Here is a 55,125-nt window from a genome sequence, read left to right as displayed (position 1 = left end):
CTACCTCGGCGTCGGGCTGAAACCGCCCAGCGTCTCCTGGGGCATCGACATCTCCGCCGCCTCGCCCTACGTCCGCAACGCCCCGCACGCGCTGCTGTGGCCCGCCGGGGCGCTGGCGATCACGGTCCTGGCCTTCATCATGCTCGGCGACGCGGTGCGCGACGCCCTCGACCCGAAGCTGAGGTGACGGCGCCTTGCTGCTCGAAGTCCGCGATCTGCACGTGGAGTTCCGGACCCGGGACGGGGTCGTCCACGCCGTCAACGGGGTCAGCTTCGCGGTGGACGCCGGGGAGACGCTCGCCGTGCTCGGCGAGTCGGGCTCCGGCAAGTCCGTGACCGCGCAGGCGGTCATGGGCATCCTCGACGTGCCGCCCGGCCGGATCGGCGGCGGGCAGATCCTCTTCGCCGGCCGGGACCTGCTGAAGCTGAGGGAGGAGGATCGGCGGCGGATCCGGGGCGCCGAGATGGCGATGATCTTCCAGGACGCGCTGTCCGCGCTGAACCCCGTGCTGACCGTCGGCGACCAGCTCGGCGAGATGTTCACGGTGCACCGGGGCATGTCCCGCAAGGAGGCGCGCACCAGGGCCGTGGAGCTGATGGACCGGGTGCGCATCCCGGCCGCACGGCAGCGCGTGCGCGACTATCCGCACCAGTTCTCCGGCGGTATGCGCCAGCGCGTCATGATCGCCATGGCGCTGGCCCTGGAGCCCGCCCTCATCATCGCCGACGAGCCGACCACCGCCCTCGACGTCACCGTCCAGGCCCAGGTGATGGACCTGCTCGCCGAACTCCGGCGCGAGTACCGCATGGGGCTCGTGCTGATCACCCACGACCTGGGCGTGGTCGCCGACGTCGCCGACCGGATCGCGGTGATGTACGCGGGCCGGATCGTCGAGTCGGCGCCGGTGCACGACATCTACAAGGCGCCCGCCCACCCGTACACCAGGGGCCTGCTGGACTCGATCCCGCGCCTGAGCCACAAGGGCCGGGAGCTCTACGCCATCAAGGGCCTGCCGCCCAACCTCCAGGCGATCCCGTCCGGTTGCGCCTTCCACCCGCGCTGCCCCATGGCCCGGGACGTGTGCCGGACGGACGTACCGCCCCTGTACGAGGTCTCCGAAAGCCGCGCGAGCGCCTGCCACTTCTGGAGGGAGTGCCTGGATGGCAGAGCAGACGGCTGAGCAAGCGGCCGAGCCGATCCTGGAGGTCAGCGGGCTCGTCAAGCACTACCCGCTCACCCGGGGCGTCCTGTTCAGGAGGCAGGTCGGGGCGGTCAAGGCGGTCGACGGGGTCGACTTCACCCTGGGCCGGGGCGAAACGCTCGGCATCGTGGGCGAGTCCGGCTGCGGCAAGTCCACCGTGGCCAAGCTGCTGTGCAACCTGGAGCGGCCCACGGCGGGCGAGATCCGCTACCGGGGCGAGGACATCACACGGCTGTCCGGCCGGGCGCTGAAGGCGGTGCGCCGCAACATCCAGATGGTGTTCCAGGACCCGTACACCTCGCTCAACCCCCGTATGACGGTGGGCGACATCATCGGCGAGCCGTACGAGATCCACCCCGAGGTGGCGCCCAGGGGTGACCGCAGGAGAAGGGTCCAGGAACTGCTGGACGTCGTCGGCCTCAACCCGGAGTACGTCAACCGCTATCCGCACCAGTTCTCCGGCGGCCAGCGCCAGCGCATCGGGATCGCACGGGGGCTGGCCCTGCGTCCCGAGATCATCGTCGCCGACGAGCCGGTCTCCGCGCTCGACGTCTCGGTGCAGGCCCAGGTGATCAACCTGATGGAGCGGCTGCAGGACGAGTTCGACCTGTCCTACGTCTTCATCGCGCACGACCTGTCGATCGTGCGGCACATCTCCGACCGGGTGGGGGTCATGTACCTCGGGCGGATCGTCGAGATCGGTACCGACGAGCAGATCTACGACCACCCGACGCACCCCTACACCCAGGCGCTGCTGTCCGCCGTGCCCGTGCCGGACCCCGGGGCCCGGGAGCGCCGGGAGCGGATCATCCTCTCGGGGGACGTGCCGTCCCCGACGAACATCCCCTCCGGCTGCCGCTTCCGCACCCGATGCTGGAAGGCGCGGGAGCGCTGCACGCTCGAGGTGCCGGAGCTGGCGGTGCCCGAGGAGTTCCAGCACGACACCGGGCCTGCGGTGCACCCCTCGGCGTGCCACTACGCGGCGGAACTCCAGGTGGTGCCGCCGAAGGAGCGGGACACCGACGGACAGGGCAGCGGCACCAGGGCACCGTGACCGGAGCACCGTGGGACGGGGGCCGGGGCGGCGTGCCGTGTGCCGCCCCGGCCCGTGCTCAGGCGAGCCCCAGGGAACGCTTGAGGAAGTCCACCTGGAGCAGGAGCAGGTTCTCGGCGACCTGCTCCTGCGGAGTCATGTGGGTGACCCCGGACAGCGGCAGCACCTCGTGCGGTCGCCCGGCGGCGAGCAGGGCGGAGGACAGCCGCAGGGCGTGCGCGACCACCACGTTGTCGTCGGCCAGGCCGTGCACGATCATTAGCGGCCGGTGCGGCTCGGCGGGCGAGGACAGCCCGTCGTCGGTGACCAGGGAGCTGCGGGCGTACACCTCCGGAGCCCGGCCCGGGTCGCCCAGGTACCGCTCGGTGTAGTGGGTGTCGTACAGGCGCCAGTCGGTGACCGGGGCGCCCGCGACGCCCGCGTGGAAGACGTCCGGGCGGCGCAGCACGGCCAGGGCGGCCAGGTAGCCGCCGTAGGACCAGCCGCGGATCGCCACCCGGTCGAGGTCGAGCGGATACGTCTTGGCAAGGTCCCGCAAGGCGTCGATCTGGTCGTCGAGGGTGACCGTGAAGTCGTCGTGGACGGCCTTCTCCCAGACGGGGGAGCGGCCCGGGGTGCCGCGGCCGTCGGCGACGACCACCGCGAAGCCCTGGTCGGCGAACCACTGCGAGGTGAGGTGCGCGTTGTGCGCGGCCACCACGCGGGAGCCGTGCGGGCCGCCGTAGGGGTCGAGGAGGACGGGCAGGGGAGCGGAGGCGGCAGTGTCACGGGGGTAGTCCGCAGGCATAAGCACGGCGCACGGGATTTGGCGTGCGCCCCCCTGGGTGAGGGTCACGCGCGGGGTCAAACCGGGATCTTCGGCGTGCGAGCGGATGGTGGCGACCGTCCGGCCCTCACGCACCACCCGCACCCGGGCGCCCGGCCGGTCGAGCGTGGCGGAGACGAGGACGGCCACGCCCCCGGCACGCACCGCGGTGTGCACACCGGGCTCCTGGCTCACGCGCTCCACCCCGAGTTCGTTGACGCGGTAGACGTGCACCTCCCCGGTCTCCGGGGCGGCCGCCTCCTCGCCGGCCGAGGCGGAGACCAGCACGTCGTCGTCCGACACGTCCAGCACGGCCCGCACATGCAACTGGGCGCCGGTGAGCGGCCGTTCGCCGACCGCGAGCACCCGCGCGCCCCCCTCGTCGGCGACCCGCACCAGCTGCCCGGAAGGGGACCAGCACGGCACCCCGGGGAAAAGATCAAGCCAATCTGGATCTTCGTCCGCGTGCACCATACGGGTCGCCCCGGACTCCGGATCCACGGCTAGGTACAGCTGGCTGCGCTGGTCGCGCGCCTGCACGAGGAGAAGAGGCGCTCCCGCCGCTGACCAGTGCACATGGGCCAGATACGGGTACCGGGACCGGTCCCAGAGGACCTCCGTGCGGGCCCCGTCCAGGCCGAACACGAACAACTGTACGTCCGCGTTGGGGGTACCGGCGGCCGGGTACGGGACGCGGCTGGGCTCCCGCTCGGGATGCGCCGGATCGGAGATCCACCACCGTCGTACCGGCGTGTCGTCCACGCGCGCCACGAGCAGCCGGTCCGACTCCGGCGCCCACCAGAAGCCGCGCGAACGGTGCATCTCCTCGGCCGCGATGAACTCCGCGAGGCCGTAGACGACGCCCTCGGACTCCGGTTCGGCGAGTGCGCGGTCACCGTCGCCCTCGGCACCCACCACCCGCACGGTGCCGGCGGTGACATAGGCGACATGCCGTCTGTCGGGGGACGGGCGGGGGTCGATCACCGGCCCGGGGGCGGGCAGTTCGCGTGCCGTACCGGTCCGCAGCCCGGCCGTGAAAAGCCGCCCTGACAAGGCAAAAGACGCCAACTCCGCGGCGGTGTCGGTGGCGTAGCCGATGATGCCCGCGCCACCCTCGCGACTGCGTTCGCGGCGCGCCCGCTCCTCGGGCGAGAGGTGTTCACCGGCGCCGCCGAGGAGGGCGTGCGGGTCGGCGGCGACGCGCTCCGCACCACTGTCAAGGTCGAGTACCCAAAGGGAGTTGGCCCGGTCGGTGCCCGATCCGGAGCGCAGGAACGCGACCCGGGAGGCGTCGGGAGCCACGGTGAACGCGCGCGGCGCGCCCAGCGTGAACCGCTGGGTGCGCGCGTGCCGTCGGGGGAAGGAGACAGGCTCGGTCGTCATGCCATGACCATATTGGCCATGCGCCCCCTTGTGCGGCCGTGCGCCGACCGATGCGCGCGTGCGGATAGTTATGATCGTTCGCGCATAGTGGGTATGAACCTGCTGCTCCTGTGTGGATTTATCTGCCCCCATAGTCCGACGACCCCCGATACCCCCCGACACCCCCCGCGTCCCGGGAACTTTGGAGGTGAGCCGCCGTGGCACTCTCGATTTCGGCGGTGCTGCTGCTGGTGATCATCGTCTTCTTGTTGATCAAGAAGTCGGGCCTCAAGGCGGGTCACGCGATCGTGTGCATGCTTCTGGGCTTCTACCTGGCGTCGTCCACGGTCGCCCCCACGATCAGCGAACTCACCACGAATATCGCGGGGATGATCGGCAGCTTCAAGTTCTAGCGCCGACGGACCATGCCCGCCGTCAGTCCTCGGAAGCGTACGACACGAAGCGGGCCCAGGCCCCCGGCGCCATCGTGAGCCGGGGGCCCGCGACGTACTTCGAGTCGCGGACGTGAACCGTGCTGGGCTCGGTGGCGATCTCCACCCAGGAGTCACCCTCGCTGCCGCTGCTGTAGCTGCTCTTGAACCACGCCAGGTCGGAGGCGTCCCCGGACGAGGTGTTGCGGATCATGTCTCCCCCAGCAGTTGCTCGATGAACGCAGCCGACTCGCGAGGCGTGAGGGCCTGCGCCCGGATGATGCCATACCGGAGTTCCAGAATACGGAGCTGCCTCGGCTCGGAGACCGGTCGGCCGTTGGCCACCACTGGAGAACGGCCGACTGCTGAGCCGTCCTCGAACTTCAGCACCTCGATCCCGCCGTCCACTCCAGCATGCTCTTCGCGTTCCACTGGCATGATCTGGAGCTCGACATTGGGCAACTGCCCCGCCTCAAGCAAGTGCTCAAGCTGCCCGCGCAGGACCGCCCTCCCGCCCAGTGGGCGCCGAAGCGTCCACTCCTCCAGTACGAAGCTGAGTTCAGGTGCCGGGTCGCGCTCGAAGATCGCTTTGCGGGCCAGGCGTGCGGCGATGAACCGCTCCACCTCTTCCGCCGAGCAGGCGGGGCGTCGCATCATCAGGAGAGCGCGTGCGCTTCCGGGGGTTTGCAACAAGCCGTGGACATGAAGTGGATCGTAGAGCTGAAGCTCAACCGCCCGCGCCCCGCCGCTTCCCTCCGCAGCCTCAACTGCCGCCCCGCGGTGGCTACTACGGCGAGTGCCCAGTCGTCGCACCGGACAAGCCGCGGACAGTGACCCTACGCAGCAGCTTGATTACCTGTCACGGTAAGGCTGGTCGGCCACGCTGAGTGATGTGAATCAGGAAATTGCCGAGGCCACGGCCCAACTCGACGCCAGCATCCACAACTTCAGCGTCCTCCTGTCCTCCACTCCGCGCGGCGCCCGCCTCGCCCCGGCTCCCCGGCCGCAGCTTCCGCCTCACGCTCTACGTGGTCGGCGGCACCCTCCGTATCGAAGTCACCGACACCCGCGGTGACCGTCGCCCGAAGCTCCAAGAGCCGGACGCGGATGCCGAGTCGGGCCGCGGCCTGCTGCTCGTGGACGCCCTCGCCGACCGCTGGGGTGTCGCCGAGGGGCGCTATCCGCGCAAGACCATCTGGGCCGAACTGAGCCTGTCGGCACCGGAACCCGCGCCCACGCGTTCCGGTGCCGTCGGCGACTGAAAGCAAAGGAACGAGGGAGAAAGAACCCTGCCAAGCCCCACCCCTCCCGCCCGTGGCCCAGGCTCACTCGGGCGGGTGAACATCCCCGGCTCGGCTGGATTTCACAGCCCCCGGCGGCCCTACGCTCAGCGCAACGCAGCACAACAACCGCAGACATGCGACGGCCCCCGCCGGGACGGCAATCCCAGTGCGAGGGCCTGACCACCGAGGAAGAGATGGCTTCCCGATGGGTACCCAGAACCCTAGCGTGCGCCCGCACGCCCAGTCCCGTATTGCGGACGACAAGCACCCGAACCGGGGCCACCACACCGGCGGCCTGGTCCACGACAACACCCGCCACACCACTCGCTTCACGGTGATCGGCAACCACCTGGCCCAGCACCGCGCGCTGTCGCTGCTCGCGATCGGACTCGCCGTGCACCTCCAGTCGCTGCCGAAGGGCGCCCGCGTCGACATCAAGACCCTCACCGCACGCTTCCCCGAGGGGGCCACCCGTATCGCCGCCGCCCTGCGGGAGTTGGAGGCCCACGGCTACCTCCGCCGACTCCGCGAACGTGCCCCCGGCGGCCGTATCGTCACCCGCACGGTCTCCTGCAACCAGCCGGCCGCGGCTGGTCGCCACCATGCCGAAGCGTCCGACACCGCTCCCCACGCCGCGCCCGACGCACCGGACCGTCCGGCGGCGGCACCGCCGAAGCAGGGGAAGTGCGAGCAGCGGGCGGCGCGCGAGACGGGCAGGGCACGGGAGAAGCGCGCGCCCGGGAAGCCGCTCCCCGCCGTCCCCCGCCCGGCGTACGCCGCCCCCGCACTCCTCAAGGCGGCCGCCGACCTCCTCGCGGACCTCCGCCGCCGCGACTCCCGCCTCCTGCTCTCCGCCTGCGACGCGGCCCACCTGGCCCCCGGCGTCGCGGCCTGGCTGGAGCGCGAGGTGAGCCCGGCCGCCGTACGCCACGCCCTGACCGCCGACCTCCCGTCCGAGGGCCTACGCCGCCCCGCCGCCGTCCTGGCCCACCGCCTCACCGTCCAGCTCCCACCGCTGCTCCCGTTCCGCGCCCCGGCCGCCCCGCCGCCCGCGCGGCACCCGCTCCAGACCTGCGAGGGCTGCGACCGCGCTTTCCGCGCCCCCGACCCCGGCCGCTGCCGCGACTGCCGAACCGAACTCCAGGAGGACGCCCAGTGCCGCGTCAGGTGACGTTTGCCCGTCAAGGAGCGGCGTCCGGTGCGTGCTCTGGAGGTCCCCCCTGCTCGAAGAGCTTGGGGGAGTGCCGGCCGGAAGTCCTCGTACTGGACGTACTCGGGCTTTCGGCCGGTGCGGCGAGAGGGGGTCCCCCCTGCTCGAAGAGCTTGGGGGAGCGTGCCGGGCGTCGCGACGGGGCAAACGTTGCCTGCCGCGGCACTAGAGGTCGCCGCAGGCGTTCCGTGCCTTCGTCAGTTCCTGCTGGACTTCCTTGCCGAACTCGAAGGTCTGCGCGTGGAGCGTCTGCGCCCGCTGGACGGCTTCGGCGAGCGGCTTGTACCGCTTGTCGCCCGCGGCCGCCGACGCCGAGAGCACGACGGCCGCGGCGAACCGGTTCAACGCGATGTCGCCCTCCGGTCCCTTCGAGCCGTACTTGGACTCGTCGAATCCACCGAGGGCGCGGCACGCGTCGCGCGCGTCGTCCGCCGCGGTCGACGACGCGGCCGGGCCGTCACCGCTCAGCGCCCACGCCGCGCCCACGGCGCCCCCGCCGACCACGAGGCCCGTCACCAGTGCGGCGACCGGGAGGATGCCGGAACGTCCGGGGGTCGTGGGTGCCGGTGAGGCCGAGGGAATCGGAGCGCTGTACTGAGGCTGCGATGACATGCCCCCAAGTTACGACAGGCATATGACAGGTGCGTGGGGGCTCGGCTCGGGCTCGGCTCCGGCGGCCCGCGCCGGGGGCGGGGCCCGGCCCCTCGTAGGGTTGGACCCATGACGGAACGGGCCGCTCGGCGGCTGATGCTGGTGCACGCGCATCCGGACGACGAGTCGATCAACAACGGTGCGACCATGGCGCGCTACGCGGCCGAGGGCGCCCTCGTGACGCTGGTGACCTGCACGCTCGGGGAGCGGGGCGAGGTCATCCCGGACGACTTGCGGCATCTGGAGGGGACGGCCGGGCTCGGGCCGTACCGGAGGCAGGAACTGGCCGCGGCCATGCGGGAACTCGGAGTCGAGGACTTCCGGCTGCTCGGCGGGGCCGGTCGGTACCGGGACTCCGGGATGATGGGGCTCGCCGACAATGACGACCCGGACTGCCTGTGGCAGGCCGGCCTCGACACCGCCGCCGAGCACCTCGTCGCCGTGATCCGCGAGGTGCGCCCGCAGGTCCTCGTCACCTACGACGACAACGGCGGCTACGGCCACCCCGACCACATCCAGGCCCACCGCGTCGCCATGCGCGCCGCCGACCTGGCCGCCGACCCCGCCGTACGCCCCGACCTCGGCGAGCCCTGGCGGATCGCCAAGGTCTACTGGAACCGCGTCCCGCGTCCGGTCGCCGAGGCCGCCTTCGCGCGGCTGAAGGAGGACCTGCCCGGACTGCCGTTCGACGAGCCGGCCGCGATCGACGACGTGCCCGGAGTCGTCGGCGACGAGCACGTCACCACGGCGGTCGACGGCAGCGCGTACGCCGCCGCCAAGGCCGCCGCGATGCGCGCGCACGCGACCCAGATCGAGGTGGCCGAGCCGTACTTCGTCCTGTCCAACCAGCTTGCCCAGCCGGTCTTCAGTACCGAGTTCTACGAGCTGGTGCGCGGGGAACCCGGCGCCGGGGAGGGGGAGCGGGAGACCGACCTGTTCGCCGGGATCGATCTGTTCGCGGGGGCCGTCCAGGAAGGTGGCACGTCATGAGTTCAGGAGGAGGGGGCTCCCTGCTCACGCAGCCCCTCAAGCCGCCCTCCGCCGGGCGGGCCGCCGCGTATCTCGGGCTCTTCCTGCTCGGCGCGGTGGTCGCCCTCGCGGGTGCGCTGGTGCAGGCCGCCTGGTTCCCCGGCGGGCTGCTGCTCGCGCTCGCGGGCGCGGCCGGGCTGTTCCTGGGCGGGGCGCGGGCCGCGCGCAGCCGGGGCGGGGCCGCGGCGGGCGCGGTCGGCTGGATCGTCACCGTGCTGTTCCTCACCACCAGCCGCCCCGAAGGGGACTTCTTCTTCGCGGCCGACAGCGGCTCCTATCTCTTCCTGCTCGGCGGCATGGCCGTCGCTGTGATCTGTGCCACCCTGGCGCCGGGACGGCAACGGCACGACGACGACGCCCGACTTGGCAAGTGACGTACCACTTCTTCCCGTGGTGCCGGTGCGGGTCCGGTGGGGGTTTACCCAGCGGTCCCGGGATAACGGCCCGAAGCGGCCAGTATGGTGGTGCGCGCGCCGCCGAGCCGCCCGCACTGAGGTCGTAACGGGCGGCGGAGCCAATCGGGAGAACCTGCCTTGAGTCGTGAAACTGACACTCCGTCGTCCGGGCCCAACGGGCGCGGCGGAGCCGCCTACCCCTCGGGGACCCCGCCGTACGGAATCCCGGCGGTCTCCGACGACCGAGCCGACGCGGGCGGTTCGGCCACACAGCCCGAGGAACGCAAGACCGAGACCACGCTGACGACCCGGATCCGGATCAACATCCCCGGATCCCGGCCGATCCCGCCGGTCGTCATGCGTACGCCCGTCTCCTCGGACGGATCCGAGAGCGGCGCCGAGGACGCCGACGGCGAGGCTCCGCCGTCGGCCGACCCGGCGCCCACGGCCCCCGCGGAGCCGCCGGCCGAGCCCGCGGCACCGGCGGGGGAGAAGCCGACCAGCGACTGGTTCGCGCCCCGCAAGCCCCAGGCGGGCAAAGGCGGTCAGGGCGGCGGCTCCACCAACGGCGCGGGACTGCCGGGGGGTTCGGGCGCCGCGCCCGCGGCGAACGGTTCCGGCCCCGGCGCTTCCGGTCCGGGAACCGCTGTCCCCCGGCCCTCGGGCGCCGGCTCCTCAGGACCGGGCTCGTCCGGCGGAGCCCGCCCCAGCGGTGTGACCGGCGCCATGAACATGCCCGGCGCCGCGGGCGGCTCCCGTCCCGGCTCCAGCAGCAACCCCGGGCTGTCCGGGGCCACCGGCGGCCCCGTGGCCCCCGGCCACGGCGGCGGCACCGGATCCTTCGACGTCACCGAGGCGCTCGCCGCGGGCCCGATCTCCGGCGGCCCCCGCCCCGGTGGCGACGAGCCGCGCCCTGACGACCTGGCGTACTTCCCCGAGGACGGGCAGGGCGGGCGCGACGGCCAGGGCGGCCCGAGCGGCTCCGGCGGCCTCGGCGGTCCGGGCGTCCCCGGAGTGCCGGGCGGCCCGCAGGGCCCCACGGGCCCGACGAGCGGCCCCGTCACCGGCGACGGATCGCTGCGGCGGCCCGCGGGTGGCGGCGCGCCCGCGGGACCCCCGGCGGGCGCGGGACGCCCCGGTGGCGCCCCCGGCGCGCACACGGCCCGCCCCGGCGGCGGCCTGAGCGACGACACCGCGGTCCTCACCCCGCAGCAGCACGTCCCGGAGCCGGGCACCCCCGGTTACGGCGCCCAGCCGGACAACGTCTCCGGGCACACCGTCACCAGCGGCATGCCCGTCATCCAGCCCGGTCCCAACTCGCCGTTCCGGCCGGAGGCCGACTGGAACGGACCGCAGGCGCACACGCCCCCGCGGCTGCCCGAGCCGGCCCCGCAGAGCGCCGCGGCGGCGAGCGCCGACGCTCCCAAGGGCAAGAAGAAGGGCCGCAGCAAGCTCGTCCTGCTCTGCGGCGCCGTGATCGTCGTCGCCGGTGTCGCCTACGGCGCCGGGCTGCTGATGAACCGCTCCGACGTGCCCAAGGGCACCACCGTGCTCGGCGTCGACATCGGCGGCGGCACCCGCGACGACGCCGTCAAGAAGCTCGACGACGCCTTCGGCAGCCGGGTGAACCAGCCGCTGAAGCTGTCGGTCGAGGGCAAGTCGGTGACGCTCAAGCCGAACCAGGCCGGGCTCCAGTTCGACACCCAGGCCACCGCCAGCGCGGCCGCGACGAGCGACTACAACCCCGTGTCCGTGATCGGCTCGCTGTTCGGCAACCACCGGGTGGTCGAGCCGCAGATGCCGGTCGACGAGGAGAAGCTCCAGGTCGCCCTGGAGAGCATCTCGGGCGGCGCCGGGTCGGTGACCGAGGGCGGCATCAAGTTCGAGTCCGGCAAGGCCGTCGCCGTCTACGGCAAGCCGGGCAAGGGCATCGAGGTCGACGGCTCGACCCGGCTGGTCCAGCGGGCGTACCGCACCCAGGTGGAGACGGGCACGACCGCGCCGGTCCAGCTGCCCACCGTCACCCGGGAGCCGACGGTCTCCAACGCCGAGGTCAACCGGATGATGAAGGAGTTCGCGCAGCCCGCGATGTCCGCCAACGTCACCGTTCAGACCGACGCGGCGCACAGCATCCCGCTCAGCCCGCAGAACTCCCTGTGGAAGTTCCTCAGGGTGAAGGCCGTGAACGGCAAGCTCGTCGACAGCCCCGACCTGAAGGCGCTCAAGGAGCTCTACGGGCAGACCTTCGACGGCGTGCTGATCACCCGGGCCACCGGGAAGAAGACCGCCGTCACCCCGCAGGACGTCTACGTGGCGTTGCGGCAGGCCCTGCTGAGCACGAGCAAGCGGGACGCCGTCATCGAGACCAACCCGAGCTGACCGAGCACGATCCGGAGAGGGCACCCGGCCGAAAGGCAGGTGCCCTCTCTTCGTCTCACGCCGTCCTGTCACCTCGCGACCATGACATCTGTCATCCGGCAGTCAGGACCGCCGACACTGCCCGGCACCCCCGCCCGTCGGCCAGCATGTCGGACATGACGACAACAGCGGAGCGAGCCGGCACCACCACGGTGGTGGGGTTCGACCAGGTGACCAAGAGCTACGGGAACGTCCGGGCCGTCGACGGGCTGACCCTCGCCCTGCATCCGGGCGAGACCGTCGCCCTGCTCGGCCCGAACGGCGCCGGCAAGTCGACCACCCTCGACCTGCTGCTCGGCCTCAGACAGGCCGACAGCGGCACCGTCAGCGTCTTCGGCACCAGCCCGCGCGAGGCGATCGTCGCCGGGCGCGTGGGCGCCATGCTCCAGAGCGGCGGGCTGATGGAGGACGTCACCGTCGCCGAACTGGTACGGCTCGCCTGCGACCTGCACCCCAAGCGGTACCGGACCGCCGACGTACTGTCCCGGGCGGGCATCTCCCAGATCGCCGACCGCAAGGTGAACAAGCTCTCCGGCGGCCAGGCCCAGCGCGTCCGCTTCGCCCTGGCCACCGCCGGCGACAGCGACCTGATCGTCCTGGACGAGCCGACCACCGGCATGGACGTCTCCGCCCGCCAGGCCTTCTGGGCCACCATGCGCGAACAGGCCGACCAGGGCCGCACGGTCCTGTTCGCCACGCACTACCTGGAGGAGGCCGACGCCATCGCCGACCGGGTGCTGGTGCTGCACCGGGGACGGCTGCTGGCCGACGGCACCGCCGCCGAGATCAAGGCGAAGGCGGGAGCCCGGCGGGTCGCCTTCGACCTGGAGGGCGCCATCGACGAGGCCGCCCTGAACGGTCTGCCCTTCCTGACCTCGATGTCCGTGAGCGGCCAGACCGTCCGCATCCAGTCCTCCGACGCCGACGCGACCGTGCACGCCCTGTACGGGCTCGGTCTCTACCCCCGCAACCTCGAAGTCGCCGGGCTCGGGCTCGAGCAGGCCTTCGTCGCCATCACCGAGGCCGAGGAGGCCAAGCAGTCGTGAACAGTCTCATCCGGCTGGAACTCACCCGCGCCCTGCGCAACCGCAAGTTCCTCTTCTTCTCGGTGCTCTACCCCTCGATCCTGTTCCTGATCATCGCGGGCAAGGCGGACGGCGTCACCGAGGTCGACGGCACCGGCCTGACCGTACCGACGTACATGATGGCCTCCATGGCCTCCTTCGGCGCGCTCACCGCCGTCCTGATGGGCAACAGCGAGCGCATCGCCAAGGAGCGCGAGAGCGGCTGGGTACGGCAGCTGCGGCTGACCACCCTGCCCGGGCGCGGCTACGTCCTCGCCAAGACCGCCGCCGCGGCCGTGGTCAGCCTGCCGTCGATCGTCCTCGTCTTCGTGGTCGCCGCCGCCGTCAAGCAGGTCCGCCTGGAGGCCTGGCAGTGGCTCGCCCTCACCGGCGCGATCTGGGCCGGCAGCCTGGTCTTCGCCGCGCTCGGCGTGGCCATCGGCTACCTCGCCACCGGGGACGCGGTCCGCCCGATCACGATGATCGTCTACTTCGGCCTGTCCCTGCTCGGCGGTCTGTGGATGCCCTCGACCACGTTCCCGCGGTGGCTCCAGAACATCGCCGAGTGGCTTCCCACGCACGCGTACGCTGCACTGGGGCGTGCGATCGAGCAGAGCCAGGCCCCGCACATGAAGGACCTCGCCATCCTCGTCGTCTTCTTCGCCCTGTTCGCGGGCGGCGCGGCCTGGCTGTACCGGAAGGACACGCTGAAGGCGTGAGCGTGATGACGGAAGACCCGCGGCCCTGCGAAGCACGGGCGGACCGGCTGATGCGCATGGGGGAACCGCCCCGGAACAGGGGCGAGGCACTGCGCAAGCTGGTGTGGATCCTGCCCTGGCTGATCTTCCTCAGCTCGCCGGTGCGGGACCTGGTCTCCGGTGTCCACACGGCCGCCGCCACCGCGGCCGGCTGGGCGGGCCTCGCGGCCTTCACCGGGACCTATCTGGCGCTGGTCTACCGGAACATGGGCCGGCCGTTCTCCGGGCGCGTCGTCGGCTGGCTGGTCGCCGCGATCGGGGTGCTCGCCGTCGTGCTGTGCCTGACCCTCGGCGCACAGTGGATCGGCCTGTTCGTGTACGTCTCCGTGGCCTGCGGTGCGACGAACCCGCTGCGGGTCGCCTACTGGACGATCCCGCTGACCACCGCCGTGATGCTGCTCGTCGCCCAGCACACCGGCGCGCAGGGCGAGTGGACGCTGTTCCTGCTGGTGACGCTGATCGGCTTCGCGATGACCGGCGTACGGCAACTCGTGCGCACCACGGTCGACCTGCGCAAGGCCCGCGCCACCGTGGCCCAGCTCGCCGCCAACGAGGAGCGGCTGCGGCTCGCCCGCGACCTGCACGACCTGCTCGGCCACTCGCTCTCCCTGATCACGCTGAAGAGCGAGCTGGCCGGCCGGATGCTGCCCGACCACCCCGGCAAGGCGGCCCAGCAGGTCGCCGACATCGAACAGGTCAGCCGCCAGGCCCTGGTGGACGTCCGCGAGGCCGTCACCGGCTACCGGCGCCCCCGCCTGCACGCCGAACTGGCGGGCGCCCAGGTGGCGCTGACCGCCGCCGACGTCATCGCCGACGTGCCCGCCGAGCCCGACCTGCACGGCGTCCTGGAGGAGAGCGAGTCCACGCTCGCCTGGGCGCTGCGCGAGGCGATCACCAACGTCGTACGGCACAGCGGCGCGACCCGGTGCACCGTCGACCTGGTCCGCCGCCAGACCCTGGACGGGCCGTTCCTCGAACTGTGCGTCGAGGACAACGGCTCGGGCGGCTCCGGCAGTGTCGGCAAGGGTCCGGGCAACGGTCTGACGGGCCTGGCCGAGCGCCTGGAGAAGGCGGGCGGGCGCCTGGAGGCGGGGCGTGCCGGGCGGGGCTTCCGGCTCGTCGCCCGGGTGCCTCTCGGTTCCCCCGCGGACATAGGATCCCCGGCATGAGCCGCACGATCAAGGTCCTCCTGGCCGAGGACCAGTCGATGGTCCGCGAAGCACTGGCCGCCCTGCTCGGCCTGGAGGACGACATCGAGGTCGTCGCCCAGGTGCCGCGCGGGGACGAGGTCGTCGCGGCGGCGCACGCCCACGGCGTCGACGTGGCCCTGCTCGACATCGAGATGCCCGGCTGCACCGGCATCGAGGCGGCCGCCCGGCTCCACAAGGAGCTGCCCGCCGTGAAACTGGTCGTGCTCACCACCTTCGGCCGCCCCGGCTATCTGCGCAGCGCCATGGAGGCGGGCGCGGACGCCTTCCTCGTCAAGGACGCGCCGGCCGCACAACTCGCGGCGGCGGTACGGAAGGTGCTCGACGGCGAGCGGGTCATCGACCCCACGCTGGCCGCGGCGGCGCTGGCCGAGGGCGCCAACCCGCTGACCGACCGGGAGCGCGAGGTCCTGCGCGCCGCGTCCGACGGCTCCACCAACGCCGAGCTGGCCGCCGCCCTCCACCTGTCCCAGGGCACGGTCCGCAACTACCTCTCGACCGCGATCCAGAAGCTGGCGGTGCGCAACAGGACGGAGGCGGTCCGCATCGCACGGGAGAAGGGCTGGCTGTAGCGGCGCCCACCGGGCCGCGGGGGCGCAGGGCGGTCCTGGCGGGGGTGGGGCGGCGTCAGTTCAGCAGGGCCCGTGCGGCGCGCGCCTGCTCCCGTACCTGCTCGGCCGCCGGCTCGTCCACCGCGCCCAGCACCTCGGCGTACGCCTCAAGCTCCAGGGCCCCGCCCACGAAGTCCCCCCGCCGCACCAGCAGCTGCGCCCGCTCGTACCGCAGCCGCGCCGGATGGGACGGCAGCAGCAGCGACAGCTCCACCGCCCACAGCGCCACCTCCGACCGCTCGGGCCGCACGGCCGCCCAGGCCCGTATGTTGTTCAGGATCCGCGACACGACCTCCAGGGGCGTCGCGGGCACCAGCATCGACGCGTCCAGCGGCGCGCCCGTCGCCCCGACCACCAGCAGTTCGGCGTCCGCCCCCGTGAGCACCCGGCCCCCGTCGAACGGGTCCGCGAGCACCTGCTCCCCGGCCGCCCCGAAGCCCACGACGAAGTGCCCGGGCAGCGCGACCCCGCACACCGGCGCCCCGGCCCGCCGCGCGACCTCCATCCACACCACCGACAGCAGGATGGGCAGCCCACGCCGGCGCGCCAGCACCTCGTGCAGCAGGGAGGACTCCAGCCGCTGGTAGTCCGCCGCCGAGCCGTGGAAGCCGTACCGCTCGCCGAGCAGTTCGCACAGGGCCCGCGCCCAGTCCCGCGGCCCGCCCGGCCGGTACGGCAGCAGCCCCGCGAGCCGGTCCAGCTCCAGCTGCGCCGCGTCCATGCCCGCCTCGTCCAGCGTGCCGTCGGCCGCCGCGCCCACCAGCAGGCACAGCGCCGCGAGGTCCGGCCGCTCGGACCGCACCTCCTCGCCGAACCACCGGAGCACCGCGGCGGACCGTTCCGGAGACGGCGGATGCAGGGGACGCATGGCAGGTTCGTGCCCTTTCACAACGGTCTCTACGACTTCGCGGACTGCACGGACTTCACGACGGTCCCTACGACGGACGGACGCCGAGGTCCTGCGCGGACTCCGGCCCGGGCTCCGGGCCGCGGTAGTGGTGGTACGCGTGGTGCGCGGTGAAGCCCGCCCCGGCGTACAGGGCCCGCGCCGCGGCGTTGTCGGTCTCCACCTGGAGCCAGGCCGCCGAGGCGCCCTCGTCGAGGGCCTGGCGGGCGAGCGCGGCGAGCACGGTGGTGGCCAGCCCGCGTCGCCGCAGCGCGGGATCCACCTCGACGGCGGAGAAGGACGCCCACCGGCCGTCGACGACGCACCGCCCGATCGCCGCGGGCACACCGCCCTCGCCGGGCACCGTCGCGAACCACACCGACGGCCCGCTGCCGAGCACCTTCAGGGCCACCTCGCTCACCCCCTTGCGCTGGTACCGCGCAAGCCACGCCTCGTCGGCCGTGCGGGACAGCACGACCCCGGAGCCCTCGGCCCGGTCGGCGACCGGCGCGAGCGCCCCGATCCACAGCTCGGCGCTCACCTCGCGCACCCAGCCGCGCCGCTCCAGCTCCGCGCACAGCAGTTCCTGTGTGCCCTCGGCGCCGGTGGCCGTCTGGACGTACGCGGGCAGGCCGCGCTCGCCGTACCAGCGTCGTACGGCGGCCAGCGCCGCGTCGAGGGGCAGACCCGGATCGCCGAGCGGCAGCACCGAGTTGGCGCGACGCGTGAACCCGGCGGCAGCCCGGAGCTCCCACTCGCCCAGCCGCTCGCTCTCCACCGGCCGCCACGCCCGCGCCGCCGCCCGCGCGAGCTCCTCGTACGTGGCCGCCGGGCCCCGCCGCCGCGCCGGGGCGGTCGGTACGACCTTGCCCGCGACCAGGGAGGACTCCGCGATCCGCACGGTCTCGCCGGTCTTCCGTGTGATCTGCAGCACGCCGTGGTCCCATGAGGTGAGAACTCCGACCGTGTCGGTGAACTTCTCACCCCGCGCTCCAGGTTCGCTCAAGCGCCGTACTGAGACCCGTTTGCCCACGTCAGCAGCGGTGATACGGACCTCAAGGCGTCCTGTCGCCGATATTTCCACAGGTCTGTTCACCCCTCCTGTTCGGATCATGCCCCGGAACGGAGATACTAGGGGCGGGCATCGACGACGCCGCGCTCCCGCGCGCCAGGCGGCGGAGCCTGTGGAGGCCCGCCAGCGCCCTATCGAGGAGGAACGACAGCGTGACCTACGTCATCGCGCAGCCTTGTGTCGACGTCAAGGACAAGGCGTGCATCGAGGAGTGCCCGGTCGACTGCATCTACGAGGGCCAGCGGTCCTTGTACATCCACCCGGACGAATGCGTCGACTGCGGAGCTTGCGAACCGGTCTGCCCGGTCGAGGCGATCTTCTACGAGGACGACACTCCCGAGGAGTGGAAGGACTACTACAAGGCCAACGTCGAGTTCTTCGACGAACTCGGCTCTCCCGGCGGCGCCAGCAAGCTGGGGCTGATCGAGCGCGACCATCCCGTCATCGCCGCGCTGCCGCCGCAGAACCAGTAAGAGCGGCCCGTCTTCGCGCCGCCTCGGTCCCGTACGGCCTGATCGCACTCCAGCGTTCCGCTCGCCGCACGGGACCGAGGCGTTTTCCGGACCAGAAAGTGAGCCTGATCCCCGTGTCCGCACTCTCCGACCGGCTCCCCACCTTTCCCTGGGACAAGCTGGAGCCGTACAAGAAGACGGCCGCGGCCCATCCGGACGGCATCGTCGACCTGTCGGTCGGCACTCCGGTGGACCCGGTCCCCGACCTGATCCAGAAGGCGCTGATCGCGGCCGCGGACTCTCCGGGCTACCCGACCGTGTGGGGCACGCCCGAACTGCGTGACGCGATCACCGGGTGGGTCGAGCGCCGCCTCGGCGCACGGGGCGTCACCCACCGGCACGTCCTGCCGATCGTCGGCTCCAAGGAACTGGTTGCCTGGCTCCCCACCCAGCTGGGCCTCGGCCCCGGCGACAAGGTCGCGTACCCGCGCCTGGCCTACCCGACCTACGAGGTCGGCGCCCGGCTGGCCGGCGCGGACCACCTCGTCTACTCGGCGACACCGGGCGCCGGCGTGCCGGGGCCCACGGAGCTGGATCCGGCGGGTCTGAAGCTGCTGTGGCTGAACTCGCCCTCCAACCCCACGGGCCAGGTGCTGCCCAAGGAGGAGCTGCGGAGGATCGTCGCCTGGGCCCGCGAGCACGGCGTGCTGGTCGTCTCCGACGAGTGCTACCTGGAGCTGGGCTGGGAGGCGGACCCGGTCTCGGTCCTGCACCCGGACGTGAACGGCGGCTCGTACGAGGGCATCGTCGCGGTTCACTCGCTGTCCAAGCGCTCGAACCTGGCCGGCTACCGCGCCGCCTTCCTGGCCGGCGACCCGGCCGTCCTCGGGCCCCTGCTGGAGATCCGCAAGCACGGCGGCATGATGACCTCGGCGCCGACGCAGGCGGCGGTCGTGGCCGCCCTCGGCGACGACACCCACGTCCGCGAGCAGCGCGAACGCTACGCCGCCCGCCGCGAGGCCCTGCGCCGGGCCCTGCTCTCCCACGGCTTCCGCATCGAGCACAGCGAGGCGAGCCTCTATCTGTGGGCCACCCGCGACGAGTCCTGCTGGACCACGGTCGCCCACCTCGCCGAACGGGGCATCCTGGTCGCCCCGGGCGACTTCTACGGTCCGGCGGGCGCGGACTTCGTGCGCGTCGCGCTGACGGCGACGGACGAGCGGGTCCGCGCGGCGGTGGAACGCCTGGCCGGGTAGTCCACGTCGGCCGTGGCGGCGACGGCACGCCGACGGGGTCCGGGATTCCTCCCCGGACCCCGTCGGTCCCTTCAGCGCCGCTGAGCGGTCCTTTCAGCGCCGCTCAGCCGAGGGGCAGTTCGGAGACCGGCAGGGACTGTGCCGGCAGCCCGCCCTTCGTCACCGACTGCGCGGCGCCGCCGAGGATCCCTCCGGCGGACCCCGCCGCCTCGCCCGCCGCCTTCCGCGCCACCGGCGTCGCCTGCTGCACGACCTTGCCGCCGGAGTCGCCCGCGACCCCGGCGACATGGTGCGCGGCACCGTCCACGGTGTTGCCGACGCTCGCCCCGTCCAGAGCGGTCAGCCCACCGAGGTTCGGGGTGGCCGGCAGTTCGGGGGCGGCGACGGCGGCACCGGCCGCACCGACCCCGGCGGCCGCTCCGGCGGCGACGAGCAGCGCGGCACGGGCGATCCGGCGGGTCAGAGGGAGGGACATGTTGCTCCTTCGACGGAGTGAACGGACGCTCTGACTACCGCTCGAACTCCGCGAAGGTTGCGGCGGGCCAACGTAAAGAGTTGGTAACGCGTCGCATTATCGGGTACGCGGAAAACCGGACAAAGAGCACCCGTCCGTAGAGGCGCGAAACACCGTGCCGCCCTGTGTTCCCAAGGGTTTCGGCGCCGTTGGCGGGGGTGGTCCCTCAGGGTGAGGACCCGTACTGGCGCGCGGTCGTGGTGACACCTGCGGCGGTCGTGGTGACACCTGCGGTCGTGGAGACGCCTAACGCCCGGTCGTGGTGATGAGGACCGAGCCCGCCGCCCGCTCCGCACCGGCGGCCCCCCGCGTCCGCGCCTCCCGCCACCGGGTGTCGGTCATCCCGGCCGTCCACTGCCAGCCGCCGTAGGAGACCTGCTCGATGTGCAGCGCGGAGGCGTTGGCCACCGCCCAGTGCGCCAGCTGCCAGCCGCGCTGCCGCGCGCCACGCCCGGCGTCGGCCGTGTCGTCGGGCACGGGCACCGTCACGGTCCGCCCGCTCCCGCCCGCCGTCGGGCTCGGCACGGGCGTCGGCGACGGGCCGCCGCCGACCTCCGCGCCCGCCTCCTGCACCACGTCCCGGCCGAAGTCCCGTACGAGCGCGGCACGCACCGCGTCGGGCCCGCTGTGCCGGGTGGGGCCCGGGCGGCCCTGGCAGGCCAGCGTGGCCCCGGAGCGCCCGGTGAGCGCGGCGGCGAGCAGCGTCGCGTCCGGCTCGTGCTTGGCGTACGCCTGCGGGAAGCCGCTGCGCTGCACGCGCTGCGCGGCCACGGTCAGCGGCAGCCGCGTGTAGCCGGGGACCTTGCTCAGGTGCTCGTAGAAGATCCCCGCCGAGTAGGCCGGGTCCATGATCTCCTCCGGCGAGCCCCAGCCCTGCGAGGGCCGCTGCTGGAACAGGCCGAGGGAGTCCCGGTCGCCGAAGTCGATGTTGCGCAGGGCGGACTCCTGGAGCGCGGTGGCCAGCGCGATGGTCACCGCCCGCTCGGGCATGCCGCGCCCGGTGCCGACGGCCGCGATCGTCGCCGCGTTCACCGCCTGCTCCGGGGTGAACCGGTACGACGCGCCGTCGCCCTTGCCGGAGACGACCTCGCAGCCCGGGCCTCCGGTGCCTCCGGTGAGGTACTGCACCGAGACGTAGCCCGCGAGCCCGAGCAGGACCACGACGGCCGCCCCGAACCGGAGGAGGCGGCCACGACGCTTGGAAGAGGGGGGACGGTGCAGCACGCCTACAAGGTAGCTGAGGTTGCTGTGGCTGGAGAGGCAGGTGTGGACAATGCACAGCGACGTACGGGCGGTTCGCCGCGTTAGGGTCGACCGCATGGCCGATAACCCGCTTGACCTCACGCTGGACGCGGCGCGCCTGACCGCGCGACTCGTCGACCTCCCCTCGGAGAGCGGCACCGAGAAGCCGCTCGCCGACGCGATCGAGGCCGCACTGCGCGCCCTGCCGCACCTGACGGTCGACCGCCTCGGCAACAACGTCGTCGCCCGTACGAACCTGGGGCGCTCGCAGCGGGTGATCCTGGCCGGCCACATCGACACGGTCCCGATCGCCGGAAACGTCCCCTCGCGGCTCGACGAGGACGGCGTCCTGTGGGGCTGCGGCACCTGCGACATGAAGTCCGGCGTGGCGGTCCAACTGCGCATCGCGGCCACGGTCCCCGCCCCCAACCGCGACCTGACCTTCGTCTTCTACGACAACGAGGAGGTCGCCGCCGAGTTGAACGGCCTCAAGCACGTCGCCGAGGCGCACCCGGAATGGCTGGCGGGCGACTTCGCCGTGCTGCTCGAACCCTCCGACGGCGAGGTCGAGGGCGGCTGCCAGGGCACCCTGCGGGTGCTGCTGAGGACCAGCGGCGAGCGGGCCCACTCGGCGCGCGGCTGGATGGGCTCCAACGCCATTCACGCCGCCGCGCCGATCCTGCGGCGGCTCGCCGAGTACCAGCCGCGCTATCCGGTCATCGACGGCCTGGAGTACCGCGAGGGCCTCAACGCGGTCGGGATCTCCGGCGGGGTGGCGGGCAACGTCATCCCCGACGAGTGCGTGGTCACGGTCAACTTCCGCTACGCCCCGGACCGCACCGAGGAGGAGGCCGTCGCCCACGTCCGCGAGGTGTTCTCGGACTGCGGGGTCGAGGAGTTCGTGATCGACGACCACAGCGGCGGCGCCCTGCCGGGGCTGAACCACCCGGCCGCCGCGGCGTTCATCGAGGCGGTCGGCGGCACCGCGCGCCCGAAGTACGGCTGGACGGACGTCTCACGCTTCTCGGCGCTGGGCATCTCCGCCGTCAACTACGGCCCCGGCAACCCCCACCTGGCGCACAAGCGCGACGAGCGGGTGGAGACGGCCAAGATCCTCGCGGGCGAGGAGCGGCTGCGGGCCTGGCTGACGGACTGACCGCCGCGACGAGCGTCCGGCCGCCGCCGCGAGTGTCCGGCCGCCGCCAGGCGTCCGTACGGCGCTTCACGGCGGACACACCGACGTCCCCCTCCCGTAACCCCCGCGGATCTACGCTGAGGTGGAACGTCACGCACACGGAGGGAGCGCACATGCCGACAGGCAATCCCGAGGGCAAGAAGCAGCCGCCGGACGAGCAGCGTCTGGGACCGGTGCTCCGGCGGCGTGGTCAGGTCCAGGCGAGCACCACGGACCAGCGGCTGCTGGACGGGCGAGCCCCCTCGGACTGGGTCCACACGGACCCCTGGCGCGTCCTGCGCATCCAGTCGGAGTTCATCGAGGGCTTCGGCACGCTCGCCGAACTCCCGTCCGCCATCAGCGTGTTCGGCTCCGCACGGACGGCGGTGGACTCCCCGGAGTACGACGCGGGGGTGCGGCTCGGACGGGGACTGGTCGAGGCGGGCTTCGCGGTGATCACGGGCGGCGGCCCGGGCGCGATGGAGGCGGCGAACAAGGGCGCGCTGGAGGCCGGCGGCGTCTCGGTGGGCCTGGGTATCGAACTGCCCTTCGAGCAGGGTCTGAACGCCTACGTCGACATCGGCCTCAACTTCCGGTACTTCTTCGTCCGCAAGATGATGTTCGTGAAGTACGCGCAGGGCTTCGTCGTCCTGCCCGGCGGCCTCGGCACCCTGGACGAGCTCTTCGAGGCCCTGACCCTGGTGCAGACCCAGAAGGTCACCCGCTTCCCGATCGTCCTCTTCGGCCGCGCGTACTGGGGCGGCCTGGTCGACTGGCTGCAGGACACCCTGATCGCCCAGGGCAAGGCGGCCCAGGCGGACCTCACCCTGTTCCACGTCACGGACGACGTGGCGGAGGCGGTGGCCCTGATGTCGAAGGAGGCGGGCCGCTAGGCCCTCTCGTGTGGATCATGCCGGGCTCGCGGGCCTGATCCGGCCTGATCCGAACGAAAGACCCGGACCCGCACGGCCGGGCGCGGGGCACCGCGCGCCCAGCCGGGGCGGGGGAGTCCTACGCCAGCCCTCGCCGGGCCACCGCCGGCGGCCGGTGACCCGCGATGGACGCCACCATGTCCAGCACCTGCCGGGTCTCGGCCACCTCGTGCACCCGGTACACCTGGGCCCCCAGCCACGCCGAGACAGCCGTCGTCGCCAGCGTGCCCACGAGCCGCTCCTTCACCGGCTTGTCCAGCGTCTCGCCCACGAAGTCCTTGTTGGACAGCGACACCAGCACCGGCCACCCGGTCGCGGTCATCTCGCCCAGGCGGCGCGTCGCCTCCAGACTGTGCCGCGTGTTCTTGCCGAAGTCGTGCCCCGGATCGATCATCACCGACTCCCGGGGCACGCCGAGCGCCACCGCCCGCTCGGCCAGCCCCACGGTCACCCGGAGGGTGTCGGCCATGACGTCGTCGTACGTCACCCGGTGCGGCCGTGTCCGGGGCTTCGCGCCTCCGGCGTGCGTGCACACCAGGCCGGTCCCGTAGCGCGCCGCGACCTCGGCGAGCCGCGGGTCGACCCCGCCCCACGCGTCGTTCAGCAGGTCGGCACCCGCCTCGCACACGGCCTCGCCGACGTCGGCCCGCCAGGTGTCGACGCTGATCACCACGTCCGGGAACCGCCGCCGCACCTCGGCCACGAAGCCGACCGTCCGCCGGGCCTCCTCCTCGGCCGTCACCTCGTCACCCGGCCCGGCCTTCACCCCGCCGATGTCGATGATCGCGGCACCTTCGGCGACCGCCTGCTCCACGCGCGCGAGGGCCGGCTCGTCACGGAACGTCGACCCCTGGTCGTAGAAGGAGTCCGGGGTCCGGTTGACGATCGCCATGATCACCGGCTCGTGCGCGTCGAACACGCGCCTGCCCAGCCTGAGCATCCCCTGTGACCTCTCCTCTTCGTACCGGTCTTCGGCCGCCCGCGTACCGGTCTTCGGCCGTCTGCGACCCTAGCTGTCAGCCTCGCATGGCACGATCGGACCCTGACACTTACGACAGACTCCGTGGGGACCCAGCGATGGTTATGTTCTTCTTCCTGGTCGTCGCGCTCGCCGTCGTGGTCGCCGCGGTGACCCTCGCGGTGGTGGGCGGCGGCGAGGGAACCGGACCGCTGCCCGAGGCGGCGCCCGAGCGGCTCCGGGACGCGCTGCCACCGGACCGCCCGGTGGACCGCGCGGACGTGGAGAGCCTCCGCTTCCCGCTGACCGCCCGGGGCTACCGCATGGCGGACGTGGACGACGCCCTCGGCCGTCTCGGCGCCGAACTCGCCGAGCGCGACGCGCGGATCGCCGACCTGGAGTCCGCGCTGGCCGGCGCACGGGCCGCCGCCCACGTCGACCTGGCCAAGCCCGAACCGGAGGAGGGGCCGTGACGGACGACACGATGACGGCGGGTGCCGCGATCGCCGGTCCGGACGGCGCCCTGCGCTGCCCGTGGGCCCTGTCCACGGCGGAGTACGTGGCCTACCACGACGAGGAGTGGGGCCGCCCGGTCCACGGCGACGACGCGCTCTTCGAACGCCTCGCCCTGGAGGCCTTCCAGTCCGGCCTGTCCTGGATCACCATCCTGCGCCGCCGCGCCGGCTTCCGCGCCGCGTTCGGGGACTTCAAGATCGCGGCGGTCGCGGACTTCACCGACGCCGACCGCGAGCGGCTGCTCGCCGACACGGGCATCATCCGCAACCGCGCCAAGATCGACGCGACGCTGGCCAACGCGCGCGAGCTCACCGGCTGGTCACCGGGCGAGCTGGACGCCCTCATCTGGTCGCACGCCCCCGACCCCGCCGCCCGCCCGGTGCCCAAGACCCTCTCCGACGTCCCGGCCGTCACTCCCGAGTCCACGGCCCTGTCGAAGGCCCTGAAGAAGCGCGGCCTGCGCTTCGTCGGACCGACGACGGCGTACGCCCTGATGCAGGCGTGCGGCCTGGTGGACGACCACCTCGCGGACTGCGTGGCACGCCGCTCCTGACCCGGCCGGGCAGGGGGCGGCGCACCGGCCCGCACCGCGGTCAGCGGCCCAGGTACGTCGGCTTCTCCTTGTTCACGAACGCCTGTACGGCGATCGCGTGGTCCTCGGACTGCCCCGCCCGGGTCTGGAGCTCCTCCTCCTTGCGGAGGGTCTCCTCCAGGGAGTGCGTCAACCCGTAGGCCACCGCCTCCTTCAACGCCGCGTACGCCACCGTCGGCCCCTCGGCCAGCGCCCGCGCCACCTTCTCGGCCTCGGCGCGCAACTCGGCGGCCGGCACGACCCGGTTGGCGATGCCCAGGTCGTGGGCCTCCTGGGCGGTGATGCGGCGCGGGAAGAGCAGCAGGTCGGCGGCGCGGGCCGGGCCCACGGCCCGCGGCAGGGTCCACGAGATGCCCGAGTCCCCGGTGAGCGCGACCCCCGCGAACGAGGTGTTGAAGGACGCGGTGTCCGCCACGATCCGGTAGTCCGCGGCGAGCGCGAAGCCGAAGCCCGCCCCGGCGGCGACCCCGTTCACCGCGGCGACCACCGGCTTTCGTGCCCCCGCCAGTGCCCGCACGATCGGGTTGTAGTGCTCCCGCACGGTGCTCATGGTCTGTCCGGATCCGGTCTCCCGGTCGGCGGCCAGCAGTCCGATGTGCTCCTTGAGGTCCTGGCCCACGCAGAACGCCCGGTCCCCGGCGGCGGTCAGCAGCACCGCCCGCACGGCGCCGTCGTCCGCCGCCTCCCGGGTCGCCTCCCGGAGGGCGACCTTGGCGGCGACGTCCAGCGCGTTCATCGCCTCGGGGCGGTTCAGCGTGATCGTCGCGAGTCCGTCGCTCACCTCGTAGAGCACGGTGTCGGCCATGGGGCATCCCCTCCGGTGTCGCCTCGACGTACCGCTCGGTACGTCCTGGTCGGACCTGGTCCGAGGACAGCATGGCGGAGATCACCGGCCGGGGCGTGGACCCGGCATGTGACCTGCGTCAAAGAATTCCGGCGCCGTCGCGGCCGGCGGACGGACACGTGGGGGCGCAGTATCGCAGCCACATCGCCGAATTGAGTGGTTTTGCTCGCGCGCGTTGCTCAAGCGATGCCAACCGATGTTGGTCATCGGGTCCCGGGATGCGGGATAATGGCTTGGAAGCAATGTGTTCGATGCCGGTGTCGCGTGTCCTGTGCCGTTGTGGGCAGGGGATCACGCGCGTGCCCTCTCGTGGGCCGTCGGCTTTGACGATGAGCTGGGTTTCAGGAAGGGGAACGAGCATGGCGGCCATGAAGCCGCGGACGGGTGATGGCCCGCTCGAGGTGACCAAGGAGGGGCGGGGCATCGTCATGCGCGTTCCGCTCGAAGGCGGCGGGCGGCTCGTCGTCGAGCTGACCCCTGACGAGGCCGACGCGCTCGGCGACGCCCTCAAGAAGGTCGTCGGCTGACGCGCAAGCGACCATACCCTTTGAGCTGCCCCGGCATCGTACGCGGTGTCGGGGTCGCCGTTTGTGCGGGGAAGTGCGACACGCGGACGACGGGGACGCTCAGCGCTTGACGGCGCACAGCAGTCCGTCTCCCACCGGCAGCAGCGACGGCGTCAGGTCGGGGCTCTCACGCACGGTGCGCAGCAGTTCCCGCAGCCGCACGACCTCCGTCGGCTGCGGTCCGGAGTCCACCGTCCGCCCGTGCGCGAAGACGCCTTCGAAGGCGACGAGGCCTCCCGGCCGCAGCAGGCGCAACGATTCAGCGAGGTAGTCGGGGAACTCCATCCGGTCGCCGTCGCAGAACACGAGGTCGTACCCCGCGTCCGCGAGCCGGGGCAGCACGTCCAGGGCGCGGCCGGGGATGAAGCGGGCGCGGTTGCCGGCGAAGCCCGCGGCCCGGAACGCCTGGCGGGCGAACTGCTGGTGCTCCGGCTCGGGGTCGACGGTGGTCAGTACCCCGTCGGGACGCATGCCGTGCAGCAGGTGGATCCCGGAGACCCCGGTGCCGGTGCCGATCTCCGCGACCGCCTTCGCGTCCACGGAGGCGGCCAGCAACCGCAGCGCGGCGCCCGCGCCGGGCGACACCGAGCGCAACCCCGCGTCCCGGGCCCGCTCGCGGGCCCAGTGCAGCGCGTCGTCCTCGGCGACATAGGCGTCGGCGAACGCCCAGCTCGTCTGCCGGTTGCCGGTAATGACCCTCTCCTGTCCCCATGGATGCCTGGGCGTGACTGTATCCGTTGGGGCCGGGAACCCGCAGATGGGACCGGTCGTTTGAACGGGTGAGGAAGAGACGTGGGACGCGACGGCGGTGCGGACGGGGGGTATGGGATGGATCGGGACACCGAGCAAGTGCTGACGCAGCCGCACCAGCCGGGCCAGCACGTGTCAAATTCTCGTAAAACTACTTATCCGGAGCTAACGGGCGAGGTGGCTATGGTAGGGGCTCCACTGGACACCACCAGAGCCGACAGGGGAGGTGCGGCTGCGCCTGTGGATCGGGGAGGAGTGCTGCGGCGCTTTCTCGGATCGGCGGGCAGGCCGAAATCCGTGACCGACACCGCTGCCGACGTGCGCCACGCCGCCGATTCCGCCCAGACCGCGACCTTCTCGACCGACGCGGACGGGCAGGCGTGGACTCCGCCCACCTGGGAGGAGATCGTCAGCACGCACAGCGGCCGCGTCTACCGCCTGGCCTACCGCCTCACCGGCAACCAGCACGACGCCGAGGACCTCACCCAGGAGGTCTTCGTCCGCGTCTTCCGCTCCCTGTCGACCTACACGCCGGGCACCTTCGAGGGCTGGCTGCACCGCATCACCACGAACCTCTTCCTGGACATGGTCCGCCGCAAGCAGCGCATCCGCTTCGACGCGCTGGGCGACGACGCGGCCGAGCGGCTGGCCAGCAAGGAACCCACCCCGCAGCAGCTCTTCAACGACGCGCACTTCGACGCGGACGTCCAGCAGGCCCTGGACACCCTCGCGCCCGAGTTCCGCGCCGCGGTCGTCCTGTGCGACATCGAAGGACTGTCGTACGAGGAGATCGCCGCCACCCTGGGCGTCAAGCTCGGCACGGTGCGCTCCCGCATCCACCGCGGCCGTTCGCAGCTGCGCAAGGCCCTCGCGCACCGCTCGCCGCAGGCCCGGGCCGAGCGTCGCGGCTTCGTGGCCCCGGTCCCCGTGCTGGGAGGAGGGGGCGCTCCCGCGTGAGTGGATCACGACCGAACCCCGCGGGGCGCCTCGCGGAACAGCACCTGGGAGACCGGCTCGCCGCCCTCGTGGACGGCGAGCTCGGTCACGACACGCGTGAGCGTGTCCTGGCACATGTGGCTACCTGTCCGAAGTGCAAGACGGAGGTGGACGCGCAGCGCCGTCTGAAGAACGTCTTCGCGCAAGTGGCCCCGCCCCCGCCCTCCGAGAGCTTCCTGGCCCGCCTCCAGGGCCTTCCCGGGGGTGGTACGGGCGGTGGCGGCGACGGCGGCTCTCCGCTGGGCGGGGGAGGGCTGCCCGGAGGCCTGTCCGCAGGCTCCGGGGTGTTCGGGGTGCCGCGCGGCGAGCAGTTCGAGTTCGGGTACGTGCCGGCCGGGCCGCATCCCGCCGCCCCCGCGCAGGAGCGCGGCTTCCGGGTTCACCCCGTGGGCCGTCCGGACAGTGAGCGGTCCGCCTCGCGCGGGCTGCGCTTCGCGTTCGTCGCCGCCGGGGCGGTGTCGCTGGCCGCCGTCGCCCTGGGCGGGGTGACCACCGGCTCGGCGGGTGACACCGTCGCGGACGCGCGCGGCGGCTCCGGCAACGGCAGCAACGTGACTCCGGCGGGTACGGACGTGGCGCCGGCCTCCGACACCGCGCGGCGCCGCCAGTCGGCCGCGCCGCAGCAGTCGGCACAGGGGCAGCGGTCGTCGGGCCCGGCGCAGTCGGCCTCGACGACACCGGCCGCACCGCTGCTGCCGGGGGCGGTGCCGCCCGGCGGGCAGCCGCCGGACGCGATGCATCCGCTGACCACACCGGTGGTCGCGGGTGCGGCCGTCATGTCCCCGCTGATACGCCCGCTCACCGCGACCCCGCCGATCTCCCTGACCTCGTGGTCCGCCGACCCCGGGGCCACGACCCCGGGCCTGCTCACCTCGCCTTCCCCCACCGCCTCCTTCCGCACCGCGCGCTGACCGGGCCCTGCGCCGCGGCCCGGGAACCTGGTTGAATCCACAGTGGTCGCGCCCATGACACCGGTCGGGGCGCGGAGTGGACGCCGTGCCGCGACCCGCTGTGGGGAGAACATGAACGAGGGCAAGCCCACCAAGTCCGCCCGCCCGAGATGGTGGAGCCGATCGGTCCCTGTGGACGAGCGGCCGGAGGGCACACCAGGAGCCGACCCGGCCGAGGGTGCGGCAAGCGGTGGGTCCGTGGGCGCCGAGCCGCAGGCCGCGGTGCCCGCACGAGCGGACGCAGACGGCGACTACGAACTCGACCGCCCCCGCCAGGCCTCCGGCGCCGCCCCCGACACGGGCGACTTCGAACTGGCCCAGCCGCTCAGGGCGCCCGCCGAGCCGGAGGACACCACCGATCCCGCGGCCGGGGATTCCGATGCCGGGGTCGGCGACGACCGGCCCGTTGACGCCACCGTCGGGCGTCCCAGGCCGTTGCACGACCCCGATCCCTACAGCACCCCTCCGTACGGTGAGCCGGGCCCCTGGGCACCCGCACCGCCGGTGCAGCACCCGGCGGTGACGCCCGCGCACGGCACGCCCACGTTCCCCTCGGGCAGCCCGGCCCCCGCCACCGCCCCTGCCGGCGCTCCCCAGGGCACGCCCGCCGCCGACGACCAGCCGCCCTACGGTGCGGCACCCCCGGCGGCCCCGCCGGGAGCCCCGGCTTCTTCACAGCCCGCGCCCTCCGGCCCGCCCTCGCCTCCGCAGGCCCGGGCCGCCGCACCGCAGGGGGCGCCTCCCGCGGACGCCAGGCCGGCGGGCGTGCCGCACGGGGTGCCTTCCGCGGACGTCAGGCCTGCGGGCGTGCCGCAGGGGGCGCCCGGCGCGGGCGATCCGGCGTACGGCTCGCCCGCCCCCGCCCTCGCCCCCGGTGCCGGGGCTGCCTCCGCCGACCCCTGGGGGCGCTACGACCCCTGGGGCGCCGGCCGGGCCGCCGCGCCGTTGCAGCAGACCGGGGCCGGCGTGCTCAGCGTCGAGCAGCGGCACCGGCGGGTCACCCGGGCCCTGGTCGGCGGGGCCGTGGTGCTGGCGCTGGTGTCCGGAGCCCTCGGCGGGCTCGCCGGGGCGTACATCGAACGCGACGGCGGCCTGGGTGCCGTGGAGTTGCCGCAGGCCGGGAAGGAGCCCGCCGGGCGCGCCCCGGACAGCGTCGCCGGAATCGCCGCACGGGCCCTGCCCAGCGTGGTCACCCTGCACGTCAGCGGCTCCGGCGAGCAGGGCACCGGCACCGGGTTCGTGCTCGACGACCGCGGCCACGTCCTCACCAACAACCACGTCGTCGAGAACGCCGCCTCCGGCGGCGAGATATCGGTGACCTTCAGCGGTGGCCAGACCGCCAAGGCCAGGATCGTCGGCCGGGACACCGGCTACGACCTCGCCGTCGTCCAGGTCCGCGGCGTGCGCGGCCTGACCCCCATCCCCCTCGGCAACTCCGACAACGTGCAGGTGGGCGACCCGGTCGTCGCCATCGGCGCGCCCTTCGACCTCGCCAACACCGTCACTTCCGGCATCATCAGCGCCAAGGAGCGCCCCATCACGGCCGGCGGCGAGAAGGGTGACGGCAGCGACGTGTCCTACGTCGACGCCCTCCAGACCGACGCCCCGATCAACCCCGGCAACTCGGGCGGCCCCCTCCTGGACGCCCGCGGCCGGGTCGTCGGCATCAACTCCGCCATCCGCTCCGCGGACACCGGCTCCGACCCGCAGACCGGCCAGGCCGGTTCCATCGGCCTGGGCTTCGCCATCCCCGTCAACCAGGCCAGGCGCGTCGCCGAGGAGCTGATCAACCACGGCAAGGCCAGCCACCCGGTGATCGGGGTGACCCTGGACATGAACTACGCCGGTGACGGAGCCAGGGTCGGCGCGAAAGGCGCGGACGGCGGTCCACCGGTCACTCCCGGAGGTCCCGGGGCCAAGGCCGGCATCACGGCCGGAGACGTCATCACCGCGGTGGACGGCCAGCGCGTCCACTCGGGCGAGGAACTGATCGTCAAGACCCGCGCCCACCGCCCCGGCGACCGTCTGGAGTTGACCGTCGAACGCGACGGAAGGGCACGGAAGGTCTCCCTGGTGCTCGGGTCCTCGAACAGCAACTGACACAAACCATGCGGAACGAGCCGGAAAATCCGTCGTGTACATGCAGTCCGACACCTCGGGGCGGTATCGGACAGGCACGTGAGCCGGGTACCGTGGATCCGGCCCGGACCACGGACAGCCCCACACAGACCGGACCACCCGAGGGCCGAGGACCGAGGACATCGCAAGGAGCTTCAGGTGTTCAATGACATAGGACCGCTCGAGCTGCTGACGATCATCATCGTGGCCGTGCTCGTCTTCGGTCCCGAAAAGCTCCCGAAGGTCATCCAGGACGTGACGCGCACGATCCGGAAGATCCGTGAGTTCTCGGAGAGCGCCAAGCAGGACATCCGCGACGAACTCGGCCCGGAATTCAAGGACTTCGAGTTCGAGGACCTCAACCCCAAGACGTTCATCCGCAAGCAGCTGGACAGCGACGAGCTGGGGCTGAAGGAGATCCGCAACGGCTTCGACCTGAGGAAGGAGATGGCCGAGGTCACGGACGCGGTGAACGGCAACGAGTACGACTCCTCGGCGTCCTCCGCATCCTCCTCCACGGGTTCCTCGGGTTCCTCGGGTTCCTCGGGTTCCACGGGCTCCTCGGGTTCCACGGGCTCCTCGGGCTCGGCCGGCGGCCGGATCGACATGACCAAGAAGCCCGAGAGCCCTGGTCAGGACGAGCGTCCGCCGTTCGACATGGACGCCACCTGAGACGCGTCCCGTGTGACGCGTCTCACGCCGCGTGCAGGGCTGTGCGCGGCACGAAACGGCTGGACCCGCGACCCACGCGCCGGGCGGTTTCCCGGCTGCCCGAAGCGGGATGGATATGCTGCCGAGTTGTTGTGCGGACCGGACGAGTACGCCCGAAGGGGGGCGGGCCGCCCCGGTTCGACGAGAGCGAGGAGGCCTCCGGCACATGGAGACGACACGTCGGGCAGGCGCGCAGGCGCCGCCCGCGGAGGGCGGACCACAGTTCCCCTTCGCCCGGCGCACGGTCGACGGCTACCTGCTGGCACCCTTTCCCTGGTACGGCCTCGACGAGGCCTTCACGGGGCCGCGCTGGCTGATGCAGGTCGGCACCTCGGCCGACGGTTCGGTGGAACACGGTGCGACGGGGCACGGCGACGAGCCGTCGGTGCGCAACGAGTTCGTGTCCGGAGCGCCGGACGAGCCCAAGGAGAGGTTCGCGGTCGTCGTCACCGTCGCCGCCCAGCCCGTACGGCGCCTCGCCGACGGCACGGGCCAGCTGGAGGCCACCTCGGTCTCCTCGGCGGCCTGGCTGGCCGCGGTGGGCCTGCTGTCCTTCACCTGGCCCGGACAGGTGGACCACACCCTGCGGGACGACTGGCTGGAGCAGCAGACGGAGGCCGCCTGGGAGCTGGCCGACGACCTGTCAGGACCGGAGTGGTCCATGCTCTCCCTGCCCGTGGACGGCATCCCGACGCCCTTCTACTACCGGGAGTCGGAGTTCGGCTGGGTGCTCGCCGGCTCGACCTCCCAGGGGGTCCACGTCGGGGCGTACGGCAGGGGCATGAGCGCGTACGGGCTCGGCTTCGCCATGATCAAGGACATCAACGCGTACGCCTGACGCCACGCGGCACACGCGGCAGGCAGGGGCGCCGTCCACGCGGGACGGCGCCCCTGCCACCGTACGGGCGCGACAGGCGTCGCACGGGCCGCGACGGCCCTCGTAAGGCCCTGATCCGGCCTGATCCGACCGAGTGGCCCTGGGCCGACAGGCCCTAGAACTTGTTCTTCGGGGTGATCCCCAGCGACAGCCCCGCAAGGCCCCGCTGCCGGCCCGCGAGCTTGTCGGCGATCGACCGCAGGGCCGAGCCAGCGGGGGAGTCCGGGTCGGTCAGCACGACGGGCTTGCCCTCGTCGCCGCCCTCGCGCAGCCGGACGTCGATCGGGATGGAACCGAGCACCGGGACCGTGGCACCGGTGGTGCGGGTCAGGCCCTCGGCGACCATGCGGCCGCCGCCCGTGCCGAAGACGTCGACCATCTCGTCGCAGTGCGGGCAGGGCAGGCCGGACATGTTCTCGACCACGCCGACGATCTTCTGGTGGGTCTGGACGGCGATGGAGCCCGCCCGCTCGGCCACCTCGGCCGCCGCCTGCTGAGGCGTCGTCACCACCAGGATCTCGGCGTTCGGCACCAACTGGGCCACGGAGATCGCGATGTCGCCGGTGCCGGGCGGCAGGTCCAGCAGGAGGACGTCCAGGTCGCCCCAGTACACGTCCGCCAGGAACTGCTGGAGCGCGCGGTGCAGCATTGGGCCGCGCCAGACGACCGGCGCGTTGCCCGGGGTGAACATGCCGATGGAGATGACCTTCACGCCGTTCGCCGACGGCGGCATGATCATGTTCTCGACCTGGGTCGGGCGGCCGTCCGCGCCCAGCATCCGCGGCACGCTGTGGCCGTAGATGTCGGCGTCGACCACGCCCACCTTCAGACCGTCGGCCGCCATCGCCGCCGCCAGGTTCACCGTCACCGAGGACTTGCCGACGCCGCCCTTGCCGGAGGCGACCGCGTACACGCGGGTGAGGCTGCCGGGCTTGGCGAACGGGACCTCGCGCTCGGCCTGGCCGCCGCGCAGCGCGGTCGCCAGCTCGCGGCGCTGCTCGTCGCTCATCACGTCGAGCGTGACGTCGACCCGGGTGACGCCCTCGACGCGGGAGACGGCGTCGGTCACCCGCTGGGTGATCGTCTCGCGCATCGGGCAGCCGGAGACCGTCAGATAGACGGTGACCGCGACCGCTCCGTCCGCGCCGACCTCCACCGATTTGACCATGCCGAGCTCCGTGATGGGCCGGTGGATCTCGGGATCGTCAACCGTCGCCAGAGCTGCGCGCACCGCGTCTTCCGTAGCCATAAGGACGATGGTACGGCGCCCCCTGTCGGCCCAGGGACCCCGTCACCGGTCGTCCATGTCACGTGTGCTCGGGTGATCCGCCGGGAATACCCCGCGCCGGCCGTGCCCGTCGGCACTCAGCGCCTCCAGCTCCTTGACCAGGTCCTGGAGCTCCGAGCGCATCCAGTCGCGGGTCGCCACCTCGCCCAGGCCCATGCGCAGCGCGGCGATCTCGCGGGTCAGGTACTCGGTGTCGGCGATCGACCGCTCGTCCTGCTTGCGGTCCTGTTCGAGGTTGACCCGGTCCCGGTCGTCCTGCCGGTTCTGCGCCAGCAGGATCAGCGGGGCGGCGTAGGAGGCCTGGAGGGACAGGGCCAGGGTCAGGAAGATGAACGGGTACTCGTCGAACCGCAGATGCCGGGGCGCGGCCACGTTCCACAGCACCCACACGACGATCACCACCGTCATCCAGACGATGAACCGCCCGGTGCCCAGGAACCGCGCGATGCGCTCGGACAGCCGCCCGAAGGCGTCCGGGTCCCACTCCGGAAGCAGCCGGCGCCGGGGCGGGCGCGGCTGGTCCAGGCGGCCGGCCCGCGGCCGCCCGGCGGCGGTGGCCCCCACCGGCCGCTCGCGGGTGCCCTCTCGCTCAGCCGCCATGCGCCGCCGCCCCCTCGTCCAGGTCGTACTCCGTCTCCCGCCAGTCGTCCGGCAGCATGTGGTCCAGGACGTCGTCCACGGTGACCGCGCCGAGCAGCGATCCCGACTCGTCGACGACGGGCGCGGCCACCATGTCGTAGGTCGCGAAGAACCCGGCGACGACCGGCAGCGTGGCGTCGGGGGCGAGGGGTTGCAGGTCGTCGTCGAGGATCGAGCCGACGAGGGTGTAGGGCGGGTCGCGCAGCAGCCGCTGGAAGTGCACCGCGCCCAGGTACTTCCCGGTCGGGGTCTCGTCGGGCGGGCGGCAGACGTAGACCTGGGCGGCCAGCGCGGGGGAGAGGTCGGGGTTGCGGACCCGGGCCAGGGCGTCGGCGACGGTCGCGTCCGGGCGCAGCACGACCGGTTCGGTCGTCATCAGGCCGCCCGCGGTGTGCTCCTCGTACGACATCAGCCGGCGCATGTCGGCCGCGTCGGCGGGCTGCATCAGCCCCAGCAGCCGCTCCCGCTCCGCCGTGGGCAGCTCGGCGAGCAGGTCGGCGGCGTCGTCCGGGTCCATCGCCTCCAGCACGTCGGCCGCGCGCTCGTCCTTCAGCTTGCCGAGGATCTCGATCTGGTCGTCCTCCGGGAGCTCTTCGAGGACGTCGGCGAGCCGGTCGTCGTCCAGCGCGGCGGCGACCTCGGCGCGCCGCTTGGCGGACAGGTGGTGCAGCACGTTGGCCAGGTCGGCGGGGCGCAGCTGCTCGAAGGTGGCGAGCAGGCTCTCCGCGCCCTGCCCCTGCTCCTCCAGCGAGAAGCCGGTGACCGCGGACCACTCCACGGTCAGAGCCTCTCCCCGGTTGCGCCGGAACGTGCCGCCCTTTCCGCCCTTGCGGACGAAGACGCGGTCGACCTCCCAGTCCCGGCGCGCGGGCAGCTGCCGCACCGACATGTCCAGGACCGTGACCTCCTCGCCGGTCTCCGCGAGGGTCACCCGCCGGTCGAGCAGCTCGCCGAAGACGAGACGTTCGGTGGGCCGCTGCTCGAAGCGCCGGACGTTGAGCACGCCGGTGGTGATGACCTGGCCCGACTCGATGCTGGTCACCCGGGTCATGGGCAGGAAGATGCGGCGCCGGGTGGCGAGTTCGACGACCAGCCCGAGCAGGCGGGGCGGCCGCCGCCCGACGCGCAGCATGACGACCAGATCGCGCACGCGGCCCACCTGGTCGCCCGCCGGGTCGAAGACGGCGACCTGGGAGAGGTGCGAGACGAAGATCCGGGGGGCGCCCGCTGCCATGGCTGCGCCTCCTTTGCGCGGCTGTGTGGTGCGTGGTGCTGTGCGCGGCTGTGTGGTGCGTGGTGCGTGTCGTCTGTGCCGGGTCTCTTTTCCCAAATGCCCGCTCAGGTGCGCTTCAGGCTAGCCCGTCCACCTCGGATACGCCCTGGTGAGGATCCGGAAGAGCCGGGTCCGCCGGGCGTGCGCGGCACCGGTACGCTGCCGTACGCCGCTTGAGGACACCCGTCAGAAAGGCGCTCCCCCAGTGACCGTGATTCCCCAGGGCCGTACCCGCCGGGCCGCGCTGACGAGCGCGCTGTGTGCTCTGGTCGTCGCGGGCGCGGGCCTGACGGGGTGTTCCGAAGAGGATCCGGACGCGGGGACCAACGGGGTCGGCAAACTGCCGGCCGACACGATCCAGGCGAAGGCGAAGGCGGCGGCCGCCTCCGCGGACACCGTGCACCTGTCCGGGAACGTGGTCAGCAACGGCCGTACGTACCGGCTCGACATGCGCCTGAAGGACGAGGGCGGCTCCGGCTCGGTCACCTCGCAGGGGGTGGCCTTCGGGCTGCTGCGGGTCGGGGAGCAGCTGTACCTGAAGGCGAACGCCGAGTTCTGGGGTCAGGTCGACGGCAGCGGCAAGGCCACCGGGGCCGCCGACAAGCTGGACGGCAAGTACGTGAAGGTGCCGCAGGGCGACCCCGCCTACCAGCGGTTCAGCGGCTTCACGCACAAGGACGTCCTCCTGGACGGCCTGCTGACGCTGCACGGCACGCTGGCCACCGACGGGCACCACGAGCAGGCGGGCGTCCGCACGATACGCATCAACGGCGGCGAGGGCACCGGCGGCACCCTGGACGTCTCCCTGGAGGGCACCCCCTACCCGCTGCGCCTGGTGCGCGCGGGCGACGCGGGCACGCTGACCTTCTCGGACTGGGGCAAGAACTTCTCCCTGGCCCAGCCGGAGAAGAGCGAGACGGTCGACTACGGCAAGCAGCTGCCGACGTCCTGACCCGGGACCGCCGACGTCCTGACCCGGGACGGGGGCGGCGCTACTTCCGCCGCCGCCGCTTCACCAGCAGCCGCGGCAGCCCCTCCGGGGCCGGCCGGCGGGTCGTCGCCGGTGTCGGCAGCGGCGCCTCGGCCAGCGAGCCCTCCGGCGGCGGCGCGGTCGCCCCTGTGGGCTCCAGGCGCAGCACCCGGCACTCGCGGGCCCAGCGCGCCGTCATGGCCTCGCCGTCGGGCGCGTTGAGCCGCTTCCCCTTCAGCTCGGCCACCACCTCCTGCCACCGCGGGGTGTCCGGCGCGACCTCCACCACGTGCGCGGCCCAGGCGACCAGACGGCCGCCCTTGTCCTTGCTGCGCACCGTCACCTCGGCGGCGGCCCCGTCGGCCAGTCCGGGCAGCGGCTGCTCGCCGGGCCCGTCACCCACCACGCACGCGGCGCCCTCGTGCCAGACGTGCCACAGGGCACGGGCCGGGACACCGGGGCCCCTGACCCAGATGAGGCCGGACTTCTTCGTGGCCTCCTCGACGAGGGCCTGGTCGAGCAGCTCGCTGTTCATGGCAGAAGGGTAACGAGCCCGCTCACAGCCAGCCGTTGCGCTTGAGGGTGCGGTGGATGCCCAGGCAGATCGCGGCCGTGATGGCCACGGTCAGCGGGTAGCCGTACTTCAGGTGCAGCTCGGGCATGTACTTGAAGTTCATGCCGTACACCCCGCAGACCATCGTCGGAACGGCGATGATCGCGGCCCAGGCGGTGATCTTCCGCATGTCCTCGTTCTGGGCGACGGACGCCTGCGCCAGATTGGCCTGGAGGATGGAGTTGAGCAGCTCGTCGAAGCCGACGACCTGCTCCTGCACGCGGGCCACGTGGTCGGCCACGTCCCGGAAGTACTTCTGGATGTCCGGGTCGATCAGCCGCATCGGGCGCTCGCTCAGCAGCTGCATGGGCCGCAGCAGCGGCGACACGGCCCGCTTGAACGCCAGCACCTCGCGCTTGAGTTGGTAGATCCGGCCGGCGTCGGTGCCGCGCGGGGTGCCGCCACGGCCCGGCGAGAAGACCTCCGTCTCGACCTCGTCGACGTCCTCCTGCAACGCGTCCGCGACCGCGATGTACCCGTCGACGACGTGGTCGGCGATGGCGTGCAGCACCGCGGAGGGGCCCTTGGCCAGCAGCTCGGGGTCGTCCTGGAGGCGGTGCCGCAACGCGCGCAGCGAGCCCTGGCCGCCGTGCCGGACGGTGATGAAGAAGTCCCGGCCGGTGAAGCACATCACCTCGCCGGTCTCCACGATCTCGCTGTTGGCGGTGAGCTCGTCGTGGTCCACGTAGTGGATGGTCTTGAAGACCGTGAAGAGCGTGTCGTCGTAGCGCTCCAGCTTGGGCCGCTGGTGGGCCGTGACCGCGTCCTCCACGGCCAGCGGGTGCAGCCCGAACTCCGCGGCGATACCGGCGAACTCGGCCTCGTTCGGCTCGTGCAGCCCGATCCACGCGAAGCCGCCGTCGCGCCGCACCTGGCGCATCGCCTCCTGCGGGGTGAGCGGCCGGTCGGTCGGGACACGGGCGCCGTCGCGGTAGACGGCGCAGTCCACGATGGCCGACGGCGTCGCCGAGTCGTCTGCGGCGCCGCACGCGCCGTCGTCCTTGCGCGGGGCCGTGCGGGAGGGGCGGACCACGGAACGCAGGTCGCGGATCATCGACATGGCGGGGCTCCTTCGCAGCAAGCGACGAGCGGCTGCCGACGGCGGTTGGAACTGCCCGGAATGAGGACGTGGTGGCCTCAGGAATGTTTGGCACGTCCACAAAGCGGGGAGCACCGCACCGTCGCGGTGGCGAGCTTCGTCACTGGCAGATCAGACAGATCAGACAGATCGAAACGAAACGAAGTGCTCTTCCGTATGAGGTGCGCGAGGGCACGAACGCGAGAGGCGGCGGCCGACCGGAGTCAGAACGACGACATCAGCGGCGGGAAGAGCGGGTGCTACTGCACGGTCGACTTCGATCCATGACAGCCTCACCTCCTCCGGCCGGTCCCTCGTAAGGGAGTCCCATCGGCGTCGGGGCCGGATCGCGACCTCCCCAGGGCTGAGAACCTGGGGGGCGTCAAGCTGCGCGCTGCCCCGGACGACCGGCCAAGAGTATCAGCAGCCCGGCGTGTCAAGGCGCCGCTTTGCCTGTCGCTGACGAGTTCTATGCTCGCCGCATGGCTGACGTTCTTCCTCTGGTCGAGGCCCGGTTGCGTTCCGCGCTGGGCGAACCGGACGCCCGCGCCGCGGTCACCTTCCTCGGCACGGACCGGATCGAGGTGCTGCGCTTCCACGAGGGGGACGTCGTCCGGTACGCCACCCTCGGGATGTCCGCCCGGCCCATGACCGACCCCACCGCGCTGCTGGCCGACCCGGTCGAGGGGCCGCGCGCGGAGCTGGTCCTCTCCGTACGCGCCGGCCTCGCCGACACCGACAAGGTGCTCCGCCCGCTCGCGGTGCTGGGTGCGTCCCCGCAGGTCGAGGGTGTGGTCGTGGCGCCGGGCGCCTCGCTCGACGTGGGTGAGCCCCTGTGGCCCGGCGCGCCCTTCACCTCGGTCCTGGTGGCCGAGCCGGGCGGCCTGGTGGAGGACCTGGAGCTGGACGGGCCGCTGGACCCCGTACGGTTCCTGCCCTTGCTGCCGATGACCCCGAACGAGGCCGCCTGGAAGCGGGTGCACGGTGCGCAGGCCCTGCGGGAGCGCTGGCTGAACCGCGGGACGGACCTGCGGGACCCCGCCCGCGGTTCCGTCCCGCTGGAGTGAGCAAGCTCACCAACAGGCCGCCGGCCGGTGTCAGTTGGCGAAGACCGTGACGCTGTCCTCGGTGGCGTGCCGCGGCTGGAGTTCCTCTGCCATGGGGGTCCCCCCTGCTTGAGCGGAGTCGAGAGCTTGGGGGAGGGTGAGGGCCCTGCGCCGTACGGCGACCACCAGGGCGCCCAGCACCGCGGTGGCCCCCGCGACCACGAACGGGACGTGCGGGTCGGTCCACTCCGCGATCTTCGGCGCGAGGAAGGGCGCGGCGGCGGCGGCGAACCAGCGCACGAAGTTGTAGCCCGCGCTCGCCACCGGGCGGGGGGCGTCCGACACGCCGAGGGCCAGCTCGGTGTAGACGGTGTTGTTCACGCCGATGAAGGCGCCGGACAGGATGGTGCAGACGACCGCGGTGGTGTGGTCGCCGAAGCCGAGCACGACCACGTCGGCGGCCAGCAGCACCAGCGAGCCGCCGAGCACCTTCAGCGAACCGAACCGCTCCTGCATGCGCGGCGCCACCACCACCGAGAACAGCGCGAGCAGCACACCCCAGGCGAAGAACACCGCACCCGACTTGTACGGGGTCATGTTCAGCACGAACGGCGTGAAGGCCAGCACGGTGAAGAACGTGTAGTTGTAGAAGAACGCCGAGACCGCCGCCGAGGCGAGGCCGCCGTGGCCGAGCGCCTTGACCGGATCCAGCAGGGAGGTCCTGCGGGCGGGCCTGGGCTGCTCCTTCAGGAACGTCGTGATGCACAGGAAGCCGACGGCCATCAGGAACGCGGTGCCGAAGAACGGGTAGCGCCAGCTGGCGTTGCCGAGCAGCGCGCCGAGCAGCGGGCCGCAGGCCATGCCGAGGCCGAGCGCCGACTCGTAGAGCAGGATCGCCGCCGCGCTTCCCGCCCGTCGCCCACCACCACCCTTGTCCGACGCGCTGCGCGCGGCCCCTATGGGATTCGCCGCGCCGACGATGACCGCGAGGGCGGTGGAGACGAAGAGCGCGTTGCCGAGGCCCCAGCCGGCCCGGAAGCCGACGAGCTGGGCGACGGAGCCCGAGGTGCCGGCGAGACCGGCGAAGACCACCACGAAGGCGAGGCCGAGCAGCAGGGTCTTGCGGCCGCCGATGCGGCTGGAGACGAAGCCGGTCACCAGCATCGCGACGGCGGTGATCAGGAAGTACGAGGTGAAGAGCAGGGAGACCTGGCTCGTGGTGGCGTTCAGGCCCTTGGCGATGGAGGGCAGGATCGGGTCGACGAGCCCGATGCCCATGAAGGCGACGACGGACGCGCCGGCCGTCGCCCAGACCGCCCGGGGCTGTCGAAGGATGCTTCCCGCACCCGCGTCGAACGGGTCGCCCGCCGCGTGACCTCCTGTGCTGCTGCGCATACCGCTCCTTCCCATCGTTGCTGTTTACACATAATAAGTTAGCTACCCTAATTGATGCAACATGCACCTAGTTGGTCCCGGCCGGGCCCCCGGTCCGGACGGGTGATCGTCCTTGACGCGGCGCTGCCGTGGTAGGACCGTGGGGCCCTATGAGGGGCGAACCCAGTTGCCCGAAGTGCGGTGGCCGGGTCAGGGCTCCCGGACTCTTCAGCGACTCCTGGCAGTGCGGCGTGCACGGGACCGTGTATCCGGTGCAGCCCGTGGTCCCGCCGAGCGTCGAGGCCCTCGGTGTCGTGGTGCAGCGCACCCAGGTGCCGGTGTGGATGCCGTGGCCCCTGCCGGTCGGCTGGCTGTTCACCGGCGTGGTCCATGCCGGTGACGACCGCAGCGGCGGCCGTGCCACGGCCGTGGCCTGTTCCGGACCCGGGCCGCTCGGCGGTATGGGCGAACTCATCCTGGTCGCCGAGGAACTCGGCGTCGGCCTGGGCGCGCGCTACGCCGGCATCGAAGGGCCGGACCCCGGCACCTACCTGGACGTGGAGAAGCCGCCCGACGCCAAGGTCCTGGCCGGCGGCCGCCCCACCCCGCTGTGGCATGTCTCCGGCGCCCCGGACGACCGTGCCGTCTTCGCGGGCGAAGCGCTCGGGCTGTGGCTGTGGGCGGTGGTGTGGCCCGAGCAGTCCGGGCTGCTGATGTACGACGAACTGGTGCTGGCCGACCTGCGGGACGCGGGCGCCGAACTCGACCTGGTGCCGTGCGGGGCGCTCTCGCCGCGACTGCTCCACCCGTAGGGGGCGCACGGCTCTCGCGGGTGTGACACGGCACCCTCGCGCGCCCGTTATCCTGAGGTGTCCCCTTCCGTCCCGTCAGAGCCTGGAGTCCGTGTCGTGCGCGTCGATCTGCACACCCACTCCAGCGCGTCCGACGGCACGGACACCCCGGCCGAGCTGGTGCGCAACGCCGCCGCGGCAGGCCTGGACGTCGTCGCGCTGACCGACCACGACACCACCCGCGGACACGCCGAGGCGATCGCCGCGCTGCCCGAGGGGCTCACCCTCGTCACCGGCGCCGAGCTGTCCTGCCGTGTCGACGGCATCAGCATGCACATGCTGGCCTACCTCTTCGACCCCGCGGAGCCCGCCCTGCTCGCCGAGCGGGAACTGGTCCGCGACGGCCGGGTGCCCCGGGCCAAGGCCATGATCGCCAAGCTGGACGCGCTGGGCGTGCCGGTCACCTGGGAGCAGGTCGCGCGGATCGCGGGCGACGGCTCGGTCGGGCGGCCGCACGTCGCCTCGGCGCTGGTCGAGCTCGGTGTCGTGCCCACCGTGAGCGACGCCTTCACCGAGGACTGGCTGGCCGACGGCGGCCGCGCCTGGGTCGAGAAGCACGAGACGGACCCCTTCGAGGCGATCCGGCTGGTCAAGGGCGCGGGCGGAGTGTGCGTCTTCGCCCACCCGGCGGCGGCCAAGCGGGGGCGCACCGTGCCGGAGTCCCGCATCGCCGAGATGGCCGCGGCCGGCCTGGACGGCATCGAGGTCGACCACATGGACCACGACGCCGACGCCCGCGCGCGGCTGCGCGGGCTGGCCGGCGAACTGGGGCTGCTCACGACCGGCTCCAGCGACTACCACGGCAGCCGCAAGACCGTCTCGCTCGGTGAGTTCACGACGCATCCCGACGTGTACGGGGAGATCACGCGGCGGGCCACCGGGGCGTTCCCGGTGCCGGGGGCCGGCGGGGTCTGAGGTCCGCCTCCCCCCTCCCACGTCACCTCACTTCGTCACCCTTCGTTCTTCCGCTCTTCCGTTCTTCCGCTCTTCCGCAAGGCCTCTCACCGATGTTCGACGCTGCCGTTTTCGGCTCCCTGTTCCTCACCCTTTTTGTCATCATGGATCCCCCTGGGATCACGCCCATCTTCCTCGCGCTGACCGCCGGACGACCCGCCAAGATGCAGAAGCGGATGGCCTTCCAGGCCGTCTGCGTGGCCGGCGGGGTCATCGCCGTGTTCGGTGTGCTCGGCAACCAGATCCTGGGCTACCTGCACGTGTCCATCCCGGCGCTGATGATCGCCGGTGGGCTGCTCCTGCTGCTGATCGCGCTCGACCTGCTCACCGGCAAGACGGACGAACCCAAGCAGACCAAGGACGTCAACGTCGCGCTGGTCCCGCTCGGTATGCCGCTCCTGGCCGGTCCCGGCGCGATCGTCTCCGTCATCCTCGCCGTGGAGAAGGCCGGCAGTGTGGCGAGCCAGGTCTCGGTGTGGTCGGCCATACTCGCGATCCACGTGGTGCTGTGGCTGGTCATGCGGTACTCGCTGCTGGTCATCCGGGTCATCAAGGACGGCGGCGTGGTCCTGGTGACACGGCTGGCGGGCATGATGCTCTCCGCGATCGCCGTGCAGCAGATCATCAACGGCGTCCTGCAGGTGATCCACGGCGCCTGAGCGCGTACGCGGTCCGGGGTGCCCGGTCGCCGTACGTGCGCGAAGCCCCCGTGCGGCGACCGTACGGGGGCTTCGAAGCTTCTGCGGTGGTCCGCGTCTGTTATGAGGCCGTGGTCTCGGCCGGTCGGATCCACAGCCGCTGTCCGACAGCGGCGGCCTGCTGAACGATCCGGTTGACGGAGGCTGCGTCCACGACGGTGCAGTCCACGGGCGTACCGTCGACCTCGTCGAGTCGCATGATTTCGAAGCGCATTGCCTCTCCCTTCGTCTGGTCATCCTCCTGAGGAGAACTACTTGGCTTCACTCGGTCACAACGATCTGCACGATGCAAACATTCCCTACGCTAAAGAAATTTTTCGATTGTCTAACCAGTGACCGGTAAGGCAGCTTCAATTGACCGACCGGGACCGGTTGTGTTCGCAGCGTGACCGCCGGGACAATGGAGGGCGATGAACGATGACCTCGCGGCGCTGTCCGCTCGCATCGACCGCACGAACGAGTTGCTGGTACGCATGCTCGCCGAGGTGGCGAAGACGCCCTCGACCCATGCGATCTTCGTCGACGCCGGGTACCTCTACGCGGCGGCGGGGCGCCTGGTGGCCGGGACGGAGGACCGCCGCGCCTTCGACCTGGACGCCGAGGGGCTGATCGACGCGCTCATCGACCGGGCCCGCACCGTCTTCGCCGACAGCCGGCTGCTGCGCGTCTACTGGTACGACGGCGCCCGGCGCCGCATCCACACCGCCGAGCAGCAGTCGATCGCGGAACTGCCGGACGTCAAGGTCCGCCTGGGCAACCTCAACGCGAACAACCAGCAGAAGGGCGTGGACTCCCTCATCCGGACGGACCTGGAGTCACTGGCCCGGCACCGCGCCATCAGCGACGCGGCGCTGCTCGGCGGCGACGAGGACCTGGTCTCCGCGGTGGAGGCCGCCCAGGGCTACGGAGCCCGGGTGCACCTGTGGGGCGTCGAGGCCCCCGACGTCCGCAACCAGGCGGAGCCGCTGCTCTGGGAGGTCGACAGCCAGCGCACCCTCGACCTCGAGTTCTTCAAGCCGTACGTCTCCCGGCGCACCGCACCCGCGTACGACCCCGCCCAGGTTGCCCGCCCGACCCGCGAGAACGTCCGTTTCGTGGGCGCGCAGATCGCCGCCAAGTGGCTCGCGGCGCGCGGCCGCGAGAACCTGGCGGAACTTCTCCCCGGGCACCCGTATCTGCCGGGATCGGTGGACCAGGACCTCCTGGTCGAGGCCGAGGGCCTCCTCCAGTACTCCCTGCGCGGCCAGGCGGACCTGCGACGTGCGCTGCGGGACGGCTTCTGGGCTCACCTCCAGGGGCAGTTCTAGGGCCGTGCCGGGCGGAACGGGCCGGTGGGCCTTTCCGGTCGCGGGTGGACCTTTCCGGTCGCGGCACCAGCCGGCTAGCCGGTCGTCCGGTCCTGCGGCCGGGCGGTGACGGTGTCCCAGAAATCGGCGAGGGCGCGGGCGGTGGCGAGCGGCTGATCGCAGTTGGGGGAGTGCTCGGCCCCCTCGACGACCGTGCGCCGGGCGCCCAGCCGCCGGGCCGCGTCGTCCAGGAGCGGCAGCGGCCAGGTGTCGTCCCGCGCGCCCGAGAGCACGTGGAACGGCAGTGGCAGGGCGGCGAGTTCGGCGACGCGGTCCGGCTCGGTGCACAACTGGAGCCCGGTCGCGAGTAGTTGGGCGGGCTTGTGGGACAGCCAGCGGCGGCGCAGGTCCGCGCGGTCGTCGAGGCCCGCGTCGAGTCCGGCGCCGGTGTCGGTCTCCTCGGGCGGTTCCATCGCCTGGATGACCTCCCAGACCTCCGCCATCGACATCACACCGAGCGCGTCCCGCAGCAGTTTCACGCGCTGCTGCTGGGAGACGGAGATCTGCGCCGGGCCGGAGGCCATCAGGGTGAGCGAGACGAAGGGGGAGCGGTCGAGGAGCACGGCCGCGCGGGCGATCTGCCCGCCGAGCGAGTGCCCCAGCAGATGCAGCGGCGTGCCGAGCGCCCCCGCCTGAGCGAGGACGTCCCGGGCGAGTTCCCCCTGCGCGTACGCGGACTCGTCGTCCGCCGGCCCGTCCGACTCGAACTGCCCGCGGCCGTCCACGGCCACCGTGCGGTACCCGCGCGCCGCGAGGGGCTCGTGCAGCGGGTTGAAGTCCTCCTTGCTCCCGGTGAAACCGGGCAGCAGCAGCGCGGTGCCGCGCGGCGCGACACCGGCCGCGACGGGCGCGTCGACCACGGCGAACTCGCCGCGCGCGGTGCGCAGCCGGTAGGTGCGCGCCCCCGGCGGCGGGACGAACGTAGGCGGCCTGCTCATGCGCCGAGGCTATCGGGCACGGCGCCCTCGGTGGTGTCGGTACGGCGGTTCGGGTGAAGTCCTCACCGGTGGGGCGGTGGCGGCGAACCGGCCGGGTCCGCCGCGTACGCCGGCGGCCCGGTCCCACACGGAGTGGGCCGGGCCGCCGGGTCGTACGGGCGCCGGGAGCGCCGGATCAGGCCTCTATGGACTCCACCACCGCGGCGGCGGCCTTCCCCGTGGTCTGCGCCGGGATCTCGGCGGTGTCCACCGCTGCCTTGGCGGCGGCCGTCTTGCGCGTACGGCGCGGCTTCGGCTCGGCGGCCGGGCCACCGGCCGTGTCGTCGGCCTCCGCCGGGGCCTCGGCGGCCTTGCGGGTACGGCGACGGGGCTTGGTCTCCGCCTCCGCCGTCGCCGCGGCCGCCTTGCGGGTACGGCGCGGCTTGGCCTCGGCGGTGTCCACGGCGGCTTCCGCAGCGTCCGCGGTGGCGGTTGCCTTGCGGGTGCGGCGGGGCTTGGCCGCCGTTGCCTCGTCGGTGACGGGGGCGTCGGCCGTCTCGGCCGCCTTGCGGGTCCGTCGGCGCGGCTTGGTGGCCGCCTCGTCGGTGGTGCCTTCGGCGGTGTCCGCCACGGCCTCGGGCGCGGTCGCCGCCTTGCGGGTGCGGCGGCGCGGCTTGGCCTCAGCGCCCTCGGCGACGTCGACCGCGGCCTCGGCGGCGCTGTCCGGCCCGTCGGCCGGCTGCGGCGGGATCTCCGCAGCGACCGTCGCGGCGGTCTTGCGGGTCCGTCGGGGCTTGGCTTCGACGGCGGCTTCCGGCGCGTCCGCGGTGGTCGCGGCGGCCGTCGCCTTGCGGGTACGGCGACGGGGCTTGGTCTCCGGCTCGTCGGCGGTGCCCTCGGCGGTGTCCACGGCGGCTTCGGCCGCGGCGGCGGTTGCCTTGCGGGTCCGTCGGCGCGGCTTGGTCTCCGCCTCGTCGGTGGTGCCTTCGGCGGTGTCCACGGCGGCTTCGGCCGCGGTCGCCGCCTTACGGGTGCGGCGGCGCGGCTTGGCCTCCGGCTGGTCCGCGGTGGACCCGGCCGTGTCCAGAGCCGCCTCGGCGGTGCTCTCGGCCGAAGCCGCCGGTTCCGGGGCGACTTCGGTCCCGGTCTCGACCGGGGCCGTCGTGACCGCCTGCTCCGCCGACTTGCGGGTACGGCGGCGACGCGACTTCGCGGGCGCGTCGGTGGCGTCGGCGACGTCGAGGGCGGTGCCTTCGGCCGTCGTCGTCGCGGCCTCGGCGGACTCGACGGGTTCGTCGTGCCCGGACGGTGCCGTCGGCTCGTGGGCCGTCACCGGCTGCGTCGGCGCACCGCCGCGCAGACGACGCCGGCGGCGCGGGGTGGACGCCTCTTCCGTGACCGTGGCCTCGACCGGCACGTCGGCCGACGTGCCTGCGGTCGGCGTGGCCGGTGCCGAGTCCAGCGGCGCGCCGCCACGGGTGCGGCGCCGGCGGCGCGGCGTACGCGCCGGGCGCTCACGGTCCGCGGAGCGCTCACGGTCCGCCGGGCGTGCCTCGCCCCGGCCACCGCGACCGCGTGCACCGCGACCGCCGGTCTCGCCGAGGTCCTCCAGCTTCTCCGCGTCCAGTCCGGCGCGGGTGCGCTCCGAGCGCGGCAGGACGCCCTTGGTGCCCTCGGGGATGCCCAGCTCGGCGAACAGGTGCGGCGAGCTGGAGTACGTCTCGACCGGGTCGTTGAAGTCCAGGTCCAGCGACTTGTTGATCAGCTGCCAGCGCGGGATGTCGTCCCAGTCGACGAGGGTGATCGCCGTACCCTTCGCGCCCGCGCGGCCCGTACGGCCGACGCGGTGAAGGTACGTTTTCTCGTCCTCGGGCGACTGGTAGTTGATGACGTGCGTGACGCCCTCGACGTCGATGCCGCGCGCGGCGACGTCGGTGCAGACGAGCACGTCGACCTTGCCGTTGCGGAAGGCACGCAGCGCTTGCTCGCGGGCGCCCTGCCCGAGGTCGCCGTGGACCGAGCCGGAGGCGAAGCCGCGGCGCTGGAGCTGCTCGGCGATGTCGGCCGCCGTGCGCTTCGTGCGGCAGAAGATCATCGCCAGTCCGCGGCCCTCGGCCTGCAGGATGCGGGCGATCATCTCCGGCTTGTCGAGCGAGTGCGCGCGGTAGACGAACTGCTTGATGTTCGCGACCGTCGCGCCCTCGTCGTCCGGCGCGGTGGCGCGGATGTGCGTCGGCTGCGACATGTAGCGGCGGGCCAGACCGATGACCGCGCCCGGCATGGTGGCCGAGAACAGCATGGTCTGCCGCTTGACCGGCAGCATGCCGATGATCTTCTCGACGTCGGGCAGGAAGCCCAGGTCGAGCATCTCGTCGGCCTCGTCGAGCACCAGGCTCTTGACGTGCTTCAGGTTCAGCTTCTTCTGGCCGGCGAGGTCCAGCAGCCGGCCCGGGGTGCCGACGACCACGTCGACGCCCTTCTTCAGGGCCTCCACCTGGGGCTCGTACGCCCGGCCGCCGTAGATCGCGGTGACGCGCACGTTGCGCACCTTGCCCGCGGTCAGCAGGTCGTTGGTGACCTGGACGCACAGCTCGCGCGTGGGAACGACGACGAGCGCCTGCGGGGTGTCGGTGAGCGCCTCGGGCTGCGCGCGGCCCGCCTCGACGTCGGCGGGGACGGTGACGCGCTCGAGGAGCGGAAGGCCGAAGCCGAGCGTCTTGCCGGTGCCGGTCTTGGCCTGGCCGATGACGTCCGTGCCCGTCAGGGCCACGGGCAGGGTCATCTCCTGGATGGGGAAGGGAGTGGTGATGCCGACGGCTTCCAGGGCCTCGGCGGTCTCGGGGAGGATCCCGAGCTCTCGGAACGTCGTAGTCAGGGTGCTGCCTCTTCTGTGTGCGCGGTGCGAGGCGAGCGCGGGGGTCGTGTCTGACCGTGCTGGGGACGTCGGCCGCCCACGCGGGCGGGCCGTGTGGCACGGGACCACAGCCGACGCTCTAGCGCTCGAACCGCTTGGAGGTCCCTCCGATCGTCGTACGCACAGTGCCGTACGGTCAGGGAGGGCTGTCGGGTCGGAGCCGATCGGGCCACCGACCGGGCATCCTCATGCGTGCGCCCTGTCGGTGTACGTCACACGTCACACATCGCAACGCGTCGGCGTACGCAACAGGCGCATTACCACCATACCCCGGAATCACGTACACGTGATGGCCGATTCGGTCACGTAGTCGTCGTCACACTGGTCGGTCGGGTCCGTCGCGGGCGCGGAGGGCGGGCTATTGTGCGCTTCATGACGAGCTCTGACAAGTCTGACAACGTCTCCGACGCGCCCGCCGAACCCACCGGCATCGCCGCCCAGGACTGGGCGACGGCCGCCGCCGACCCGCAGTACCGCGCCGCGGTCGTGGACCTGCTCGGCGCGCTCGCGTACGGAGAGCTCGCGGCGTTCGAACGGCTCGCGGAGGACGCCAAGCTGGCGCCCACTCTGGCGGACAAGGCCGAGCTGGCGAAGATGGCGTCGGCCGAGTTCCACCACTTCGAGCGGCTGCGCGACCGGCTCGCGGAGATCGGCGAGGAGTCGACGCTGGCGATGGAGCCGTTCGTCGCCGCGCTCGACGGCTTCCACCGGCAGACGGCGCCCTCGGACTGGTTGGAAGGGCTCGTCAAGGCCTACGTCGGCGACTCGATCGCCAGTGACTTCTACCGTGAGGTCGCCGTCCGTCTGGACTCCGACACGCGCGAGCTGGTCCTGGCCGTCCTGGACGACACCGGGCACGCCGGCTTCGCGGTGGAGAAGGTGCGCGCGGCGATCGATGCGGACCCGCGCGTGGGCGGCCGGCTCGCACTGTGGGGGCGGCGGCTGATGGGCGAGGCCCTGTCGCAGTCCCAGCGGGTCGTGGCGGACCGGGACGCGCTGTCCACGATGCTCGTCGGCGGCGTCGCGGACGGCTTCGACCTCGCCGAGGTCGGCCGGATGTTCTCCCGGATCACCGAGGCGCACACCAAGCGGATGGCCGCGCTGGGGCTGGCCGCGTAGGCCTGCCGGGAGGCGTTGTCAGGGGGTGCGCCGCCGTCGGCGCCGGATCAGGCCGGCGCCGATCGCCGGCGCAGTCTTCCCGCGGGGCGCACCAGCAGGGACAGCGAGGCGGCGGACACGACCACCGCGCCGAGCAGCGTCGACAGCAGGCTGCCGGAGCCCAGCGCGCTGTGCGTGACGAAGCCGCCGAAGAGGGCCCCCGCGACACCGGTCGACTGCACCAGGAGACGGGACGGCAGGCGGTGGGACAGGCGGTGGAACGCGGTCCAGCCGAGCAGCAGACCGATCAGCGCGGAGCCGAGCGCTTCCAAGAACATGACGGTTCCCTCCCACACGATCGGCATGATCGGCCGGTGCCTGGCGGTCCTAGCCGGTCATACCCCTGACCTGCGGAAGGCAACCCTCCCTGTGGGCGGATTGTGCGCCATCCGTGAAGGTGGAGGGCGGGAGAACGCGGGGGAGCGGGAGAAGCGGGGGTGGGAGAACGCGGGAAGGGGGCCCGGCGGCTCTCCACCGCCGGGCCCCCTCCCGTGTCGTTTCCGTAGCTCCGTCGTTCGACGGCGCGGCGACTACAGTGCGCCGAAGCCCACCTTGCGCGGGGCCGGCTCGCCGAGCTCGACGTATGCGAGGCGGTCGGCCGGGACCAGCACCTTGCGGCCGTGCTCGTCGACGAGGGTCAGCAGCTGCGACTTCCCGGCCAGCGCCTCGGACACCGCCCGCTCGACCTCCTCGGCACTCTGACCGCTCTCCAGAACGATCTCGCGGGGCGCGTGCTGCACGCCGATCTTGACCTCCACGGCTATGTCCCTCCGACGGTCAGTGAAGTGCGCGACCTTCCGCGCCGTACCTGCACACATTAGCCCGGTGAGGGGACGAACACGCTCGACCCGGGAACGCCAGGAGCGAACAGCCCGCTCAGTGGTGCTGCTCGGCGCCGTGCAGCGGGAAACCGGCGATGCCGCGCCAGGCCAGGGACGCCAGCAGCTGGACCGCCTGGTCGCGCGGCACGCTGCGGTCGCTGTGCAGCCAGGAGCGGGCCACCACCTGGGCGAGTCCGCCGAGGCCCGAGGCCAGCAGCATCGACTCCGCGCGGGAGAGGCCGGTGTCCTCCGCGATGACGTCGCAGATCGCCTCGGCGCACTCGTTGGTGACCTTGTCGACGCGCTCGCGCACCGCCGGCTCGTTCGTGAGGTCCGACTCGAAGACCAGCCGGAAGGCGCCGCCGTCGTCCTCGACATAGGCGAAGTACGCGTCCATCGTGGCGCGCACGCGCTGCTTGTTGTCGGTGGTCGAGGCGAGCGCGCCCCGCACCGACTGGATGAGCGACTCGCAGTGCTGGTCCAGCAGCGCGAGGTACAGGTCGAGCTTGCCCGGGAAGTGCTGGTAGAGCACCGGCTTGCTGACGCCGGCCCGCTCCGCGATGTCGTCCATGGCGGCCGCGTGGTAGCCCTGCGCCACGAAGACTTCCTGGGCGGCGCCCAGCAGCTGGTTCCGTCGGGCACGGCGCGGCAGGCGCGTGCCTCGCGGGCGTGCCGCCTCTGTCTGCTCGATGGCTGTCACGCCGCCTCCCAAAGTCGTCCACATGCGGTGTGCGCCGCGCCGCCATCGTACTTTTCGGTAACCGTGGTGTGCGCGGTGCGAGCGCAGGATTTCACGGACCGGACGGCGACAAAAGCGGCATAGAAGGTTTCAATCGGGTTCAAGACGGGCAAAAAGCCACGCTCCTGCTCAACCGCGGTCCTTCCCGTCGGGCGTCCCCGGCGTCGCCTCACGCGCCACCTCGTACGCCCCGTCCTTCACCGGTAGTCGTCCTCGTCGATGGAGACGACCCGCGCCTGTTCGATGAGATCGGCCTCGTTGGCGCGGTCCGGGTCCCCGGTGAGGGGTTCGTCGCGGTCCGGCGCGACGTCCGTGTGCTGCTCGGCGGCGTCGCCCTCCGGGGCCTCGACGGCGATCTCCGCGGCGTCGTCGCCCTCGAACGTCTCGGGATCGGTGGGGTCGAATGCCATGCTGGGCTCCCTTCCTGCGGAATGCTGCGGAATGTCCCTGCGGATGCCCCATGCCCCTGCGATGTCCCCGGAGGATGGTCCCGGAAGCCACAGGGGGTCATGTGCGGGTGCCCTCTGTATGAGCCTAGGAGACACCCGAGGGTGACGCTATGCGATCCGCGGTCCGATCGGCGGTCCCGCGTGCGTACGATCTGTGACGGCTGACACAGGCGAACCCATGAGTCACTGCGTGATCGTCTCGTAACATTGCCCGCATGTCTTCGACCGAGCTGCCCTTCGTGCCGCCCGCCAACGTTTTTCCCAGAGTGGCGCCCGTCGGGGTCGAGGAGGGCGAACGGCTGCGCTCGGTCGAGCTGCCCGGGATCACGCTGGCGGTGCGCTCGCGGCCGCCCGCGCGGGAGGGACTGCCGCCCGCGCTGTACGTGCACGGCCTCGGTGGCTCCTCCCGGAACTGGTCCGCCCTGATGCCGCTGCTCGACGGCACCGTCGACGGCGAGGCGGTCGACCTGCCGGGCTTCGGCGACTCCCCGCCACCGGACGACGGCGACTACTCCGTCACCGGGCACGCGCGCGCGGTGATCCGCCTCCTGGACGCCTCCGGTCGCGGGCCGGTGCACCTGCTGGGCAACTCGCTGGGCGGCGCCGTCTCCACGCGCGTCGCGGCGCTGCGGCCCGACCTCGTACGGACGCTCACGCTCGTCTCGCCCGCGCTGCCCGAGCTCCGGGTGCAGCGCACCGCCCTGCCGACCGGACTGCTCGCGCTGCCCGGCGTGACCACGCTGTTCACCCGGCTCACCCGGGAGTGGACGGCGGAGCAGCGGGTCCGCGGGGTCATGGCCCTGTGCTACGGCGACCCGGGGCGGGTGACGCCCGAGGGGTTCCGCAACGCGGTGCGGGAGATGGAGCGGCGGCTCCAGCTGCCGTACTTCTGGGACGCGATGTCGCGCTCCGCGCGCGGGATCGTGGACGCGTACACGCTGGGCGGTCAGCAGGGACTGTGGCGGCAGGCCGAGCGGGTCCTCGCGCCCACACTGCTGGTCTACGGCGGCCGCGACCAGCTCGTCGGCTTCCGCATGTCCCAGCGGGCGGCCCGTGCCTTCCGCGGCTCCCGCCTCCTCACCCTGCCGGACGCCGGCCATGTGGCGATGATGGAGTACCCGGAGGCCGTGGCCACCGCGTTTCGCGAACTACTGCTGGACACCGGAGAGTTGGAGACCGGATCGATGGCGGGGCCGGCAGCGGGCGCCCGGGCCGGGGACGACGGTGGTGAACGGACCGGCGTCGAGTCCGCCGGTGCCGAAGCCGAGCGTGGGACTTCCGCGGCCGGGGCCGCAGGCCGTGCCTCCGGCGCGGAGACAGGCGGCGGTGCTCCCGGCACCGGGACGGTCGGCGGTGCGTCCGGCTGGGAGGCCGGTGGGGCCTCCTTCGGCGCGGGTGCGGGGGGCTGAGGGCCGACGTGGGACGCCACAGCCGCCGCGGGCCCGCACCCAAGGACGCGACCGCGAACACGAGCATCGGCCGGGACGACCGCGAATCCCCGGAGAGGTACGGCCCGCGGGGTGGTCGTGAGTCGCACGGAGGCCCGGAGCTCCCGCACGGCGAACGCCCCGGGGGCGGCCCGGAGGGCCGGGACGGCCGCGCGAACCGGGGAGGCGCCGAGCCCTGGCACGGCCTGAGCGGTCGTCACGGGACACCCGCCTACGGCACGCCCGCTCACGGCATGCCGCGTTTGGCCGACGGCACACCGGTCGGCGAGGTTCCGCGGGTTCGTGGTGGGCACCCGGAGCAGCGGGAAGCCGGTGGTGGCTGGGGGCGGCCGGGGGCGCCTGCCGTGGAGAGGAACGGAGCGCAGGGGCCGACGACCGCCGGTCTCGGCAGCTCGACGGGGATCGGGGGCTCCGCCGCTCCCGCCGACTCCGTGCGTTCCCGCGCCTCCATTCCCCGGCAGCGGCGGGCGTCGCCCGGCGGGCCGCGGCAGGACTACCTCGACGCCTTCGAGGGGGACGACGACGTCTTCGCGCCCCGGTCCCGCGGTGACGTGCGCACCGCGAACCCGGCCGTGGCCCCGCCCTACGAGCCGGCCGGGCGGGACGGGGCGGAGCGCGGGGACGACGACACCGCGCGACCGAGCGGCGAGCCCGCCACGTCCACCGCGACCAAGGGGAAGGCGTTCACCGGCATCGCGGCCGCCGCCGTCACCACCGTGCTCGCCGTGGTCGTCGCCGGGCAGGTGGCCGAGGACCAGCCCGACAGCGGGGCGCTTTCCCGGTCCGCCGCCGACCGGGCGGAGTCCGATGTCGCCGGTGCCGCGGGCGCGGGCACGGACGGCAAGGCGGCCGCGCCGAACATGTCGGCACTGACGTACGACCAGAAGATGGGCGCGAGGTACCCGCTCAGCCCCACCCTCGAGGGCTCCGGCCGGTTCGACGCGGTCCCGGGCTTCGCCAAGGCGCCCGGCAGGGGACGCAAGTACACCTACCGCGTCGACGTGGAGCAGGGTCTCGGCCTGGACGGCGAGCTCTTCGCCGCGGCCGTGCAGAAGACGCTGAACGACGACCGCAGCTGGGCCCACAACGGCGCCCGCACCTTCGAGCGCGTCTCCTCCGGCCGGCCCGACTTCGTCATCACGCTCGCCAGTCCGGGTACCACCGCCACGTGGTGCGCCAAGTCCGGCCTGGACACCACCGTGGACAACGTCTCCTGCGACTCGGCCGCCACCGAACGCGTGATGATCAACGCCTACCGGTGGGCGCAGGGCTCCAAGACCTACGGCGACGAGATGTACGCCTACCGGCAGATGCTGATCAACCACGAGGTCGGCCACCGGCTCGGCTACGGCCACGTCTCCTGCGACACGGACGGCGCGCTGGCGCCGGTCATGCAGCAGCAGACGAAGTTCCTGGACCACGACGGAATCCACTGCCTGCCCAACTCCTGGCCCTACCCGGGGAGGTGACCGCGGGCCGGCCGGACCGGCCCGCGGCGTACCGGCCTGCGGCGTACCGGCCTGTGGCGTGACGTTTCGTGTCCGGTTGATCTCCTTACGCGACGGAACGCCGCCCGCACGGGAAAGTTACGACTGTTCACCCCTTTTGGTGGGGCGGCGGGAAACCACTCCCGTCGCCACCGTCACGTTCTAACAAAGTCAT

The 55,125-nt window shown here is 72.6% G+C and carries 56 protein-coding genes and 2 pseudogenes (1 of these 58 only partly in view); 34 read left to right on the top strand and 24 right to left on the bottom strand.

Going from position 1 to position 55,125, the window contains the following annotated elements:
- The 3 genes in view from ACTYVM_RS15325 to ACTYVM_RS15315 are tightly spaced (at most 7 nt apart) and all read left to right on the top strand, a layout consistent with a single transcriptional unit that may run on beyond the window.
- On the top strand, positions 1-187 hold the final stretch of the coding sequence (locus ACTYVM_RS15325; protein ID WP_445526481.1) for an ABC transporter permease. 791 nt of this gene lie to the left of the window's left edge; the window shows 187 of its 978 coding nt (coding positions 792-978); its start codon lies beyond the left edge, outside the window; its stop codon occupies positions 185-187.
- Between the two features lie 7 nt (positions 188-194).
- Positions 195-1,181, top strand: a complete 987-nt coding sequence (locus ACTYVM_RS15320; protein ID WP_445526480.1) for an ABC transporter ATP-binding protein — start codon at positions 195-197, stop codon at positions 1,179-1,181.
- A complete protein-coding gene (locus ACTYVM_RS15315) occupies positions 1,162-2,256 on the top strand; it encodes an ABC transporter ATP-binding protein (RefSeq protein ID WP_445526479.1) in 1,095 nt (364 codons plus the stop codon). The genes ACTYVM_RS15320 and ACTYVM_RS15315 overlap by 20 nt, the downstream gene beginning before the upstream one ends.
- Before the next feature lie 58 nt (positions 2,257-2,314).
- Here ACTYVM_RS15315 and ACTYVM_RS15310 read toward each other — a convergent pair whose 3' ends face one another.
- The gene (locus tag ACTYVM_RS15310; protein ID WP_445526478.1) at positions 2,315-4,444 is read right to left on the bottom strand and encodes a S9 family peptidase; all 2,130 of its coding nucleotides are present in this window, start codon (positions 4,442-4,444) and stop codon (positions 2,315-2,317) included.
- 197 nt (positions 4,445-4,641) lie between these two features.
- Here ACTYVM_RS15310 and ACTYVM_RS15305 point away from each other — a divergent pair, with 197 nt between their 5' ends.
- On the top strand, positions 4,642-4,836 hold the full coding sequence (locus tag ACTYVM_RS15305; RefSeq protein WP_358728925.1) for a hypothetical protein: 195 nt from the start codon (positions 4,642-4,644) through the stop codon (positions 4,834-4,836).
- Between the two features lie 22 nt (positions 4,837-4,858).
- Here the strand turns inward: ACTYVM_RS15305 and ACTYVM_RS15300 are convergent, their stop codons facing one another.
- Positions 4,859-5,068: a DUF397 domain-containing protein gene (locus ACTYVM_RS15300; protein ID WP_445526477.1), complete on the bottom strand. Its 210-nt coding sequence runs from the start codon at positions 5,066-5,068 to the stop codon at positions 4,859-4,861.
- Positions 5,065-5,595, bottom strand: a pseudogene (locus tag ACTYVM_RS15295) (DUF5753 domain-containing protein); the annotation flags it as partial. The pseudogene ACTYVM_RS15295 and the gene ACTYVM_RS15300, both read right to left, overlap by 4 nt.
- A 196-nt stretch (positions 5,596-5,791) precedes the next feature.
- Here ACTYVM_RS15295 and ACTYVM_RS15290 point away from each other — a divergent pair.
- Together ACTYVM_RS15290 and ACTYVM_RS15285 are read left to right on the top strand one after the other, a co-directional pair.
- Positions 5,792-6,116: pseudogene (locus ACTYVM_RS15290) on the top strand (ATP-binding protein).
- Between the two features lie 226 nt (positions 6,117-6,342).
- Complete coding sequence (locus tag ACTYVM_RS15285) at positions 6,343-7,308, top strand: helix-turn-helix domain-containing protein (protein WP_445526476.1); 966 nt, start codon at positions 6,343-6,345, stop codon at positions 7,306-7,308.
- A 204-nt stretch (positions 7,309-7,512) separates the two neighbouring features.
- Here ACTYVM_RS15285 and ACTYVM_RS15280 read toward each other — a convergent pair whose 3' ends face one another.
- Positions 7,513-7,959 carry a hypothetical protein gene (locus tag ACTYVM_RS15280; RefSeq protein WP_445526475.1) on the bottom strand — a complete coding sequence of 149 codons (447 nt, stop codon included), beginning with the start codon at positions 7,957-7,959 and terminating at the stop codon, positions 7,513-7,515.
- 108 nt (positions 7,960-8,067) lie between these two features.
- Here ACTYVM_RS15280 and mshB point away from each other — a divergent pair, with 108 nt between their 5' ends.
- The 7 genes from mshB to ACTYVM_RS15245 all read left to right on the top strand — a co-directional run bounded on the left by mshB (position 8,068) and on the right by ACTYVM_RS15245 (position 15,442).
- The gene (gene mshB, locus ACTYVM_RS15275) at positions 8,068-8,988 is read left to right on the top strand and encodes an N-acetyl-1-D-myo-inositol-2-amino-2-deoxy-alpha-D-glucopyranoside deacetylase (protein WP_445526474.1); all 921 of its coding nucleotides are present in this window, start codon (positions 8,068-8,070) and stop codon (positions 8,986-8,988) included.
- On the top strand, positions 8,985-9,401 hold the full coding sequence (locus ACTYVM_RS15270; protein WP_445526473.1) for a DUF6113 family protein: 417 nt from the start codon (positions 8,985-8,987) through the stop codon (positions 9,399-9,401). The genes mshB and ACTYVM_RS15270 overlap by 4 nt, the downstream gene beginning before the upstream one ends.
- Positions 9,402-9,560: 159 nt before the next feature.
- Complete coding sequence (locus ACTYVM_RS15265; RefSeq protein ID WP_445526472.1) at positions 9,561-11,801, top strand: hypothetical protein; 2,241 nt, start codon at positions 9,561-9,563, stop codon at positions 11,799-11,801.
- A 155-nt stretch (positions 11,802-11,956) separates the two neighbouring features.
- Complete coding sequence (locus ACTYVM_RS15260) at positions 11,957-12,886, top strand: ABC transporter ATP-binding protein (protein ID WP_445526471.1); 930 nt, start codon at positions 11,957-11,959, stop codon at positions 12,884-12,886.
- On the top strand, positions 12,883-13,623 hold the full coding sequence (locus ACTYVM_RS15255; protein ID WP_400028954.1) for an ABC transporter permease: 741 nt from the start codon (positions 12,883-12,885) through the stop codon (positions 13,621-13,623). The genes ACTYVM_RS15260 and ACTYVM_RS15255 overlap by 4 nt, the downstream gene beginning before the upstream one ends.
- Before the next feature lie 5 nt (positions 13,624-13,628).
- The gene (locus tag ACTYVM_RS15250; protein WP_445526492.1) at positions 13,629-14,831 is read left to right on the top strand and encodes a sensor histidine kinase; all 1,203 of its coding nucleotides are present in this window, start codon (positions 13,629-13,631) and stop codon (positions 14,829-14,831) included.
- The gene (locus ACTYVM_RS15245) at positions 14,828-15,442 is read left to right on the top strand and encodes a response regulator transcription factor (RefSeq protein WP_445526470.1); all 615 of its coding nucleotides are present in this window, start codon (positions 14,828-14,830) and stop codon (positions 15,440-15,442) included. Before ACTYVM_RS15250 ends, ACTYVM_RS15245 begins: the two co-directional genes overlap by 4 nt.
- A gap of 55 nt (positions 15,443-15,497) precedes the next feature.
- Here the strand turns inward: ACTYVM_RS15245 and ACTYVM_RS15240 are convergent, their stop codons facing one another.
- Both ACTYVM_RS15240 and ACTYVM_RS15235 read right to left on the bottom strand, forming a co-directional pair.
- Positions 15,498-16,349: a transglutaminase family protein gene (locus ACTYVM_RS15240; RefSeq protein WP_445526469.1), complete on the bottom strand. Its 852-nt coding sequence runs from the start codon at positions 16,347-16,349 to the stop codon at positions 15,498-15,500.
- A 67-nt stretch (positions 16,350-16,416) separates the two neighbouring features.
- On the bottom strand, positions 16,417-17,451 hold the full coding sequence (locus ACTYVM_RS15235) for a GNAT family N-acetyltransferase (protein ID WP_445526491.1): 1,035 nt from the start codon (positions 17,449-17,451) through the stop codon (positions 16,417-16,419).
- A 140-nt stretch (positions 17,452-17,591) separates the two neighbouring features.
- On the opposite strand from ACTYVM_RS15235, the gene fdxA reads away from it, so the two are divergent.
- Positions 17,592-17,912: a ferredoxin gene (gene fdxA, locus ACTYVM_RS15230; RefSeq protein ID WP_189705242.1), complete on the top strand. Its 321-nt coding sequence runs from the start codon at positions 17,592-17,594 to the stop codon at positions 17,910-17,912.
- A gap of 113 nt (positions 17,913-18,025) precedes the next feature.
- Entirely contained in the window at positions 18,026-19,147 is a 1,122-nt protein-coding gene (locus ACTYVM_RS15225) for a bifunctional succinyldiaminopimelate transaminase/glutamate-prephenate aminotransferase (RefSeq protein WP_445526468.1), read from the top strand.
- 103 nt (positions 19,148-19,250) lie between these two features.
- Here the strand turns inward: ACTYVM_RS15225 and ACTYVM_RS15220 are convergent, their stop codons facing one another.
- Positions 19,251-19,622: an ATP-binding protein gene (locus ACTYVM_RS15220; RefSeq protein WP_445526467.1), complete on the bottom strand. Its 372-nt coding sequence runs from the start codon at positions 19,620-19,622 to the stop codon at positions 19,251-19,253.
- 285 nt (positions 19,623-19,907) lie between these two features.
- Positions 19,908-20,885, bottom strand: coding sequence for a VldE C-terminal domain-containing protein (locus ACTYVM_RS15215; protein WP_445526466.1), 978 nt, complete (start codon positions 20,883-20,885; stop codon positions 19,908-19,910).
- 94 nt (positions 20,886-20,979) lie between these two features.
- On the opposite strand from ACTYVM_RS15215, the gene dapE reads away from it, so the two are divergent.
- Positions 20,980-22,059, top strand: coding sequence for a succinyl-diaminopimelate desuccinylase (gene dapE / locus ACTYVM_RS15210; protein WP_445526465.1), 1,080 nt, complete (start codon positions 20,980-20,982; stop codon positions 22,057-22,059).
- Positions 22,060-22,211: 152 nt separating this feature from the next.
- Complete coding sequence (locus ACTYVM_RS15205) at positions 22,212-22,970, top strand: LOG family protein (RefSeq protein WP_445526464.1); 759 nt, start codon at positions 22,212-22,214, stop codon at positions 22,968-22,970.
- 118 nt (positions 22,971-23,088) lie between these two features.
- Here ACTYVM_RS15205 and folP read toward each other — a convergent pair whose 3' ends face one another.
- The gene (folP, locus tag ACTYVM_RS15200; RefSeq protein ID WP_445526463.1) at positions 23,089-23,949 is read right to left on the bottom strand and encodes a dihydropteroate synthase; all 861 of its coding nucleotides are present in this window, start codon (positions 23,947-23,949) and stop codon (positions 23,089-23,091) included.
- A 137-nt stretch (positions 23,950-24,086) separates the two neighbouring features.
- Between folP and ACTYVM_RS15195 the strand changes: the two genes are divergently transcribed.
- Positions 24,087-24,440, top strand: a complete 354-nt coding sequence (locus ACTYVM_RS15195; RefSeq protein ID WP_400028963.1) for a DivIVA domain-containing protein — start codon at positions 24,087-24,089, stop codon at positions 24,438-24,440.
- 11 nt (positions 24,441-24,451) lie between these two features.
- The gene (locus tag ACTYVM_RS15190) at positions 24,452-25,036 is read left to right on the top strand and encodes a DNA-3-methyladenine glycosylase I (RefSeq protein ID WP_445526490.1); all 585 of its coding nucleotides are present in this window, start codon (positions 24,452-24,454) and stop codon (positions 25,034-25,036) included.
- Positions 25,037-25,076: 40 nt separating this feature from the next.
- Here the strand turns inward: ACTYVM_RS15190 and chcB are convergent, their stop codons facing one another.
- Positions 25,077-25,880 carry a 2-cyclohexenylcarbonyl CoA isomerase gene (gene chcB / locus ACTYVM_RS15185; RefSeq protein WP_400028964.1) on the bottom strand — a complete coding sequence of 268 codons (804 nt, stop codon included), beginning with the start codon at positions 25,878-25,880 and terminating at the stop codon, positions 25,077-25,079.
- 398 nt (positions 25,881-26,278) lie between these two features.
- Here chcB and ACTYVM_RS15180 point away from each other — a divergent pair, with 398 nt between their 5' ends.
- Entirely contained in the window at positions 26,279-26,446 is a 168-nt protein-coding gene (locus ACTYVM_RS15180; protein WP_003966491.1) for a DUF3117 domain-containing protein, read from the top strand.
- 99 nt (positions 26,447-26,545) lie between these two features.
- On the opposite strand, the gene ACTYVM_RS15175 is transcribed toward ACTYVM_RS15180, so the two are convergent.
- Positions 26,546-27,244, bottom strand: a complete 699-nt coding sequence (locus ACTYVM_RS15175; protein WP_445526489.1) for an O-methyltransferase — start codon at positions 27,242-27,244, stop codon at positions 26,546-26,548.
- A gap of 246 nt (positions 27,245-27,490) precedes the next feature.
- On the opposite strand from ACTYVM_RS15175, the gene sigE reads away from it, so the two are divergent.
- The 5 genes from sigE to ACTYVM_RS15150 all read left to right on the top strand — a co-directional run bounded on the left by sigE (position 27,491) and on the right by ACTYVM_RS15150 (position 32,848).
- Positions 27,491-28,192 carry an RNA polymerase sigma factor SigE gene (gene sigE / locus ACTYVM_RS15170; protein WP_400029228.1) on the top strand — a complete coding sequence of 234 codons (702 nt, stop codon included), beginning with the start codon at positions 27,491-27,493 and terminating at the stop codon, positions 28,190-28,192.
- Complete coding sequence (locus ACTYVM_RS15165) at positions 28,189-29,142, top strand: anti-sigma factor family protein (protein WP_445526462.1); 954 nt, start codon at positions 28,189-28,191, stop codon at positions 29,140-29,142. Before sigE ends, ACTYVM_RS15165 begins: the two co-directional genes overlap by 4 nt.
- Positions 29,143-29,253: 111 nt before the next feature.
- The gene (locus ACTYVM_RS15160; RefSeq protein ID WP_445526461.1) at positions 29,254-31,281 is read left to right on the top strand and encodes a S1C family serine protease; all 2,028 of its coding nucleotides are present in this window, start codon (positions 29,254-29,256) and stop codon (positions 31,279-31,281) included.
- 177 nt (positions 31,282-31,458) lie between these two features.
- A complete protein-coding gene (locus ACTYVM_RS15155) occupies positions 31,459-31,971 on the top strand; it encodes a sec-independent translocase (RefSeq protein WP_445526460.1) in 513 nt (170 codons plus the stop codon).
- A 205-nt stretch (positions 31,972-32,176) separates the two neighbouring features.
- Entirely contained in the window at positions 32,177-32,848 is a 672-nt protein-coding gene (locus ACTYVM_RS15150) for a hypothetical protein (protein WP_445526459.1), read from the top strand.
- Positions 32,849-33,002: 154 nt separating this feature from the next.
- On the opposite strand, the gene ACTYVM_RS15145 is transcribed toward ACTYVM_RS15150, so the two are convergent.
- Genes ACTYVM_RS15145 through ACTYVM_RS15135 form a run of 3 tightly spaced genes read right to left on the bottom strand, consistent with a single transcriptional unit; the run spans position 33,003 to position 36,048 of the window.
- A complete protein-coding gene (locus ACTYVM_RS15145; RefSeq protein WP_445526458.1) occupies positions 33,003-34,136 on the bottom strand; it encodes an Mrp/NBP35 family ATP-binding protein in 1,134 nt (377 codons plus the stop codon).
- A 42-nt stretch (positions 34,137-34,178) separates the two neighbouring features.
- Complete coding sequence (locus tag ACTYVM_RS15140) at positions 34,179-34,775, bottom strand: DUF1003 domain-containing protein (protein ID WP_445526457.1); 597 nt, start codon at positions 34,773-34,775, stop codon at positions 34,179-34,181.
- Positions 34,765-36,048: a magnesium transporter MgtE N-terminal domain-containing protein gene (locus ACTYVM_RS15135; RefSeq protein ID WP_445526456.1), complete on the bottom strand. Its 1,284-nt coding sequence runs from the start codon at positions 36,046-36,048 to the stop codon at positions 34,765-34,767. Before ACTYVM_RS15135 ends, ACTYVM_RS15140 begins: the two co-directional genes overlap by 11 nt.
- Positions 36,049-36,292: 244 nt before the next feature.
- Here ACTYVM_RS15135 and ACTYVM_RS15130 point away from each other — a divergent pair, with 244 nt between their 5' ends.
- Positions 36,293-37,039, top strand: coding sequence for a hypothetical protein (locus ACTYVM_RS15130; protein ID WP_445526455.1), 747 nt, complete (start codon positions 36,293-36,295; stop codon positions 37,037-37,039).
- Positions 37,040-37,079: 40 nt separating this feature from the next.
- Here the strand turns inward: ACTYVM_RS15130 and ACTYVM_RS15125 are convergent, their stop codons facing one another.
- Together ACTYVM_RS15125 and ACTYVM_RS15120 are read right to left on the bottom strand one after the other, a co-directional pair.
- Entirely contained in the window at positions 37,080-37,592 is a 513-nt protein-coding gene (locus ACTYVM_RS15125; protein WP_445526454.1) for a hypothetical protein, read from the bottom strand.
- A gap of 22 nt (positions 37,593-37,614) precedes the next feature.
- Entirely contained in the window at positions 37,615-38,730 is a 1,116-nt protein-coding gene (locus tag ACTYVM_RS15120; protein WP_400028974.1) for a magnesium and cobalt transport protein CorA, read from the bottom strand.
- Positions 38,731-39,230: 500 nt separating this feature from the next.
- On the opposite strand from ACTYVM_RS15120, the gene ACTYVM_RS15115 reads away from it, so the two are divergent.
- Positions 39,231-39,815 (top strand): suppressor of fused domain protein, encoded by a 585-nt coding sequence (locus ACTYVM_RS15115; protein ID WP_445526453.1) that lies wholly within the window; start codon positions 39,231-39,233, stop codon positions 39,813-39,815.
- A gap of 30 nt (positions 39,816-39,845) precedes the next feature.
- On the opposite strand, the gene ACTYVM_RS15110 is transcribed toward ACTYVM_RS15115, so the two are convergent.
- Positions 39,846-41,189 carry an MFS transporter gene (locus ACTYVM_RS15110; RefSeq protein ID WP_445526452.1) on the bottom strand — a complete coding sequence of 448 codons (1,344 nt, stop codon included), beginning with the start codon at positions 41,187-41,189 and terminating at the stop codon, positions 39,846-39,848.
- 149 nt (positions 41,190-41,338) lie between these two features.
- Between ACTYVM_RS15110 and ACTYVM_RS15105 the strand changes: the two genes are divergently transcribed.
- From ACTYVM_RS15105 to ACTYVM_RS15095, 3 genes are all read left to right on the top strand, one after another.
- Complete coding sequence (locus ACTYVM_RS15105; RefSeq protein WP_445526451.1) at positions 41,339-41,980, top strand: DUF6758 family protein; 642 nt, start codon at positions 41,339-41,341, stop codon at positions 41,978-41,980.
- 96 nt (positions 41,981-42,076) lie between these two features.
- Positions 42,077-42,934, top strand: coding sequence for a PHP domain-containing protein (locus tag ACTYVM_RS15100; RefSeq protein WP_445526450.1), 858 nt, complete (start codon positions 42,077-42,079; stop codon positions 42,932-42,934).
- 92 nt (positions 42,935-43,026) lie between these two features.
- Entirely contained in the window at positions 43,027-43,632 is a 606-nt protein-coding gene (locus ACTYVM_RS15095; protein WP_445526449.1) for a MarC family protein, read from the top strand.
- 100 nt (positions 43,633-43,732) lie between these two features.
- Here the strand turns inward: ACTYVM_RS15095 and ACTYVM_RS15090 are convergent, their stop codons facing one another.
- A complete protein-coding gene (locus tag ACTYVM_RS15090) occupies positions 43,733-43,885 on the bottom strand; it encodes a DUF8834 family protein (RefSeq protein ID WP_100568199.1) in 153 nt (50 codons plus the stop codon).
- Between the two features lie 196 nt (positions 43,886-44,081).
- Between ACTYVM_RS15090 and ACTYVM_RS15085 the strand changes: the two genes are divergently transcribed.
- Positions 44,082-44,978, top strand: coding sequence for an NYN domain-containing protein (locus tag ACTYVM_RS15085; protein ID WP_445526448.1), 897 nt, complete (start codon positions 44,082-44,084; stop codon positions 44,976-44,978).
- 74 nt (positions 44,979-45,052) lie between these two features.
- Here ACTYVM_RS15085 and ACTYVM_RS15080 read toward each other — a convergent pair whose 3' ends face one another.
- On the bottom strand, positions 45,053-45,955 hold the full coding sequence (locus ACTYVM_RS15080; RefSeq protein ID WP_445526447.1) for an alpha/beta fold hydrolase: 903 nt from the start codon (positions 45,953-45,955) through the stop codon (positions 45,053-45,055).
- Positions 45,956-46,130: 175 nt separating this feature from the next.
- Entirely contained in the window at positions 46,131-48,716 is a 2,586-nt protein-coding gene (locus ACTYVM_RS15075) for a DEAD/DEAH box helicase (RefSeq protein ID WP_445526446.1), read from the bottom strand.
- Between the two features lie 504 nt (positions 48,717-49,220).
- Here ACTYVM_RS15075 and ACTYVM_RS15070 point away from each other — a divergent pair.
- Complete coding sequence (locus tag ACTYVM_RS15070; RefSeq protein ID WP_445526445.1) at positions 49,221-49,967, top strand: ferritin-like domain-containing protein; 747 nt, start codon at positions 49,221-49,223, stop codon at positions 49,965-49,967.
- A gap of 47 nt (positions 49,968-50,014) precedes the next feature.
- On the opposite strand, the gene ACTYVM_RS15065 is transcribed toward ACTYVM_RS15070, so the two are convergent.
- The 4 genes from ACTYVM_RS15065 to ACTYVM_RS15050 form a co-directional block, all read right to left on the bottom strand.
- Positions 50,015-50,284 carry a hypothetical protein gene (locus tag ACTYVM_RS15065; RefSeq protein ID WP_400028984.1) on the bottom strand — a complete coding sequence of 90 codons (270 nt, stop codon included), beginning with the start codon at positions 50,282-50,284 and terminating at the stop codon, positions 50,015-50,017.
- A 252-nt stretch (positions 50,285-50,536) separates the two neighbouring features.
- A complete protein-coding gene (locus ACTYVM_RS15060) occupies positions 50,537-50,764 on the bottom strand; it encodes a DUF3107 domain-containing protein (RefSeq protein ID WP_062711803.1) in 228 nt (75 codons plus the stop codon).
- A gap of 118 nt (positions 50,765-50,882) precedes the next feature.
- Positions 50,883-51,527 carry a TetR/AcrR family transcriptional regulator gene (locus tag ACTYVM_RS15055; protein WP_390828628.1) on the bottom strand — a complete coding sequence of 215 codons (645 nt, stop codon included), beginning with the start codon at positions 51,525-51,527 and terminating at the stop codon, positions 50,883-50,885.
- A 236-nt stretch (positions 51,528-51,763) separates the two neighbouring features.
- Positions 51,764-51,976, bottom strand: a complete 213-nt coding sequence (locus ACTYVM_RS15050) for an Rv3202a family protein (RefSeq protein ID WP_445526444.1) — start codon at positions 51,974-51,976, stop codon at positions 51,764-51,766.
- Between the two features lie 254 nt (positions 51,977-52,230).
- Here ACTYVM_RS15050 and ACTYVM_RS15045 point away from each other — a divergent pair, with 254 nt between their 5' ends.
- Together ACTYVM_RS15045 and ACTYVM_RS15040 are read left to right on the top strand one after the other, a co-directional pair.
- The gene (locus tag ACTYVM_RS15045) at positions 52,231-53,424 is read left to right on the top strand and encodes an alpha/beta fold hydrolase (protein ID WP_445526443.1); all 1,194 of its coding nucleotides are present in this window, start codon (positions 52,231-52,233) and stop codon (positions 53,422-53,424) included.
- A gap of 8 nt (positions 53,425-53,432) precedes the next feature.
- Entirely contained in the window at positions 53,433-54,932 is a 1,500-nt protein-coding gene (locus ACTYVM_RS15040; RefSeq protein WP_445526442.1) for a DUF3152 domain-containing protein, read from the top strand.
- Positions 54,933-55,125: the final 193 nt, after the last annotated feature.

The sequence above is a fragment of the Streptomyces cyslabdanicus genome, assembly GCF_052663305.1.
The sequence above is the reverse complement of the archived record's forward strand: the minus strand, read 5'-3'. Positions and strand labels throughout refer to the sequence as shown.

Coding starts and splice junctions, on each gene's coding strand:
- ACTYVM_RS15315 (WP_445526479.1), top strand. CDS start 1,162: ATGGCAGAGCAGACGGCTGAGCAAGCGGCCGAGCCGATCCTGGAGGTC.
- ACTYVM_RS15310 (WP_445526478.1), bottom strand. CDS start 4,444: ATGACGACCGAGCCTGTCTCCTTCCCCCGACGGCACGCGCGCACCCAG.
- ACTYVM_RS15300 (WP_445526477.1), bottom strand. CDS start 5,068: ATGATCCGCAACACCTCGTCCGGGGACGCCTCCGACCTGGCGTGGTTC.
- ACTYVM_RS15285 (WP_445526476.1), top strand. CDS start 6,343: ATGGGTACCCAGAACCCTAGCGTGCGCCCGCACGCCCAGTCCCGTATT.
- ACTYVM_RS15280 (WP_445526475.1), bottom strand. CDS start 7,959: ATGTCATCGCAGCCTCAGTACAGCGCTCCGATTCCCTCGGCCTCACCG.
- mshB (WP_445526474.1), top strand. CDS start 8,068: ATGACGGAACGGGCCGCTCGGCGGCTGATGCTGGTGCACGCGCATCCG.
- ACTYVM_RS15270 (WP_445526473.1), top strand. CDS start 8,985: ATGAGTTCAGGAGGAGGGGGCTCCCTGCTCACGCAGCCCCTCAAGCCG.
- ACTYVM_RS15260 (WP_445526471.1), top strand. CDS start 11,957: ATGACGACAACAGCGGAGCGAGCCGGCACCACCACGGTGGTGGGGTTC.
- ACTYVM_RS15250 (WP_445526492.1), top strand. CDS start 13,629: ATGACGGAAGACCCGCGGCCCTGCGAAGCACGGGCGGACCGGCTGATG.
- ACTYVM_RS15245 (WP_445526470.1), top strand. CDS start 14,828: ATGAGCCGCACGATCAAGGTCCTCCTGGCCGAGGACCAGTCGATGGTC.
- ACTYVM_RS15240 (WP_445526469.1), bottom strand. CDS start 16,349: ATGCGTCCCCTGCATCCGCCGTCTCCGGAACGGTCCGCCGCGGTGCTC.
- ACTYVM_RS15220 (WP_445526467.1), bottom strand. CDS start 19,622: ATGTCCCTCCCTCTGACCCGCCGGATCGCCCGTGCCGCGCTGCTCGTC.
- dapE (WP_445526465.1), top strand. CDS start 20,980: ATGGCCGATAACCCGCTTGACCTCACGCTGGACGCGGCGCGCCTGACC.
- ACTYVM_RS15205 (WP_445526464.1), top strand. CDS start 22,212: ATGCCGACAGGCAATCCCGAGGGCAAGAAGCAGCCGCCGGACGAGCAG.
- folP (WP_445526463.1), bottom strand. CDS start 23,949: ATGCTCAGGCTGGGCAGGCGCGTGTTCGACGCGCACGAGCCGGTGATC.
- ACTYVM_RS15195 (WP_400028963.1), top strand. CDS start 24,087: ATGGTTATGTTCTTCTTCCTGGTCGTCGCGCTCGCCGTCGTGGTCGCC.
- ACTYVM_RS15190 (WP_445526490.1), top strand. CDS start 24,452: ATGACGGCGGGTGCCGCGATCGCCGGTCCGGACGGCGCCCTGCGCTGC.
- chcB (WP_400028964.1), bottom strand. CDS start 25,880: ATGGCCGACACCGTGCTCTACGAGGTGAGCGACGGACTCGCGACGATC.
- ACTYVM_RS15180 (WP_003966491.1), top strand. CDS start 26,279: ATGGCGGCCATGAAGCCGCGGACGGGTGATGGCCCGCTCGAGGTGACC.
- ACTYVM_RS15160 (WP_445526461.1), top strand. CDS start 29,254: ATGAACGAGGGCAAGCCCACCAAGTCCGCCCGCCCGAGATGGTGGAGC.
- ACTYVM_RS15150 (WP_445526459.1), top strand. CDS start 32,177: ATGGAGACGACACGTCGGGCAGGCGCGCAGGCGCCGCCCGCGGAGGGC.
- ACTYVM_RS15145 (WP_445526458.1), bottom strand. CDS start 34,136: ATGGCTACGGAAGACGCGGTGCGCGCAGCTCTGGCGACGGTTGACGAT.
- ACTYVM_RS15140 (WP_445526457.1), bottom strand. CDS start 34,775: ATGGCGGCTGAGCGAGAGGGCACCCGCGAGCGGCCGGTGGGGGCCACC.
- ACTYVM_RS15135 (WP_445526456.1), bottom strand. CDS start 36,048: ATGGCAGCGGGCGCCCCCCGGATCTTCGTCTCGCACCTCTCCCAGGTC.
- ACTYVM_RS15125 (WP_445526454.1), bottom strand. CDS start 37,592: ATGAACAGCGAGCTGCTCGACCAGGCCCTCGTCGAGGAGGCCACGAAG.
- ACTYVM_RS15120 (WP_400028974.1), bottom strand. CDS start 38,730: ATGTCGATGATCCGCGACCTGCGTTCCGTGGTCCGCCCCTCCCGCACG.
- ACTYVM_RS15115 (WP_445526453.1), top strand. CDS start 39,231: ATGGCTGACGTTCTTCCTCTGGTCGAGGCCCGGTTGCGTTCCGCGCTG.
- ACTYVM_RS15110 (WP_445526452.1), bottom strand. CDS start 41,189: ATGCGCAGCAGCACAGGAGGTCACGCGGCGGGCGACCCGTTCGACGCG.
- ACTYVM_RS15105 (WP_445526451.1), top strand. CDS start 41,339: ATGAGGGGCGAACCCAGTTGCCCGAAGTGCGGTGGCCGGGTCAGGGCT.
- ACTYVM_RS15095 (WP_445526449.1), top strand. CDS start 43,027: ATGTTCGACGCTGCCGTTTTCGGCTCCCTGTTCCTCACCCTTTTTGTC.
- ACTYVM_RS15090 (WP_100568199.1), bottom strand. CDS start 43,885: ATGCGCTTCGAAATCATGCGACTCGACGAGGTCGACGGTACGCCCGTG.
- ACTYVM_RS15085 (WP_445526448.1), top strand. CDS start 44,082: ATGAACGATGACCTCGCGGCGCTGTCCGCTCGCATCGACCGCACGAAC.
- ACTYVM_RS15080 (WP_445526447.1), bottom strand. CDS start 45,955: ATGAGCAGGCCGCCTACGTTCGTCCCGCCGCCGGGGGCGCGCACCTAC.
- ACTYVM_RS15075 (WP_445526446.1), bottom strand. CDS start 48,716: ATGACCCTGCCCGTGGCCCTGACGGGCACGGACGTCATCGGCCAGGCC.
- ACTYVM_RS15070 (WP_445526445.1), top strand. CDS start 49,221: ATGACGAGCTCTGACAAGTCTGACAACGTCTCCGACGCGCCCGCCGAA.
- ACTYVM_RS15065 (WP_400028984.1), bottom strand. CDS start 50,284: ATGTTCTTGGAAGCGCTCGGCTCCGCGCTGATCGGTCTGCTGCTCGGC.
- ACTYVM_RS15050 (WP_445526444.1), bottom strand. CDS start 51,976: ATGGCATTCGACCCCACCGATCCCGAGACGTTCGAGGGCGACGACGCC.
- ACTYVM_RS15045 (WP_445526443.1), top strand. CDS start 52,231: ATGTCTTCGACCGAGCTGCCCTTCGTGCCGCCCGCCAACGTTTTTCCC.